The sequence below is a fragment of the Pedobacter sp. KBW01 genome, assembly GCF_003852395.1.
GTDB lineage: Bacteria > Bacteroidota > Bacteroidia > Sphingobacteriales > Sphingobacteriaceae > Pedobacter.
The window spans coordinates 1-57671 of record NZ_QAJQ01000035.1; the positions used below are offsets into that span (position 1 = coordinate 1).

The following is a 57671-nucleotide window of genomic DNA, read 5'->3' on the forward strand; positions in this document are numbered from 1 at the left end:
ATAGTTATCGCTTGTGGGGGGTAATCCAGATCTGGTCTTTAGAGGGCCGTAAGGTTTCGAACACTCCTAATTACAAACCCCGACCAACGAGGGAAACAATAAGAATGTGTTTCAGGTCTACTATTTTCCCACGCCCCAGTTTTTGTTGGGCAGTGGTCCCATCTCAAAGTACAACTTCCCACCATTCACAATGTCTTTGAAATGAATTTTCGTTCTGGTTAAGGTTTTGCCATTTAAGGTAGCAGATTGGATATAAATATTTTCTTTCGAATTATTGTGTGCTTCAATAACAAACTCTTTTCCCTTGTAAAATTTCGGATCTAATTGAATTGTGATTTTGTTGAACAAAGGACTGGTAAGATCAAGTTCAGGATTTGTTTCGGTACCTCCACGCATTTCGAATAACCCCATTGAACTCATTACAAACCATCCACCCATTTGCCCTTCATCTTCATCGCCTTCCCAAGCCTGGTAAGGCGTTGCCCCGTAAAATGTTTCCATAATATTACGCGTCCATTTTTGAGTTAGCCAGGGTTTTGCTGAATAGTTGAACAAAAAAGCGGGTTGCATGTTTATCTCATTGCCTTGATTGATGTAAAACTCATTTCGTTCACCCGTTGTACGATCTAAAGCATGAGCCGCAAATTTATATTCTTGCGATTTCTCAAAACCATCGTTTAACCGTTTATTGAACAAATCTTTTCCCATCAAATTAATTAACCCATCTACATCATGAGGAACATAAAATGAATATTCCCATCCGTTTCCTTCTACAAAAGAATTGTTTGAAAACTCATCATAGTTGGGTATCCATTTAGCCTTCGAATCTTTAGGTACTACAAATTTTAAATCGGTATTGAAAACATTGCGGTAGTTTTGCGAACGTTTAATAAAATAGTCATAATCAGCTTTTTTACCTAAGGATTTTGCCATTTGTGCTACGCAATAATCGTCAAAAGCATAATCCAAAGCTTTATTCGTTTTACCAATCTCATATGGAACATAGCCAAATTTCATGTATTCTTTCAATTTTGGATTTCCTGCTTCACCTCCATAAATAGCAACTCCTTCGTTCATCATCATAAACTTTGCAGCCTCGTAAATCTTTTCAGCAATAACTTTGTCTTTTACAATTCCTTTCTGATAAGCAGCAACCATTAAAGCTATTTCGTGCGAGCCCTCCATGATACCAGAATATTCAAGTCCAGTTGGTCCTTTACCCGTCCAGCCTGTATGCTCATGCAACTCCAATTGGGTTCCCACCCAGTTTTCCATCATATCAGGAGCAATCAAACTGAGCACACCGTTCGTATTCCAAAACGTATTCCAGAAGGCATCGCCGCCGTATATATTTTTGCAATACTTTAGGGTTTGAACCTTTTCGGCCGGATCTACGTACTTTCCATTTACATCATTCCAGGTTTGCTTAGCAGCAAAAACGCGATATAAATTGGTGTAGAACTTTGCCTTATCGGTTTCTGTGCCGCCTTCAACTTTAATAGTCGACAAAAGCGTGTTCCAGGTAGCTTCGGCATTTTGTTTAACCGCTTCGATATTCCAGCCAAAGGGTTCCATTTCTGTTTTTAAATTCAAGCGGGCCTGCTCAATACTTACCAACGAAATACCTGAACGTACATGAACCTGATCTACTTTTTGGGTCTTGTAAGTAACGAAAGCGCCAACATCTCCCTTTCCGGAAATCTCTTTGCAATTTCTGGTTAGTTTTTTTCCAACCCAGGCATTAAAACTTTGAAAAGGTTTATCAAATTGAAGTACGAAACATAATTTATAATCATTAAAACCTCCCGAACCTGATTCTGCATAGCCCTCAATTTCGGTATCCGTCACCTTCGTTATTTTAGCGTCTTTTACATTAAAATCATATTCGGTAGGAAACTGCAAATCGATCAAAATACGTGATTCCTTTTTCTCTGGAAAGGTATAACGTTGAAGCCCGCAGCGGGTAGTAACTGCCATTTCTGCTTTAACATCGTGATCGTACAGATATACGGCATAATACCCCGGAGAGGCTTTCTCTGTTTCTTTCTGGATTCGGGAATGATATCCGGCACCGGCACCTTTATAAGGTGAGTCGGTTGGCTCATCCGAATAGCTTAAATCTGCAGTGGTGGGCATCAGCCGTAAACCTGCCATGGTCCAGGCATGGATGTGACTAAAACCATCAACACTATTTATGGCATATTCATAACCTGCCATCCAGTTATATCCCTGATTGGCTCCCTGATTATCGGGGCCTAGCTGAACCATTCCATAAGGCATTGTGGCATAAGGACCCAGCATCCAACGCGAATTAGATGTTCCCATAAAAACATCTACATAATCAATTGCTTTTTTTTCTTGCGCAAACACTGCTGCGCCGAGCAGATTGAAAAGGCAAAATAATATAAGCTTAAATTTCATTATTCATTTGGTTTTGATTGTTAACAATTTTTAGTGGTAAATAGGTGAATAAGAAGGTCTGCTATCCCCAAGCCATCTCTCATGATAAGGAATAACATATCTACAACACAGCCTTAGCCTTACATTTTCACAAAATGTACAAACATATATAAATCAAGATTAAGACATCATTAACTAGCATAATACAACAAAAATAGTTAACATCCGCAGCAATCTTAACTATGTATGTACAAACATATAAATTTTATAATTACTTGGGATATTATTTTTATACTATCGCAGGTTACAATACATCGTTTACGTAGCGGACTCATATCATATTAAATCTTTGGTCGGCCGATAAGGATTTGAGTGTTTCCTGGAGGAATGAAATTTGAGGTCGGGGCCTGTTTTTGTTCAGAAGAAAAGGGGTAACTCAGGCAGTAGCCCGGCAATCAAATTCGCGTACTGCTTGGCCTGAAATGGATTGACCAGTTTTATTGAAATATGCAATTAATCGCAGTAAACCGAAATGCGCAAACGCTTCAACGCACTGCTAATCTGATTTTTTACTGTTTGAGAAGACAGCGATAATCTGGTTGAAATCTCTTCAACTGTTAATTCTTCCTCTCTGCTGAGCCTATAAACCGCTTTCATTTTTTCGGGAAGGAGATTTACTTTGCGCTTAATTTGGCAAGCCAGATCCTTTGAAATAACATGTTCAATGGTTGAGTTACCCGATTCGGACAATGAAGCCCTTAACAGAACAGACTGCTTCGCCCTGTGGTTTTGTTTTCCAACTTCATCTATAATCTTATGCTTCAGGCAGGCATACAGATAAACTGAAAAAGATTTATTGATCAGCAAAGTTCCCCGTTTAGTCCAGATATAAAAAAAAACATCATGCACAATATCTTTTGCCAGATCCTTATCATTCAACCTCTTGCAAGCTACAACATACGAGATTTCCCAGTATCGTTCGTATAGTTCATTAAATGCTGCTTTATTTCCCTGATTAACCAGGTGGACCAGATCCAGGTCGCTATTTTCTTCACCAATTGATTTAAAACGCATACAATATTCGCCAAAAAGCCCATCTCTGTAAATTTTACAGGAATGAGTTTTATTAATTTAACCCAAGAGCGAATGAGGGATGATTTTTCGGCCTAAAATAGAAACTGCTGCGCCTAAATACTCCTCAAATCCTGACTATTACTGATGCTTTTTTGACGGCAGTAAACACAGTACCTGCCGATATTGGTGGATTGCAAAGAAATAATTCATCCATTGGGCTTGTGCTCTGGCATGTATTTTATTTAACCACAGGCATCTCCAAATTACTGCTCTCCCCTGCTGTGCTTTGTTTTTACAAAAAAAAGATATCCTGCTCTAGTACTTTACACCTACTTATTCGTCTTTAGTCAACCATTTTTAAAACCAGCCCGATGAAACCAGAATTTTACAAAGTATTTGAGGTGTTTAAAAATACCATCGCTTAAGTGATCAGATGAAAAGTGAGAAGAACACCAAATTAATTTCCTTTTACGATTACCATTGCTTAAAATAATGAAATCACAAAGCGACATTGTTTTAATCGAACTGCTAAAATGCGACAGTATGCCCGCATTTGATGAGCTTTACTGTAGGTATTGGGAAATGCTATATGATATTGCCTACAAAAAACTCAAAGACAAGGATGATGCGAAAGACCTGGTTCATGACCTCTTTCTGCAGTTATGGAACAGTCGCGCCTCGCTTAATGTGTACAGATCGTTTTCGGGCTTTTTATTTGTTTCACTAAAAAACAAAATAATTGACAAACAGCGGTTAACCGCAAACCGGCTAAACAAAAATACAGACATTGCCAGTGAGACGGTTACACATCAAAACACTGTTTACGATCAGGTATATTATAATGAGCTGAATAGCTTTTTAAACCATCAGATAGATCTGCTTCCGGAAAAAATGAAAGAGATCTACCGTTTAAGCCGTGAGGAAAACCTTTCTCTGGAAGAAATTGCCAATCGCTTGTCCATCTCTACACAAACTGTTAAAAACCAGCTAACTACTGCAATTAAACGCTTACGTCAAAAAATAAGCCAGTACCTCTCTGTGATTTTATTTTAATAAAAATTTAACACCACACTAGTATTCTGTTAACACCAATTCGTCTTTAGCTTATCAACTTAAAAACATATTCCTTTGAAAGAAGAATTCTACAAACTATTTAATATACCTGAACATCCCCTTACCATCACCGATGAGCAGGAACGTGAGGAGATAAAAAACGAAATCTATCAGCGGTTACGCCAAAGCATCGACAGGCAACAATCTCCCAAAAGAAAACCGATCGCCAGGATATGGAGACTTCGATATCAGGCTGCCGCTATACTAATTGGGGTGTGTACTTTATTTATCGGCTATAGCTATTACAGAAGCACACAAAACACACCTAAGTACATCACCGTAAAAGCCGGGAAAGGAGAAGTTTTAGAGATTTCCCTTCCTGACCAGAGCAAAGTAACCCTTAATTCGGCTACCAGCATCAGATACCCTGCCAAGTTTACCAGCACCCGTGATATTTATCTGGAAGAAGGTGAAGCATACTTTGATGTTACGCACGATAAATCCAAACCATTTATTGTTCATAGCGGGGGCATCAGTACGAGGGTACTGGGCACTGCCTTTAACATCAAATCATACAAATCGCTACCCAACATTACCGTAACGGTAACCAGAGGACGGGTACAGGTAGCAGAGAAATTAAATACGCTAAACATCCTTAAACCCGACGAGCAGTTAACATTTAACAAAAATGCACACAGGGCCTTCACCAAAAAAGTAAAATCAGCCAATAATATGGCCTGGACACATGGAGATTTTAATCTGGATGGAGTTTATTTCAATGAGATTATGCTGGCTATAGCCAACCGGTTCGGTGTAAAGGTAATTTACGACCCCAAAGTATTTATCAACTGTGAAAACAGCATCCGTTTTACTAAAAAGCAAAGCCTTACAGATGTTTTACAGGTTTTAAAAACCATTCAACCTGTGCATTACACACTTAAAAAGGATGCTGTATTGATCACCGGAAAACCTTGCGACTAAGCGCATCAACAATAAACCAATAAATATATGAATCAAAAATTACAAACAAGACTAACCCGGAGGATAGCCAAACTAGGAATAGTGGCCATGTTATCGGCGGCTTCGCTCGGCACCTGGGCCCTTAACAGGATCCAGGATATCCGCACGGTTAAGGTATCCATTAGCTTTAATGGCGAAACATTAGAAAAAGCATTCGGACGGCTTAGCGAGGTTTCAAAAATGCCTTTTAATTATAACCACAATGAACTCCGCAAAATTTCGACAAAACAACTGGTTTTTAAAAATGAACCGCTCCCACAGGTTTTAAATTCAATTTTATACGGAACGCAGTTTCAGTATAAAGAGGGAGAATCGGGCGTAATTATTTTTAAAACAAATGAAAAACAAGATAAACGTGTTAACAGTATCACTAACGCTATCGATCCAATTACCATAAAAGGTATCGTTTCGGATAATGCGGGTCCGGTTCCGGGCGTATCGGTAATGGTAAAAGGTACCGGCAAAGGAACCATTACAGCCGCTGACGGTTCTTTTAGCATCAAAGCTGAAAAAGGGGAAGTATTGGTATTCTCTACCCTTGGCTATAAGACCAAAGAAATAACAGTAGATAATCAAACAACCGTAAATATATCGCTGGAGGCTTCTGTAAATTCACTGGAAGATGTAGTTGTTGTAGGTTACGGCCAGCAAAAGAAGATTAATTTAACGGGCGCTGTAGGCACGATTTCATCGAAAGACCTTGATAACAGGCCGGTTACTAACGTTACCAACGCCATTCAAGGGAAGGTTGCCGGGGTAAGTATTACCACCAGTACCGGGCAGCCAGGCAGAGATGCCGGAACGATCAGGATCAGGGGTATTGGAACAGGATTGGGTTCGGGAGGTGCGAGTGCAGCCCCGATTGTTATCATTGACGGTGTGCCGGGAGCGATGGGAGATGTAAACCCTAACGATATCGAAAGTATTTCGGTACTTAAAGATGCAGCATCGTCTGCCATTTACGGAGCAAGGGCTTCTAATGGTGTAATTTTAATTACCACCAAAAAAGGTAAGGAAGGCAGCATACAGCTGAAATATGATATGTATGCCGGCCCTCAGCAAATTATGAAGCAACCAGATTTTTTACCTTCCTGGCAACAGGCGCAATTGTATAATGAAGCAAGGGCTAACGAAGGAGCTTCTCTACGATGGACTGATAACGACATCCAGCTCTTTAAAGATGGTACAGATCAATCGGGCGCGCACCCGAACACGGATTGGGTATCTTTAATATTTTCAGAAACGGGATGGCAGCAAAACCATAATGTGAATATTAGCGGCGGTGATCAGAAATCAAAATACATGGTTTCTTTAGGCTATTTTGATCAAAATGGAAATGTAAAGGAAACCAGGTACCAAAAATACAATGCTCTGTTTAATGTCAACTCACAATTAACACCCAAATTAGGTTTGAGTGCAAAATTAGGCTTTCTATACGCGCCATTTTCAGAGCCGGTAAGTACCTATGCAACCAGCTTTGGGCAAATTATCCGTGCAGCCAACCGTATTTCGAATACCGTACCTGCAAAATGGGAAAATGGGGCTTTAGGTTATGTTTCTGACGGTAGCCCACTGGCCTGGTTAGATTCTCCATCATTCAATAAATGGCAAAACTATACTGTAAATGGTAACGTGGCCGGAGATTGGTCTCCGTTAAAAGGGTTACATTTTAAACCATCTTTCGGCTACAGATTAGCCATGGGGCAACAGCAACAGTATGTATCTGATATTCAGTATTACAAAGGAGGTGCTACCGGAACTCCGCTAACACCAACTAAATTTGAAGGGCCAAATAATTTAACTAATGCTACCGATAGAACCACCTATACCCTTTTACAAGGCGTAGCAGATTATGAAAAAAACATTGGTAAACATAATTTCAAGGTTTTAGTTGGAGCCTCTCAGGAGTACTCTATTTACAACTATTTCAGTGCACAACGCCAAAATTTCTTAAATAATGAATTAACACAAATTAATGCTGCACCTGCCCTGGGCCAATCTACCACTGGTTATGCCAACGATTGGGGATTGAAATCAGTTTTTGGCAGGTTAAACTATAATTTTAACGAGAAGTACCTATTAGAAGCCAATTTCCGTTTTGATGGATCTTCCCGTTTTGCACAAGGACACAGATGGGGTAAATTCCCGGCCGTTTCTGCAGGATGGATCATATCCAAAGAAGACTTCTTTGCTGGTGCACTTAATGCAGTTAATTCATTAAAACTGCGCGCTTCGTGGGGTAAATTAGGCAACCAGCAAATTGCCAATAACTATGCTTATTTTGAATCTATTACAGGTGGTCAAACCTATTCATTTAACCAAACACTGGTAACAGGTCTAACTCCGGGCGACGGCGCAAACCCATTATTGCAATGGGAAAAAACGCAATCAGTAGGTGCTGGCATCGATGCCACGTTTATGAACAATAAGTTAGATGTTTCGTTAGATTATTTTGAAAGAAAAACTTCAAACCCATTGCTCCGTACTCAGGCAGGGGCTGTTTTAGGTACCAGTGGCACAACTTCTTTTGTTCCGCCATATGTAAATGTTGATGGTGAGATGGTGAATAAAGGTATTGAAGTAAGCGCCGGCTATAAAGACAAAGTTGGAGAGTTTAATTATAACATTAATGGTAATTTCTCTTTCATTGACAATAAAGTTACCAAGTTAACCGGAGGTAAAGTAATTAATGATAATACCTTTTATGATGTAGGTACTCCGTTCCAATCGTTATATGGTTACGAGGCATTGGGAATTTACAAAACCCAGGCAGATGTTACCGGAACAGCTGTATTGAATAACAAAGTAGCTGCCGGCGATATCCAATATAAAGATCAAAATAACGATGGTAAAATAGATGCTCAGGACAAAGTTTACCTGGGTAATTATTATCCAAAAATCAGTTATGGCCTTTCTTTCTCCTCTAGCTGGAAAAACTTCGAACTATCCTTATTCTTCCAGGGTGCTGCAGCTGTAAAAGCCATGGGTGGTAACCTGATTGGGCGGGTTGGTCCGGATGTGGAGAAACCTACGAGCGTATTTTTAGACAGATGGACACCAACGAATACCGATGCCAGTTTCCCAAGGTTATGGTACAGTTATAAACAAAATGATCCAACCAGCACACCTTCTTCTTTCTGGGTTAAAGATGCTTCCTATTTACGCCTAAAAAACCTGACGTTCGCCTACAGCCTTCCAAAAAATATTGTAAATAAATTGGGATTGAACAATGTTAAGGTTTATTACAGCGGCCAAAACCTGTTGACTTTTACCAGTTTCTACAAATGGATTGACCCTGAACTTGGATCAGCCGGAAGCATTAACAATTACCCTCAAGTATTGGTAAATACACTTGGGCTTAATGTAACATTTTAAAAAAAGACAGATGAAAAAGAAATTAATTTATATACTTCTTGCCACAGCCGTACTCAGCAGCTGCAAAAAAGATATACTCGACACCAAACCACTAGATAAATACAGTAACCTAACCTTATGGTCATCAAAAGCGGATGCCAATGCCGCACTAACCGGATGTTACAGTGGTTGGGAAATAGGAGATAATGTGATATACGATGATTGCATGTCAGACAATGGCATTGACCAGTTTCCATGGGAAGGTTATGAAACCTTTGCTTCAGGACTGGCAACCCCTTCGGATCCGGGAGTGAACAAATATTCTTATACCACAATACAAAGATGTAACTGGTTTTTAGATAACGTGGATAAAGTGCCTGCTTCCTCGCTTGATAATACACTTAAAACAAGAATGAAAAGTGAAGCCAGGTTTTTACGGGCCTATAAATACGCTGTTTTAAGCCAGGTATACGGAGATGTGCCTCTTACTCTGCATAACCTTACCGCAGATGAGGCCAATGCCATCACCCGTAGCCCGAAAACGCAGATTGTGGATTTTGTACTTCAGGAACTAAGCAGCATTGCGCCATCATTGCCTGTTAGCTATTCAGGAAGCGATATAGGCCGTATTACCCGCGGAGCGGCACTTGCTTTAAAAGCGAGGGTAGAATTATTTAACGCCAAATACACAGACTGTATCGCTACAAGCCAGCAGCTCATGACGGGGCCATTTAACTATAGCTTGTTTCCTGATTATGAGGGAATATTTCGTCCACAAAACTCCAATAACCAGGAGGTGATTTTAGATGTACAGTATTTGCAGAACGATAATGCGGAATGGGTTCTGGGTGCTGCGCTTCCAAATTCTTATGGAGGATGGAGTTCAATGGCGCCAACACAATCATTGGTAGACGCCTATGAAACCAAAAACGGACAAACCATTCAGCAGGATGGCAGCTATAATGTCCTCCAACCCTACACCAATAGGGATCCGCGTTTAGATGCAACAGTTATCCACCCTGGCCTCTCTTACATGGGCGCTTACTTTGATCCGCTAAGTGCCAATTCAAGTGATTTAGTTGGAAATAACAATGCCTCACCAACCGGGTATAATTTTAAGAAATACCTGGCCAATATAGACGATTATAATAATACCGCCTATGGCACCGATGTTTGGAATACCGGAGGAAGTATTATTGTGATCAGATATGCAGAGGTTTTGCTTGGCTATGCCGAGGCAAAAATAGAAGCGGGCCAAATAGACGCTTCGGTGTACAACGCAATTAACCAGGTTAGGCAACGCCCTACGGTAAATATGCCAGCGGTAACTGCTACCTTATATCCGGATCAGGCTTCGCTGCGCACACTTATTCGCCGCGAGAGAAGAGCAGAGCTGGCCGGCGAAGGTCTTCGCTGGTACGACATACAGCGCTGGAAAATTGGCACACAGGCATTAAGCGGGGATGTAAAAGGCAGCTTAAAAGGAGCAGTTAATGCCGCTAACGGCGCTTTAACCCTTACTCCTAACTCTAATTTTGTTGCCGGAAACCGGACATTCGACAGTAAAAATTACTTATGGCCTATACCGCAAAAAGAAATTGACATTAACCATGCTTTGAAACAGAACCCAGGATACTAGCTGGGTTAATTTCAATGATATTTTAATGTTTAAACAAATGATAGAGGGGTAAATTATTACCCCTTTATTTTGATACCTAAATTACCACGAGTTACTTTTATAAGTACCATTATTTTCCGTCCTTAAATTAACTATCATGAAGAAAATATCTTTTATTTTACCGCTCCTTATTTTCTGCACTTACCTGCAGTTATCAGCTCAATCTGCCACCAATCAGGTATGGACAGCTGATAATGGTAATGGCACCTTTAAAAATCCTATCCTGTGGGGTGACTGGCCTGATCCGGATATCACAAGAGTAGGCGATGAATTTTATTTCGTATCTACCAGCATGCATTATGTGCCGGGATGTCCGGTATTGAAATCAAAAGACCTGGTAAACTGGGAAATGGCCAGCTATGTTATAGACCGGTATAACGAGGATCCCCGCTATGATTTAAAAGGTGGCGAAATGTACCTGAGAGGTTCGTGGGCAGCCACGATCAAACATCACAATGGTTTGTTTTATGTCGGTTTCTGTACTCCGAAATGGGAAAAGGAAAAAGGAAACTTTTCGATCAACATTGCCAAAGATATTAGAGGTCCATGGAAGCGTACCATTTTCCCCGAATATTTGTATGATCCGGGTTTATTTTTTGACGATGATGGGAAAGTATATGTTATACATGGCCAGGGTAAGTTATATGTAACCGAACTTGCTTCTGACGTGCGCTCAGTAAAAGGAGAAAACAAACTCATTTGGGATAAAAGTATCCCTACCCCAAAAGGCTCTTCGGCCCCAGGTAAGGCTTATAATATGGAGGGCTCACATATGTACAAAATCAATGGCTATTACTACCTCACCTGCCCTGCTGGTGGCACAGAAGGATGGCAGGTATGTTTGCGCAGTAAAAATATTTATGGCCCCTATGAAACAAAAACAATTGTACAGGATGAATCTTCTTATCCCAACAACGGATTGCACCAGGGCGGAATGGTTCAGCTTAAAGACGGCAGTTGGTGGTTTATCATTATGCAGGATCGGGGTGCAATTGGCAGGGTACCCAATCTTCTACCTGTAGCATGGAAAGACGGCTGGCCAATGCTAGGCAAAAACGGAAACGCAAAAGGTGTAGTGGTTTACCAGAAACCGAATGTAGCTAAAACCTTTCCTGTAAAAGTACCCGCAACTTCAGACGAATTTTCTGCCACAAAACTTAGCCTGCAATGGCAATGGAACCACAACCCTGATGATGCCAGATGGTCGCTAAAAGAAAGAAAAGGTAACATGCGCCTGCGTGCAGGCTATGCAAAAGACCTGACTATGGCCCGCAACACACTCACTCAGCGCGTACAGGGACCTGCCTCTGAAGGCACAGTAGAGATCGATTTGAAAGGACTCAAAACCGGCAACATAGCAGGATTTGGGATTTTCCAATCACCCTATGCCTATATAGCGGTACGCAAAACCGCTAGCAGCAAGGATCTTATTATGGTAAACAATGGTAAAGTAATTGATAGTATTGTGCACTTTACTCCAAACAAAATATGGATAAAGGCCAATGCCACACATACTGGTTTTAAGGCCACTTTTTCTTATAGTAACGATGGAAAGAAATTTATGCCTCTGGGCAATACTTTACAAATGGACTTAGGCCTGGCCTGGACTGCCAATCGTTTTGCGCTATTCAATTTCAGCGAAGGCAAGGAAGGTATTGGAGGTTATGCCGATTTTAACTGGTTCCATTTTAAGGGAGCGAATCCCGCATATCCACACAATGACAATAAAAACTAGTGTTGCAGCTAAATTTTAGGTGTAGCTGCTTACAATACCAGAGAACTAAATTAATCCATACTAACTGAGCTTTAATGAGTGTATCCCAAATGAACAAAAACTTATATCACCTAAAACCAATGTTACTGTTGGTAGCAACATTATGTGCTCAAACATTGTTTTCACAAACTAAAGTCCCCGGTAAAAAATGGACTGCCTGGTCTGCAAAACCTGCGCTGGCCTGGCAGGATGCTTTTGTAACCGGTAACGGCAAACATGGCACCATGCTTACCGGGAATCCTGGGGAAGAAAGGATAATTTGTGTACATGAAGAACTTTTCATCAGGGCCTGGGACCGCCACAAGGTTGCAGTTGCCAACATATCAGGCTTATTGCCGCGGGTAAGAACACTTGCTGACTTGGGTAAGTTTGACCTCGCTGCAAGCTTAAGTACTGACGAGGCAAGACGACAGTTAACAGCTATGGGTGCGCCACAAGCCTGGTCGATATCTCCGCATCCTGCCTTCGACCTTAATGTAAAGACTGAAAGCACAGGGCCTATTGCAGCTTACCGACGTGAACTAAACATGGAAACCGGTGAAGCAAAAAGCCACTGGGAAGACAAAAATGGCGCCGTTGAACAAAGTGTTTTCTCTTCACGGGCAAACGATGTAAACGTGATCCGTATTATCGGTTTGAAGGGAAAAAAGCTCAATATCTCTCTTGGGCTTAATGAAACTCCAGGACGTAAAGGTGAAGTAGCTGGACTGGATCTGAATAACGTATTTAGCAGCGTTAGCAGCAGCGCCGAACCAGGATGGTTAAAATACCATGCCAGTTATAGTCAGGACACGGGCGGTTATGATGGACTTGCCCGCGTAACTATCACCGGCGGTGAAATGAGTGTTGTGGATAATCACCTGCAAATCAAAAATGCCAGCCAGATTTTAATTGTGATGCGTATTACTCCTCTGGAGTATGGCTCAACTTCTCAGGAAATTCCGGTGCGCAATGAGCTTTCTGCATTGTCTCCGAATTACCAGGAGCTATTAATGCCGCACGCCAAACTGCATGGCGAAATGTTTAGACGGGTAGTACTTGATTTAGGTGCGGGTGCACAATGGTTAAGTACCTCCACAGAAAAAATGCTGGCTGATGCACACACGAAAGGCATTACCCCACTCTTTCTGGAACAAATGCATGCGATGGGCAGGTACCTACTGATTTCTTCATCAGGAAAATATCCCCCGCCCTTACAAGGAATATGGGGAGGTAGCTGGAATCCGGCATGGATTGGGGGCTTCGTTATGGATTCCAATGTTAATTTAGCCATATCGGCAATTTCTACAGGTGATCTGGAAGAGTGCGCAGAATCTTATTTTGGCTATGTAGAACGCCTGCTACCTGCCTGGAGGCTTAATGCCCGTAACTACCTGGGCTGCCGTGGATTTTTAGTTCCACATTACAGTGACCCTGAAAAAGGTTATCTGAATCATTTTGGCGACGGTTTTCCATGGATGTACTGGCCAGGTGGTGCCGGCTGGAATCTGATGCCGTTTTACGAACATGGCATGCTATATGGGAACCGTAACTTTTTACAGAAACGTGTACTGCCACTTTATTTGGAAATGGCTGCGTTTTATGAAGATTATCTAACAAAAGAAAAAGATGGATTTTATCATATTTCGCCAGGCATTTCCCCTGAAAATGCTACCCCTGGCAGCAATACTACTCTTTGTAAGGATGCTACTTTTGATGCAGCAATTGCCCGGGAGGTTTTTGATCACCTGTTAAAAATGGGCAGTATGTTCAACCTTGACAAGACTGATATGGACAAATGGAAACATTACCGAGACAACATTGTGCCTTACAGGATCAATGCAGATGGCGCATTAGCGGAGTGGATTCCGGCTCAATATGCAGATGAATATGCCCACCGTCATAATTCGCATATGTATCCTATTTTTCCCGGCACAGAATTTCTGCAGGCCGATGCCGATAAGTACTTATTGCAAGGAGCAAAAGTAGCACTGGCTAAACGCTTTAAATCAGATACAGAATCCGCTCACGGGCTTATTCATCTGGCGCTCATGGCTGCAAGGCTCCACGATGAAGAAAAGGTAGCGGCCAATCTCAACCGCTTTGCTCAACGCAACTATGTATACACAGGACTTTCAACCTCTCATAACCCCAACCATGCCATATACAACCTGGATTCTTCGCTGAGCCTGCAACGGCTTTTAGCAGACATGCTGGTATTTTCCCAACCTGGGCGCATTGAACTACTGCCAGCTTATTCAAGTAACCTTCCTGATGGAAAATTATCGGGAGTGAGAATACATGGCGGACACAAGCTAGATTTACAATGGATTGCTGGAAAGCTACAATCGGCCATCATCTACGCAGGAGCAAATGAGACCTGTACATTTTTATATAAAGGAAAAGAAAAAAAAATACAACTAATGGCGGGCAAGATATATATTTTCAATAGCATGTTTCAATTAACAAGTAAATAGATGCGAGCGAAAGTGCTCAATAAAAACACAGCCGAAAAGCCCGGCAATGACCACAGTAAACAAAATATTTATTTCCCAAAGTCTAGCTCTTTCACAATATTAAAAGATCATCAAGTAAACCACGATTCCAGCATGAGAATAAACTTCAGATTATTTGCCCTCCTGTTAACATTGTTTAATATATCTTACAGTTACGGGCAAGATGCTAACCCTTCGCCAAGGCTTATCCTTAATTTAAATACCAGATGGGCATTTTTTAGAGGCGAAGCCTCTGGTGCTGAAGCTGTAAGTTACAACGACAACAACTGGACTGGCGTAAGTGTTCCCCATACCATGCGGCTTGAACCAAAACACAATGGGGGAAATCAGAATTATACCGGTATTGGTTGGTACCGTCGTTATTTTAAAATCGACAAGGCCAATTCGGGAAAACGCATTACATTGAATTTCGATGGTGTACAGAAAAATTGCGAAATATATTTAAATGGAGAAAAGCTTAAAGTGCATTACGGCGGTTACCTGGGTTTTATTGTAGATATCAGCGATAAGGTAAAATTTAACGACAATAACCTACTTGCGGTTAGGGTATCGAATGTGGATGATCCATTTACGCCGCCAGGAAAAATGCAGGATAAAATGGATTTTCTTTACTATGGCGGGATTTACAGGGATGTAAGCCTACAGATAAGCAATAAAATACATATATCAGATCCCCTGGAAGCACAGCAAATAGCCGGGGGTGGCTTATTTATCACCTTCCCAGAGGTAAATAAGCAAAAGGCTACCATTAGTATCAAAACGCATGTTTTAAATCAAAGTAAAACAGCGGCTAAACTTGCTGTTGTAACAACCTTAGAGGATAAAAACGGACAAAAAATAGCTTTTGCAAGCTCTTCAACTTTACTTTCAGCATATACTGATCAGGAATACCTGCAAAAGATGGTGGTGTTAAAACCTAAATTATGGCATCCCGATCATCCTTACCTATATCAACTTGTTTCTAAAGTGTATTGCGGTAAAACATTAGTAGATCTGCTGGTTAGCCCCATTGGAATCAGAACCATTTCTTTTAGCTCGCCTGCCGGAAAAGCAAACGGTTTTTATCTGAATGGTGAAAAGTTGTACCTGCGCGGGGCCAACCGTCACCAGAGCTATCAAAATATCGGCGATGCAGCTTCTGCTTCTATGCAATGGCGGGATGCCCTGCAAATTAAAAAAGGTGGTTTTAATTCGGTCCGGGCATCTCACTATCCACAATCGCCCCGGTTTCTGGATGCCTGTGATAAGCTGGGCTTATTGGTAATTGAATGTGAGCCAGGCTGGCAATTCTTTAATAAGGATACAGTGTTTATCCAAAGAAGCTATCAGCAGGTGCGTGAAATGATCCGTCGCGACCGAAACCGCCCCTCAGTATTTTTATGGGAAACCTCACTTAACGAATCGCCAACACCTGATTTCTGGGCGAAAGAGGTGGTTCGCATTGCTCATGAAGAAATACCCGGCAAACAAATGTTTACTGCGGATGATTTCTTCGCCAAAGGGAGAAAATATTACGATGTTAGCTATAAAGTGATTAACGAAGATGCGACAGATCCAATGCCTTCTATGCCCTCACTTACCCGTGAGTGGGGTGATACCTGGATTGCTGACCCCAAAAAGGAAAACGGACTAAGAGCATCACGTATATACACTGCAAAAGGATTGATTGCTCAGTGCAAATTGAGGCAAAACGCATTGAACGGAACAATGCTCGAAGAAGAAGGTGGTTATTGGGACCATGCCAGGTTAGATGCCAATGCACGCATTGGCGGATATTTTTTGTGGAGCTTTAATGATTACACCAGGGGATCGGATCCCGTTACTGCTTTTAGTGGTGTAGTGGACATTGACCGCTATGAAAAGTTTGGCTACTATCAGCTAATGGCTATGCAAAATGCCCGAAACCCAGCTTATGGGCCAATGGTATTCATTGCCAGTTATAACAACCAGCCTGAAATTGATTCAAATCTTATTGTTTTTTCTAATTGCGACAAAGTAAGGTTGTTGCGCAACAATGTATTGTTAAAAGAAATATCAAGGGAACAAAACGCCAAAACCGCACCATTTATTTCAGGCAAAGGTGGTAGCCCCTATTTTGAGTTTAAAACAGGTTCCTACCAGGCAGGTACATTAAGGGCCGAAGGGATATTAAATGGCAAAGTAGTTTGTTCACATCTAGTCAGGACTCCTGAAAAGCCCGATCACCTGGAAATTGAAATTGCCGAAAGCGGAATTAAACCTGTAGCGGATGGCTCAGATATGGTTCCGGTATATATCAAAATATGCGACAAAAACGGGACAGTTATCACCAATACTAGCCAGCTGCAATCTTATCAGCTTAACTTAAAGGTTTCAGGGAAGGGAACTTTGATTGGTGCCAATTCGGCAAGGTTAAACATTTCCAGCCAACAAAGTGAAGGCGGAATAGGATATGGCATTATCCGTACGCTTGAAACTGCCGGCGACATCCTGATTACCGCTTCCTCTCCGGGAATTAAATCGGCAAACACAAAGATTACAACCATTCCATTTAAAGGAATTTATGCGCGGGATGGCGAGCATCCAAAATGGAAAAATGAAGCTGAGATAACCGATACGATTGGTAGAATTGCTAAACCGGATGAACTCCCTCCAATGATAAAACTAACACCAGACATGCTTAGTTCTTCGGAAAGCACAGTTACTTCCAGACTGGAAAAATTGATTGATGGTGATCCAAGAAGCATTTTAACAGTTTCAAGAGAATCGCTTCCCATTACCTTAAAAATAGATTTGGGAAAACCTGTGAATTTAAGAGGCAGCCGCCTAATTTGGGGAAAAGACAGCGACTGGTATACTTATTCACTGGCAGGATCTGCTGATGGTATACATTGGATTGATCTGATAAAGGAGAGAAAGGTTTCGGGACAGGATTATAAACCTGTATTTTACGAAGGTAAAGATAGCAGGTACTTAAAAATTAAGTTATTGGATGTTCAGCCTGAAAAAAGCAAACTGGCGATTGGTGAACTTGAGCTGTACGGTTTTTAGCTAATACTGGCAATATACCAGCAACTGGCTATCTTTTGCTAAATGCCTTTAACAATGGAAGAAAAGATTTTGGATAGCGTTTATGCGCGCCACATTGAATTGGGACAAACGCTGTAACACATTCCAGAGGGAGAAAACAACAATTGTGTTAACAGTTTGAAACAGTCCAATCTAAAACAACATTTATTGGGCTATTTGTTAGATAATTTGCAAACTGGAAATATTAAAAATCGTCCAAAAAGAAATGTTGTATTTTTTTGCAACCCGAAAAATCAAAACGACCACGTGGAAGTTTTTGATGGCTTAAAAAGCCTTTGTGTACCCTATCCCAGTTACGAATTAGCGGAAATCGGTGATGCTTTTGCATTCGGTAAAACAGTTTTCGAAAATGATAAAGTCCAATTGGTGGAGAAGGCTATGCCCGGAATCAGACTTGACATGCACTCGTATATTAACATTACCTGGCTTGTTAATGAAACTGTTCAATTTGTTGCAAAATTGATCCTCCGGTATTCTCTTCTCCTATTTTAACCTATCCTTAATCTGTTTGTACAAGTCTTGTGCGCTACTTGGTCTTAGTGCATTCGCTTCAACGAGGTTGCCATCTTTATCAAACAGCATATACCGGGGAATGCCCTGAAACATTTTTTCGGCATTGGCTTTAACCTGTTGATTGGCCAGATAATGATAGCCATCCAGTTTATAATTCGATAATAGCTTTTTCCAGTTTTCTCTGAAACCAGTGTTGTCTAAAGAAATGTATAGCATCTTGATATTATTTGCAGCTAAAAATTCATGCAACTGGGGTTCATACCTGAATTCGGCTAAACAAGGGGAACACCAGGATGCCCAAAAATCTACAAACACAGGTGTTCCTTTAAAACAATTTTTGATAATGGACTGGAACCGAGTAATCGTATCTAAACCATTTGCCGGGTTTACTGTCAACTTATTTTCAGCGGTCTTAAAGCTTAACAGTTCATTATTTTGCAGGATTGCCTGCGACACCTGATTTTTAGCCATGTAGGCACTGATAAAACTTTCAGAGAGGAGTGCTATGTAGGCACTACCAGGAAAGCGGCGAATGTACTTTTGTAAAATGCTGGCATAAGTAATCTCGTCCATCGGCTTAAATACTGAAGCAATAAGCAGCGCATTGCCAATGAAATTTGATTGTACTTCGTCTGGTGCAAAATTGATAACCGATAGTTCGTTGATGATTTGCTCAAAATCTTTATCGTAAGCTCCCCAGGCATTTTCATGCGGCATATGCCCCTTAACAATACCTAATCTTATCAGCTCACTCTTGGAATGCGCATTGTCAAAGGCAGTAGTGGTATTAAAATAACGATGGTTAAAGGGGTCATATTTTTTGTAAAGGATATTGATCAACTCCTGGCAATCGCTTTCAGATAACTTTATCTCTTTAATTATATTTTCATTTCTGTGAAAATAGCCAAGGAGAATCCCTTCAATCCAGGCCATTGCTTTTTGCTCTGTTTCAGCAACCAGTGCAGCTAAACATACTGCCGATATCGTTTTATTCTGATAGCAGCGTTGTATAAGAGTAGTATGTTCCTTTATAATTTCATCAATTCCATTAACCACTTCATTCAGTTTGCTGCTTTTCGAAAGCGTTGCCTGGAATAACGCTTCATCCGTTTTACTGTTATTCAATAACTGCTTACTGGCTATTAAGTTATTCCCTCCAGCATTTTTCCCGTAAAATTGCAGTTCCAGAACTCCATCTTTGTTTTTTTGATAATTGATCTGTATGTTTTCACCGGGCTCAGCAAAGAAATAGAGTTTTGGCAGGCTTTTACTCTGTAACCGGATAAACCCACTCTGGGAAAGATTGATCTCCAGTTTAAATTTTCCGTTCCGGATCGTCCGCTCTGCTGCTGTATCCGTAAAGAATACATTAAACCTTCCATCCACCGGCTTGTAAACCAGTACTGGTTCTGAATTAACAGCTTTATCCAGCGCACCTTCAATAGTAACCGTTTTTTGTGCACAGGTGCTGATACTCCTTAAAAGTAACGCCACAGCAAATAATCGTATTCTCATTTTAAAATAACCAGGGTAAATAATGTTTAATTATGGCTTTTATTGATCTTTATTCCATGGCGTCTTTCATTGCCGGATACTTTTTTGCGTACCAGGCTTTGATCAACCCGGTAACAAGTGGTGCCAGGGGCAGAATGAAATAAGAGATTTTAATGTTAACAAGAGAAAAGAGTAGCGCGCAGATGAAAACGATTGGAATTGTTAGCGACCTGGTGATATTATAGCTCAACTTTTCTTTGGGTAAATGCTCACTTAAATGATTTACCGGGTTACCTATAATTTTCCATAGCCGAAAACTGAAATATCCCGACAGGGAAATCGTAGCGGTATAAACCGCCAACGGAATCCGGAGATTACTGTTAAAATAATATTCGCTAAGAAAAGAGGTACTGAAAGGCATTATTACAATCGGAAGCAGGAACAGGAGGTTATTCCACAATAGCCGATGATTAGTGCGGATAACATAGCCGAACATACGGTGATGGGAAAACCAATACAAGCCTATTACAAAGAAGCTGATCAGAAAACCAATGAGCTTGGTGGTAACAGGCAACAGTTGCTGTAAAAGTTCACTATCCGTTAGCCGATCTGAATGGAGCTCAGGTATCCTTATTTCGATAATCAAAAGGGTAATGGCAATGGCAAATACGGCATCACTAAACAATGCTATTCTTTCTAACTGAAATTTATTATCCTCTTGTGCGGCAGGCTGATTTGTTTTACTCATAATTTAGAATGGCAAAGCGTGCTATATTTTAAAAACGTCATCCATTACCTTTGTAATTGTTTAACCCTTATTGAAGCCTGCCTTGTTTTAGCTACCAAGGCAATAAGTATTAAGAGTAAGCTTATGGAGATATACCTTTTGGATGAAAAACCAGAAAAAGCGGTATATACCAGCATAGCGGAAATTGCCAACATCAGATACATGGTTGCCAGTGGCAAATCATAAAACAATTCGAGATCGACAATACCTGAAGGGCTATTGTCGGCAATGTCTACTTTTATAGCCTGAACACGCCAAAAGCGTTTTACATATATTTCAGCGACTGGACTATTTGTTTTTAACGTAATGGTTTCTCCTGCTTCTAAAGATGCAGACTGCCCCTCCTTAGTGGAAACGGTCAGTTTATTTATAAAGCCTATCGGCTGCTTTCTCCTTGTTATGTTGATCGTTGTCATGTTTAATTTATTTTTATTTTACCACTCCGAACCGTTTGTTTTTGAAATCAATAATGATTACATGATTAAAGAAATAAGCGTTTCCTGTTGTTCCGGTAATTCCTTCTCCTTTATTAAAATCAAGTAGCCTTTTGTTTTCATTATACCAGGCTTTTTGCTTTGGAAGTTTATATTTCCCCAGATAAATATCAGATTTGATGACAGCGCCATAATAGGGTACCTTCTCTCCCCAGGAATTTACCTTTAATGTATCTGGTTGTGCCTCTGCATCGACAATCGTTTCCCAAAATGTTTTATCTGTACTCAGCGGAAATACACTTGCTCCGGTATCGAACATCATCCAGTGTTGCTGTCCGTTAATCGTAAATGGCAATTGTATCCGGCCATTCTTCAACCTGCAATCAACAAACGAAGCTTTAGACGCCCAATACCTGGTTATACTATCCAGTAAGCACATTCTCTTATTGGGAAAATCCATCACCAGTACTTTGTTTTTTGTAAAACTGGCACCAATTGTCCCAATATGCTTTGGAGAAGGCGTGTACAAAGAATCCTTTGGAATTCCATCTCCGTATTTATCAAAAACAAAAAAATCTTTTGTCTGGTAAGAGCCAATATGCAGGGTTATTTTTTTTGAAGGATAACTAACAAGACCGCCATCAGAGATTGCCTTATGGCTCGTATCTAACAGGCTGTACAGGTATTGCTGGCTTGGGAAATAATTTTTCAGATCATTACCGTACAAAACGGTCTCATTTGCCCCGAGGTCAAACTGGGCAACAAAATTTGCCTTGATTGTATCGATTTTAACTGGCAACAATACAGCCAGCTTATCAAAGTACTTTCCACTTACGGAATCGCTGTACCACTTAAAAGAAAACCAATGATAAGCTTCTCTATCTGGCTTAAGTCTTTTTTGGGCAGTGGCATGGAAAGCCATAAGCGTAAGCAGGATTAAGGAAATTAACTGTCTGGTGATTTTCATGATTTATTAAGGATTGTTTTTAATTTCTATTTGGCCTACGTTCCCTGTTTACAATTTCTTTCAGTGCCGGTTCAACCGCCAGCGCATGGCCATGACCAAAGGTGATTAACACCCTGTCGTATTGATTCAATGCGGCATCTATTTTGGATAGTAACACACTGTCTCTGGTCATTTTAGACACCCTGCCAACCGCGCAGTATTTACAATGGTCATTGATATAATCAAAAGCCTCTAAATCAAAATTTGTCACATCAAATACTTTTCCGGTCTTTCTTTTATACAGTTTTTTAAAATAGCTTAGTTCCACTTCTGCTGGCAATAATGGAAATCCATTCTTAATAAAATATTTTGCTATGATGCGGTTAAATACGCTGTCGAAATTTTCGTGCGGATAAGCGCCGTAATGATATGGAATAGCTATCCGCTCTATCACATAATAGAGATACAGATCTTCTTTGGGTTGTTTTTTTAGGGTTAATTCAAATTCAGTCCTTGCGTCCATATCTCCGTTTAGCATTTTAATAGCGCTTTTGTCGGCATAGTATTTTAGCAGTCCGGTTTCGCCATCTTTCTGTATGGCTTCATTAATGGTTGTGTAATGGGTGTTGTCAGGGATCTGTCCGCCCTCATTAAAAACCAGTTCTGGTTTCAGCTCCGCAAAATACTTTCCTATGATACTGAACTGGGGGTGAGTGCTGACAGCATCATGCACACAACCGATAAAAACGATACGCTTGCCATTTTTGCTTCTTACATCAATAACGTAAGGTGTTTTAACCGTGTCCATTATTTTGCCAACTTTCACATAATCCCGTACAGTATAGTGGTTCAAGCTAATGGAGTTTCCTTTCCTGAGGATATTGCAGGATAACAGGCACATTCCAGAAAGCCAAAGCATCACCGTTTTCATCATATAAGTACTTAGTAATTGCTACAAATAAAGTTTTTTGAAGCCATGTAGTAACCTGCTGATTGATGAACGGGGTATTTTTTTTGATAAAACCGGGCATTAATTTGACAAGAAAAATTTTGCTTTAGCCATAGTAGATAATCAATCGATTACCTCTACCTTAGTCATTGCTGATGAACAAACAAGTAGCCGTTGCAGGATATCAGAAGCCAGATTCATAGCCGAAATGATGTGATTTACAGATGAAGATTTTTGTCCCTTTTAATTCGATCCGAACTGCAGTAATACTCCTGCTAACAGTTATCCTTTTGGGGGGCAATGCCTTAGCACAGCAAATAAAGTACAGCCAGCCGCTTTACCGGAATTTCACCAATATCAATTCCAGCCTGCCATCCAATATCGTTTACAAAATGGTAACAGATGGATATGGTTATCTCTGGATGACAACAGAAAGTGGACTGGTGCGTTATGATGGAAATACATTTAAAAAGTATACCGCAGCGCAAACAGACAATGAATTTATTCAGTTTTATAAAGGAGGTGATAGTTTGCTGTGGCTATTTGGCTACTCGGGTAACAGCAGGCTGTTCAATTTTAAAACGCACCACTTCGCCACTGTTCTTAACGAGCCTGTAAACCTTTCTATCAAAAGCCCGGTGATACTGGCCTGGCAAAAAAAAGACACCCTATCCCTATACCGGATAAACAGCACCTTTTCGCAAACCAATATTGCTAATCCAAAGCGGCAATGGTTAAAAGACAAATCGTCATTTATCTCGAGTCTTTTAGCCCAATGGAAAATTTCTAATGCAATTAACGGTGTTTCTACAGATAGCTTGTCTGCCTTATTTAAAAAGAAACCCTATGCTATACAAATCACGGGCGATGATTTAATACTGGGCAATAAAATATTCCGGAAAAACGAAAATGCGCCAGCTACATTGTTATTTGATGGCGACCAGGCAAAAATTACCGGTAACATGAGTTCTTATGTGAGGATCGGTAATGACTTATATTTAGGTTTTGTAGAGCAGCAGGAGTTATTGCTTGTACAAAACTTCTTCGCTAAGGCTAATAAACAGCGCCTGTCATACTCAAAAATACTGACGCGGGCACCAGTTACAAGCCTTGTTAGTGACTATCAGGGTAATCTTTGGGTGGGTACACTTGGCAAAGGCATTTACTTGTTTACCCCTGCCGATCTCGCTACAAGACATCTTCAACCAACTGGTGATCGTTTGGCTGAGGGCTACATTTCTGGAATTAGTAAACTTAATGGTGGACTTACCGCGCTTGGCCATAAGCGGGACAGCGTAAGCATTTTATCAAAGGAAAAAGTAATAGCGCTCAAACTCTCCAGTCAGCAATCCTTGAATGAAATCAGGGATATTTACAAAACTGCCAGCCATTGGTTCTTTTTTGGCAGCCAAAACTGTTATACAGGCGAAGGGGTAACGATACCTGGCAAAATTATGCCACTGGCGATTAGTAGTCATACTCCTTTTAAAGATGGTACAGTATTTAACAACAAATACTATTTTACCACCAAAACCGCCTGCTTCATTATCAATAGCAATGGGAAGATCAGCACCGATAACCGCTACAAGGGAATAAATACACTCTCCATTTCACCATTTAATGATGCGGTATGCTTTTATGGGACAAACGATGGCATATATCGCAATAATGTAAAGGAGCATCTTTTCTCATCAATTCGCATTAACAAACTGAGGATAATTAATAATGCCCTGATTGTATGCACCCAGGAAGGCGCTTTTGTTGTTCAGCTTAGCGCTAAGGGAGAACTGGGAAGCTACAAACAAATACTCGGGCAGAGCTGTTACGACATAAAAGCAGATAAGCAGTATTGCTACCTAAAGGCAGGCTCGGGGCTGGTTATACTTAACATCAAAGACTGGAAAGCAGTTAATGAGATTGATGCAAGAAAATACGCTTTTTCAATCAATGATTTTTTGCCCGAAACGGATACACTTGCTTTAGCGACCAATAATGGTGTTTATTATATACCAAAGCGGTTGGTTACTGACTTGAAAAGTACCGTCAGGCCAAAAATTTACCTAACATGCTCCCTCACTGGCTTCGATCCTTCAAAAACAAGCTCAGAAACCCACTATTCAAAACATCTCTCCATCACCCTGTCGGCAGAGGTTCTTGACTATTCGAGTGAAACCAAGCATATCAGTTACCAAATCAATGTTAAAGGAGATGCCATTGGTAATTGGCAAACGGTAACAGGCAGGGTTATTACACTAAACAACCTCGAGCCGGGCAAATACGTAGTAACGATAAAAGCAAGAGGAAACTATTCACCACTAGAAACCAATGTATCGCATACGGTTATCATTCACCCTTTATGGTACCAACTGGTTTGGGTTAATTTACTCTTCTGGCTACTGATGGTGGTTTTAATCGGCTTTTTTGCATTCAGATGGTATAAAGTGCAGTTACAGAAGGCCAGAAAAAAAATGAATGATCAGTTAAGGATGAACGAACTGGAAAACAAGAATTTGTTTGCCCAGTTAAAACCACACTTTATTTTTAATGTACTTACTCCTTTACAATCCTATTTCATTAATGGTGATGATATTGGCGGGCTCAAATATCTTGATAACTATGCTAAACTAATGCGTGGTTTTTTACAGCAGAGCAGGGAAAGTTATATTACTATAGAAAGAGAAATTAATTTCCTAAAGCATTACCTTTTTATCCAGCAGCAACGATTTGACAATGGTTTTACCTATTCATTTGAGCTTGATGATCGCCTGGTAATCTCACAGCTATACATCCCTACTTTAATATTGCAACCAATTGTTGAAAATGCAGTAGAACATGGAGTAAAAAATGAAAACGGATTAAATGGCCACATACGTATTGTTGCAGTACCCCAGGGAGATAAAATACGGGTTTCTGTTATAGACAACGGAAGCGGATTCAAAAAAGGTGAACCTTTCTTTCTGGCGAACCATGCACTCGAAATTATTAAAGAACGTCTTGAACTAATCTGTTTAAAACATCAGGCAGGTAGTTTACACATCCTGTCGAACAGCGATACCGCAGGTGCTACTGTAACTATTGAATTGCCACTATTAACCACTCAACCATGATATTATGATGCTAAAAGCCTTTATTGTTGACGATGAACTGATGCCCAGGATTACCCTTGCAGGCTTGCTCAGAAAATTCTGTCCCGATGTAGAAATTGCAGGCATGGCCGAAAGTTATTCAAAGGCTGTTGCGGCCTTACAGCACCAACAGGTAGATCTTATTTTTATGGATATAAACCTGGGTAATCATACCGGTTTCGATATTTTAGACGAGCTGCTGTCCTACCGCGCTGCTGTTGTATTTGTGACAGCTTATGAGGAATTTGCACTTAAAGCATTTAAGTATGCAGCCGTAAACTACCTTTTGAAACCGGTAAACCACCTCGCGCTGATCGAAACCATTTCAAGGGTACAACAAACTAAAACTGCTGGTAATAAGGTAAGTATTCATGGTGATAATGCCTATGAAAGAAAACAAATTGCCATCCCCAATAAAAACAAAATTGAACTGGTATCTATCCGTGATATCGTTTACCTGTCTGCTGAAGGAAGTTACACTGTTTTGCATCTGCAGCACAAGGAAAGCATCATGTTCTCTAAGCATCTGAAAACAATTGAAGATATCCTCAGTCCTTACATTGAGTTCGTTAGGGTTCACAGGTCTTACCTTGTAAACAAGCGCTTCATTGTTGCATATAACAGAACCGACAATGGCTATCTGGAAATGCAACAGGGAGCTTTAATACCGATTGGAAACCTTTATAAACAGGAGGTATTTAACCTGTTTGAACATTAGCTATTCAGCTATCAGCTAGTGCGAAAAAAGACCACATCAGGCTTCGCTTTTCAGGAATGAGGATACTGCTTACCCAGGCTCTCCACTTGAAAGGGCATGCTATCAAAAGCTTAACTTCCACCAACATCTCTCTCAAAATAGCTACTCACTAAAGCACAATGTTTTACCGGCAAAAGTTGGCTCATTCAGGGTAACCAAATTACAAAAGTAAAAAGTTATAATTCGGTATTTTTGCAACCTGAGCTATTTTAAACCAACAATATTTAGTAAAAATAATGAACGTCCCCTCCATTCAATCAACATCCCTTGAATAAGTAAAATAACGATTGTCCTTAAATGGTCAATCATGTTCCCTGGTAATGACGCTCTCGTCTGGAAATCTTCCATTTAGGTTTCCCTTATTGGAACAACTTATAACAAGCATGAAAATACAAAGATCAAGTACCCTTGCTGAGCTGCAATCGCTCCGGGTAGGCGACCATATTACCTTTTGCCAAAATTCAGGCCGGATCAAAAATATTGAAGTCCACCGTTTCAGAAATGAACACCATTTTTACATCAAGCTCCAATATATCAAACAGACGATACTGATCATAAAATAACAATAGAAAAACTATTTTAATGATAGCGGCACATAAATTCCCTTTTGAGCACATCGCGAAAACCAGAGCGAGATTTATTTTTAATGTTTTTATTTTTAAATTGGTTTAATGGAATTGCTATTTTTCAAACCACAATCTACCTTATTGCAGAACCACATCGAATACTTTTATCTCCTCAATAAGGGAGATCGTTCCAAAAATGTTCGTTACTATACTTTTCCACAAGTTAATTCAATAGTCTCGATCAACCGCAACCCAAGATTTATTTTCGAAAAAGGTAAGCTCTCTGTTTTTAGGAACCGTAGAATTTCTGTGCTTTCCACCTTGATCTGCAGTTATAATAGTCCCATTGAAATTAATATCCCAGGTTACATCAACGAGATTACCATCAGTTTCAAACCATTAGGGTTAAATGCTTTTTTAAGCAAAGACCTTAATACCTATACCGCTAATCAATTTGCCTATTTTAACCCTTACAACGATTTCAATGAGAAAATGACGGCAATTACTGCTATAAAATGTCCTGAGGAAAAGATCCTCCGATTAGAGGAGTATTTGCTGGAAAAATATGTTGGTTTTAACCATCCTTTTCTTCAGGAAGTAATTGAAGATATGTTAAACGCAGACCAGCATTATTCTATCAGAGATATTGCTACAAAATATAACATAAGCAGGAAAACGCTTTATAAACATTTCGAAATCCATATTGGGAAAAACCCAACTGAAATGCGGAAAATGATCCGTTTCAGGCAGGCCATCCGCGAACATTTTGGTTTAGATCCAAAACACAGCTTTAATGAACTTTCGAATAAAATGGACTTTTTTGATTCTTCACACCTCAATAAAGAATTCCGTGCAATTACCGGATGTACGCCCAGGGTGTTCTTCAATCAAATCTATTCTATGAACGCAGGCGCCATCAATTGGTTATTCATTTAATTTAACTTTTCAATTATCATTTCAGCGAATTAAGCTAAATTAATTATTGAGTAGTATGCTAACCGATAAAATCCAGGGCAAAGCAATTGTTTTGGTTTCAGGATATCCTATATTTACGCATTGATGCATAACGAAAGGTCGACGAGTAAGCCTTCCACTAAAAACACTGCCTCCTCCTTATAAAAAACAGTATTCAACAAATGGCTAGAATATTTCAGACTCCAACCATGGGAGAAGCCCAGATCAGGGTAGCGCTGGTAACAGACCGTTCGCAGGCAGATTTATGCGTGCACCGGGTTTCATCATGGGGAATGGCCCGTGGCGATGCTAACTGGTTTCTTACCCGTGACAAACAAGACGCTACCTGCCTTATTTATTTTACTTCTATTGGTATGGCGCAGGTTAAAGTATATTTTACAGATAACTACGGCGAAGCCGGATGGCAAAAAGAAAGTGTCCATAAAGGAAGGTTCGGCTAAGGAAACCAGCACCACAAGGTGCCTGACAAAAGCAGCACCAATTTGCCCTACATAAGTGCCTATACCGATATGGACTAACTTTTCGTTTACAGCCCCTTGCACAAATGAACCTGAAAGCTTTGGTGTCGGATCCCACCCACGATCCTCCTTTACGCTAAACGCAAAAAGGGAAAGTGATATACCGTCCCATTAATAAGATTATTGTCTTTTCGCAAGCTGGGTCTGCACTTCCTTAAGTACTGCACCATTATAGTATCCTGACCATTTGGATACAATTTTTCCTTTTGGATCAATAAGTAGAAATGTTGGATAACCAGTAATGCCGTACTTGATGATCGTTTCTCCATAAAACCCTTTCCCATCCCAAAGGCTCAACCATTGCGGCTGGTCTCTATTTATGCCCTTTAACCAGCTTTCTTTACCGGCATCACCTGAAAATGAAACGATAGAAAGCTCTTTGCTGTATGCTTTCGAGATTTTCTTCAATTCCGGTACTGACTCGATGCAAGGACCACAATAAGCCGTTGAAAAATCCAGTAATATATATTTCCCTTTATGCTCAGATAGGAGATGCTTCTTACCATCTTTGTCAAAAGCGCTAAAGTCCCAAAAAGAATCACCTGTTTCTAAAATATTCCCAACCGCCAAAAAAGTTTTAATGCGTTTTGCATAACCAGTATTTTTGAAAGCCGGGTTCAGCGCATCATAAAACTTACCAATGGTATCTTTTGGAAAGTCGTTTTTAAGGTAAAACAGCGCATCAAGTCCTTCGTAACTGTTTAGGTTATGCCTTACGAAATTCATTCTTTGAAATTTGTCTACGCTATCTATTTTTGCAATCCTCTTCCATATCGCTTTACCTTTCGATTTCGCACTGTCACCGGAAAGCAACTGATACGCTGCAACCAATTTATTGCGTTCCTTGTAACCTTCTTTGGTTAGTCCGATCATTTTATTGTGCACATCCTGGGTTTTCGAGCCAGTAATTTTCAGGTCAAACGGAAAATCACCAATATCCCCTTTCACATCGATTTTTTCATTCCCTATCAATAAAGTGAAGTAATAATAATTTTGTCCGACAACGGTTGTTACCCATAAAGACTGTGGCTCAGCGCCTAGTTTTCCCTTAAAACTTAAATGATCATTTTTAATTTCGGCACTGTCAATATTGATATCAAGGTTTACATCATTCAAATAAAATTTGGTACCGTTTTTGAATCCAGTGATCTGGGCGTTGATAGCATATTGTTGTGCGGAGACGGCCGTATGGATGCACATCCCCAGAAATAGGGTTAGCAGAGCGTTTTTCATATCACACTAAAATAAGATTTGTCCTGATAAAATCCAATATTAATCCTTTTCATTTAGTCATCCTATAAATAAGACCTGATCAACCAAGCTTTCTGTCCGAAATATACGGCACAATGGGATAGATGTAATCGTCTGTATTTACGCCTAATTGTTCGGGTGATGAACCAACAAAAACAGTCTTTTTACCCTTGATTACAATCCTGCCTTTTTGATCAATTTCAATCATCGCCCATATCGGATCTTTGTAGGGCACAGTATATTTAATATTTGGATGTGCTTTATCTACCTCCTCTGTATAACGGCTCTCCTTATACTTATCTCCCAGCCATTGATAGGATGCACTGTTAATCTGTACATAATGAATGTTATTGATGTAGTTGTAATAATCCTGATGGTGATGGCCACTGATCACCAGGATTACCTTTTGCCTGCCTGCTTTTTTATTGGCTTCCTCAAGGGTATACCTCAGCTGTGTGCCGTTTTCCAATCCACCTGCATCATTATCCAATCCCTGATGACAGCATATAACCGTAGGCAAATCAGTTCCATCGAGGTCTTTTCTAAGCCATTCTAGTTGTACAGGTGAAATATACCGTGCGTAACCCTTTGGCCGCTCAGCGCTAAGATTATGTTCATTTCCATCCAGTACGATAAAATGAAAACCGTTCATATCAAAAGCGTAGTATTTTGCTTTGGCATTCCAAAATTCAACTACCTGCTCCCGGGTATAGCCCCCATCGGTATCGTGGTTGCCGATCACATGGTACTTAGGGCCTTTAAACTGGTTCCAAATATCCATTAATGGCATGTTCTCTTTTTTTGGAAAGCAAAAATCGCCTCCCTGTATAATAAAATCGGGCTGCTCTTTATCCATTTCCTTAATAAAAGCCGATAAACGGTCCAGGCCATCATGCATGATATCATGATGCAGGTCAGTAATCATTCCAAACCTGATTTTCGGCTTAAAGGTTTCGCGCTCGCCCCTTTCTGAAACCGGAGTGGCACCTAACCGATAAACAGGGCCAATTGCCAAAGCAGCCAATGTTAGTTTCTGAATAAAGTTTCTTCTATTTTGATTCTTCATATTCCAAATTAATACAGATTGTTAACTTACCGCGAGCCTTGCCCTGACCGGATAATGGTTGGATAAGGTAGCGGTAAGCTTGTCTTTTATGATTTAATCCTTTTATGAGATATTTTAAGTTTTTTCGATATCAGGATACCATCAATCCTTATTTGTTCACTGGCCCAAACCGTTGGTAATAGCTTTGAAGGATAGCTCTGTTTCTCATCCAGGTTTTGCAAAACCTTGTACTTTTCGTTTGTCATGTTAAGTGTAATCATCTCCTTTATTTTAACCGGAAGAGCGTCACCACAGCGGCATGATCTGATGGAAACATGACCGGATGATAATCAATTACCCGCGATTCAATTGCATTAAGGTCTTTTCCTTTATAATAGATAAAATCAATCCGATCTCTGACCCCATACTTGTCTGTTGTTGTAGCCGCCCTTACACCCCAGGTTAAACCGGGATCAAGTAACGGGTTTTTATGTAATTCCCTATAGCTATCTAAAAACCCTGCTTTGATCATTTCCCGGCTTTCGGGCCATTCTACAATACGGTCAAAGTGGATTGCTTTTGTTGCCTCCGTCCAATCCAAATGCGAGCCCATATTAAAATCGCCACCCATAATTACCGGCAAATGGTCTGTATTTTTAAGATAAGGGTCAATCTTGCTCAGGATCTCTTTAATTTCGGCATGCCTGGTAGCACCTTCATCCTGTATTAATTGCTGTGGATTTTTATGCTGCTCTCTGATACTGGCATCAACATCAGGCAGATAATTTAACCAGGTATTAAAATAGACGAGCTCTTTGTTAGCGCTTAATTTTAGCTTTACCCCACCAAAATTTGACGGATGAAACGCTTTGATTGTTTCGCTGATCGGATAACGGCTCATGATGGAAAGGTTGGAACTGATCAAATAAAAATAATAACCTAGCGAATCGGCAATAACAGCTCCTGAGCCATAAGTTTCAATCAGGCCTATAACATCTGCATGCGTAGACTTTATCGTTTCGATTAACCGCTGCAGGCCTACTGCTTCCCCATACCGATGCCCTCCATGCCATACGTTCCAGGATAATACTTTCAAATGTACCGGGTTATAAGGTTCTGCTTTAACCACCTCATTTGAAAAGAATTCACTGAATAACCCCTGTGCCTGATCTGCACTTAAAGCAACATTCCAAACCTTTACCTCATCTATATACCCGTTAAAAGCAAACCATTGTCCGTTGGATCCATACTCCCATTTTTCATCGGTACCACCGATAACGGTTGCATTACTGGTTTCAAAACCTTTAATACCAGGCGTATAGTATATCGCAACATTTTTTCCATCTAAATAAATCCATACCTCCTGTTTCTCGCGGTTAACGCTAAAAAGAATTTGGTGCCATCGGCCATCATTTATGCGTTGCCTTTCTGTGGTGGGTTTGTAATCATAGCTTGATTTACCATCATTTAAAATTAGTCCCCATGCACCATTTTCCTGCGTGTAAACCTGCCAGCCCGCAGTTGCAAAATCTCCTGCATTTTTATTCCCGATTACCGGAGTACCCATTTTTGCATTTGGCAAGGTTTTTACCCACACCTGTACCGAGAATGAAGTTCGCACATTAAATTCGGGCAGGGTTCCTTTGATTAATCTCACAGGCCTTCTTAAAACCGCATTTGCTGATAAATCCAGGGCCATGCCACTTAGCCCCCTTTCATACTTGGACTGCTGCAGATCGACCCCATAATAGGCACTATCCTTAGGTATAATGATTTCCTTTACGTTGTGATCATCAAAATTCAGGTAAAATACCGGCTTTTGGGCATTTGCCAAATTCTGCCAGCTAATAATCATGGCCAGCAATAAAACTGTTCTTATTACCATATTATTTTACAACAGATTCAATCACTTCTCCTATCGGGTTAACAGATGTGAAGTTGAAACCCAATAATCCAGCAATCGTTTTTGCGTATTGATTCTGGTAAATTTGTCCGTTATTCTTCATCTCACCCATTGGTTTTATTTTAGGCCCCAAAGCCATCAGCCAGGTATCGTTGGAATGCGGGGTACCTGAACCATGACTGGTCCATTGCTTCCCTTCACCACGGCCATGATCTGGCATAACGATCAGCGTGGTATTACCTTTATAGAATGGATCGTTCTGCAGGTAAGTCCATAAACGTCCAATCATCGCATCAATATTATGGGCAGCGTCCAGATAAAAGTCATATTTACCCTCGTGGGCATGATCATCTGTATCGGCCAGATCGAGATAAACGACTTTAGGATGCTTAGCCATGATGTAGGATTTTGCCAAAGCATAAGTACTTGCATCCCAACGCTCACCACTGCCCCACAACTGTGGCTCGTAGTGCTGGATTTCGTTCGCGAGTTTTTGAGCTTCGGTAAGCTTATTTCCTGTCACATCTTCGAAAGGGTTATTTACCATCAACCCGTTTCTGTTGCGGTTAATGATTCTGGCCACCGCATCCCATGAGGCAAATGCAACAACTTTACCTTTATAACCTTTTTGCTGATCAATAAACTCCAGTACATTTTTATTTGGATTATCGGGATAGTCGTTCGAATTTACCTTAGGATCGGCGTAACCTGTTAAATTCTCGCTTCGGCCCGGATAAGAAAACCAATAAGTATTTTTAACATTAACCAAACTTCCGGCCTCGCGGTTACCATAGAGCTGACCTTGTTTCGCTATTGTATTCCACACAAAGGGCATCAATTTAGCTCTCCTATCGGGCTGATTATTAGACCAGTATTTCCGGGCAAGCTCACTGGAATCCTGCGAATTATATTTTCTATTTGTGATGAGTTGCTGTTCTGCACCCTGAAATACTTCATGCCATCGCAATCCATCGATGGATATAATGATCATATTTGCCGGCTGATTAGCCTTTTGTGCAAATAAAGTTCCTACCGCTAAAAGTATGGATAGGGATAAAACAATTGTCTTTTTCATTTTGGTAAGCGTAAATGGTATTATTTTATATTCGGTTTTTTTATTGCATCAAACATGGGTATATATGAACCTGTAAGGTTGTAATACCACCTAAAATTTACTTGTTATATGCCCGCCATTTCTTTTATAGCACTTCAGCACCAACAAATTGTCATGCTGTTTTTTTGAATAAACGTTTTTAAGATAATTCATCAGATGGGTTAAGTTTTGCAATCTGGTATTCATATACTTCAAAGGTAAAACCGGCAGCTATCCGGCTATTCAAATATATGAATAATGTAAACAAAAGTAAACAAATACTAAACACATATTGCAATAGCTATTTAGCCTGTCAACCTTGTCATAATAACCGAGTTTAAGGCCGAATATCCAATTGGGCCTTCCCGAGCCTGAAATCAATTGTTAGATGCCCCATAATTGTATTTTAAAGGTCCCGGTTAAAGGCGGGATCAAACCAGCCCTAAAAAAGGTCATACCATCATATGAAATCATGATATGACCTTCAGTAGCTATCTATGCTAAGCCCGAACTCAATTAGCCCCCTTCAGGTTTTGCAGCAGACAAAAACTTATTCAAAGTTTTTACAAGCGCCTCTCCCCTTAAGTTTTTGGCAACGATTACCCCATTGGGATCTATCAAAAAGTTTTGTGGAATAGCCGTTATCGCATAAAATCCTGCTGCCTGGTTTTTCCATCCCTGCAAGTCGCTAACCTGTGTCCATGGCATACCATCATCTTTAACCGCCTTTAGCCAATTCTCCTTTTTATCATCGAGTGACACCGCCAGGATATCGAAATTCTTATCCTTAAACTGGTTATAGGCTTTTAAAACGTTTGGATTCTCAGCCCTGCAGGGGCCGCACCAGCTCGCCCAGAAATCGAGCAGTACAAATTTTCCCTTGAAGGAACTTAATGAAACCATTTTCCCATCCAAGCCTGGCTGACTAAAATCTTTTGCAGTGATACCGATAGCAGTTTTTTTCACAACATCCAGTTTTGCAGCCAGCATTTTACCCTCCCCAGAGTTTTTGAGGGTGGCGCTTAAGCTGTTAAACAGCGGTTCAAATGTGCCGGGCTCAATAATCCCACCCCTATCTTTCACAAGGCTAAAACTTACATAAGAATCCGGATGCTGGCGGATAAAGGCTTCTTCTTTTTCATTGCTTTTAGTCGATAAGGGCTGCATTAACTTCTGTAGCTCTTTTAAACGCCTGATCGTGTCCATCCCCTTGCCCTGTGTTTTTACCAGAATTGGGATCATTTCCTCACGGAGTGGCTCAGATTTTTCCATTTCGGGTTTTAACGAAGTGCGCAGCAGTAAGTATTCGCCCTGGGTTTTGCCCCCACTAATCAGTGCTTTGTTTGCAGAAGAAGTTCCTGAAACATTAAAAACACCCTTTTCCAGAAAAAAGTCTTGTTCATCTCTCCTGAGTATTTTTTCTATATAGCTTATTGCAGGGTCTGCTTTTATGGCTTTAAGCGAAATGGTAGCTTTAACAGGAACCGCCTCTGCTGATCCTTTAAAACTAAACATGCCTTTTTCTGTTACCGCAGAGTCTACAATCCTTTTATTACCGATTCTATAATCGAGAAAAACTTTTTTTTCTTCTTTAAGTGCTGAAAATTTTCCGTTGATCGAAAAGCTATTCTGTGCATTAACCTTGATCCCCATCAGACAAAGTCCTGCGATCAGCATTGATATTTTTTTCATGATTTTTTTAATAAGTTTTATATTTTAATTACTGCTTAAGGGTTATTTTGCATACCTGGATTTGCGGTCATTACCTTTTCAGGGAACCTGAAAACAAACCGCTCAGGCCGCAGCACATAGGTATTGATTTCACCGCTTGATTTAACATAGTTGTGACTATAGGTTGTGCCCGAGAAGATAGGGTCTGTGGATAGCCTGCGCATATCAAACCAACGATAGCCCTGCAAGGCAAATTCACGTGTACGCTCCTGGATAATAAACCTGATCATTTCAGTAGGATCGCTTATCTCTACTGCCGCTGCACTAGCCGGCATCCTGTTCTTACGTAATAACTCCAAATCGGCTTTAGCGCCTGGAACATCATTGGTTCTGGCTTTACACTCCGCCCTTAAAAGGTATATATCGGGCATGGTTAAACCAATCTGCGCTGCCACGGGCCCGTTTTTCCTGAGCACGCCTGCAACCGAAAACTCTGTAGCCGATCCCAGTACCCTGCGTGTAAAAAATCTCAACCTAAGGTCTGTAGGCCCATAAAGTGAGGCCGATTGTTGATTTAACAGGAAAACGGGAGAGATAAAAGAATAACTGTTGGTGATCTGCCTTGCCAGTAAATTCTCTTCATGATCAGGAAGATTTGGTGTACCACTAACAAACGACAATGGACTGGTTGCGGAATTGTAGCCCCAGGAACCATTATTGGCCATTGTGATGTTATAATCATATAAACGCACGCTATAATTTGCCGGCAAATGATCCAGGGCATTATTAAACTGCACAAGTCCCTGCGCATATTTCCCCATAAAGACATAAACTTTGCCAAGCATACCTTCTGCCGCTGCCTTGGCTCCTCTGGTCCTACCCAAGGGACTCACAGGCAGTCCTGCAATCGCCGCCTGAAGATCGCCAATAATAAAATCGTATACCTCCTGCACGGTTGCCCTATTAAAACTGGTGGCTGTTACATCAGCTGCTGTAATTATAGGAAAACTAAGGTCGGAAGATGCTGTAGAGGCATTATATGGCTTGCCGTAATAGTTGTTGAGCATAAAGTATATCCATGCCCTGTTTAATTGGGCTTCTGCCTTTAAAGCTGTTCTCTGCTGCAAGCTACCGCCTTTGGAATCCATTACTTCGGCAGCAATCTTGTTGTAAGTATAGAGCTGCTTCATCAGCGCAGACATTTCAACTGCATCCTCGCTGGCTTCATAAACGACATCTTCGTAGTGGAACAGCCTGAGCTCCCTTAAACTTGCCAATGCGTAATGCGGGTCAATTATGGTCACTTCATCACCAAGTGCAATCTGACCATCGGTACTCGGCCCGGGAACAACCAAAGTATTGTTGTTGAACATCAGGTCATAATCATCTGTTTTCTGAGCGATCAGCTTACCTTTTGGTTCCACATCCAGAAAATCCTGCTTACAGGAATTTAGCGCAACAAGTGCCAAACAGCTGAGCAGGATATATTTTGTAATTAAATTCTTCATTTTCTTTACGTTTAAAAGATTAAAGCGTTAAATGGGCCCCCAGGGTCATGGTATGCTGGTTAAATGGCATAGTCCTGGCCCCACCTGCAACCTGCCCACCCAATGCATTTTGAAATTCGGGATCTATACCCGACTTATTGGCCGTCCACAAAACAATATTCGAAACCTGTGCCCTGAAAGTAAGCTCAGCCACCTTTAATCTGAACAATAAAGATTTCGGAAGGCTAAAGGCAAGTGTTACATCCCTTAATTTAATATATGAGGCATCCAGCACATTAATATCCGACACGGTATAGTAACTAACATTTCTGCGTCCTGTGCTGGTTGCCCCTGCATTCACATAGGATGGAATATTGGTTAGCAGTTCATCTCCCGGATTCTTCCACCTGTCTGCAAACTCGCTGTTGATGTTTCCTGAGGTTAAGGACCCCACACCAGGCACCAGGCGTGTATTGGTATAAACAGTGTTTACATCGCGGCGCATCACATTACCCAGGTTGTAGATTGTATTCAAGCTTAATGAAACTGATTTATACTGGAATACATTGCTGAACCCTCCGCTCCAAACAGGTTGGTAGGTACCCATATATTTTAGGTCCTCAATTTTTGCTGACCCGGGGGTTTTGGTAACTGTACCATCTTTTAATCTGATCTGGGGATCTCCCAGCTTATCAAGACCAGCAAACTGATAAGCAAAAATAGAGAATGCCGAATAGCCTTCCAGATATGGCTGACTAATAAAATCATCTGCAAGTGATAAGGGAGATGAAATTCCATTTAAGGTTTTAAGTGTATTGAGTTTGGTGATCTTGTTCTTGTTATATGCAAAATTGAATAAGGTGGTCCAGCTAAAATCTTCCTGCTGTATATTCAGGGTTGTCAGGCTCAATTCCACTCCCTTGTTGTTCATACTGCCTAAATTCCCGGTGATATTTGCATAACCGGTAAAGGGGTTAACAGGCGTAAATCCGATCAGGTTTTCTGTATTTTTATTGTACAGGTCTATTGAACCGTTAATGCGGTTTTTCAGTACAGCAAAATCGATCCCCAAATTGGTTGTTTTGGTTGTTTCCCAGCTTAACTTTTTATTACCTGGTGTACTAATGGCCACCCCATTTGTATTCTGAAAAAACAGACTGCTAATTTTACTCAGCACATCAAACGAAGCTGCAGACCCGGGATCGGGTGAGTTACCCGCAAGGCCATAGGTAGTACGGAGCACCAATTTATCCAACCAGCCAATGTTCTCCATAAATGATTCCTTTCCAACAGCCCAGCTTACCCCTGCACTCCACACCGGTTTGCTCTGGGCAGATTTATCTTTGCCAAATAAATTCGACTTATCCAAACGCCAGCTTCCATTTACCGTATACTTTTTGTTATAGGTATACCCCCCGTTTGCATAGTATGAGGTAAAACGGGTAGTGAGCTCGCTTTCACTATACTGATCTGGTGGTAAAATACTGTAACTACTGCTATTGGGAAAAACCGGAACACCATAATATACCACCCCGCTACCAGCCGCAGGAGCTCCGTTATTTAAAGTTGTTAATTTTGAAAGCAGGTTGTAATCAATTGCGCCATAACTTAACAGCTGCGAGTTATATCCACGGACAACGGAAGCATTTGTGTTGCTAAAAAGCTCCTGTGCTTCCTGTCCCGCCAATAAAGTTAACTGGTGCTTACCATTAAGCCATTCACGATCATACACCAATTGATTCCTTAGCGTCCAGTTCTGCTGCTGATTATTGTTCACCGTATGCTTGCCACCGCTTGAAGGCAGGTAATACGAGGGTAATGCGCCTGCAGTTTTTGGGGCAACAGTAAAGGCAACCAGTTCATTCCTTACCGCAAAGCTTTTTTCATCTAATAATGTGGAAGTTTTATCCAGGGTTTTAGAAATACCAAATACACCTTCGTAGCGAAGTCCGCTAAGCAATTTCATCGTTAAACCAGAGGTAAGCCTGCCGTACAGCAGATTACCTTTATTATTTCCATAATCTAAATCATCAAGCGGATTATAATTCAGGCTAACCAGACTTTGATTTTCATAGGTATTCCTGAGTTCATCCGTACGGTACAGCCAGGGCATGGAAGCATTTGTACCATCTGTATTCGTGAAAGGGACATAAGGCAGGAAACGTGCATCCGGGCGTGCGCTATTTGGTTGTTTTGAGCTGGTGATGTTATTTCTTAAATCTGTAATCAGGTAAAGCTGTAAACGGTCACTAAATTTATAGTCCTGCCGCAAATTAAGTCCATAATTTTCATTCCTGTTATAAGGTGTATTGTTCCTGGTATCTGTATAGGCTGCAGAGCCATAAAAACTATATTTATTGCCACCACCCGACAGTGAAAATGTATGGTTCATCAGGCTTGCATTACGGTACCAGAGGTTTTTGATTTCCCGCAGGTTATTGTAATCTGCCAAAGCACCAAGCTGCATGTCGGCCTGTTCTTTTGTAATAATCCCTCTTGACTGGTTGTACATAATCAGCTCATGGGGCGCTATTACCGCATTACCGGAATTGGCCCTGGAAACCGTCGCCCAGGTATTGATTACCGGATCGAAAATTTCTCTGGCTGCCTGAATAAACTGGCCGCTGGTTAAAACAGGCAGGTAATTTAAATCCGGTTTGCCCTGAAAATTGATGAAAGCATCATAGTCGAGCTTTATTTTTTCACTGTTCTTACCTTTTTTAGTTAGGATAACAATTACGCCGTTTGCTGCTCTTGCTCCCCAGATTGATGCAGCAGTAGCATCTTTAAGAACAGTTATATCTTCAACATCATTTGGATTTACCGAGCTAATGTCGTCTACGGGAATACCATTCACCACATATAATGGATTCTTTGAGCCGTTAATGGAGGTGAGCCCCCTTACAAGAATGCTACTTCCGGTAGAATTCGGCGCGTTATTTATTGTTAGGCCGGGAACAAGTCCATCCAGCCGCTGTATAATATTCATTGAACCGGAGCGGTTTTTCAGCACCTGCATATCAGGCTTGGCTATCGAGCCTGCACTTCTTTCACGGGCAATAGAAAGATATCCTGTATTTACCATCACATTTACTTCCTGTAGGCTACCTGCCTCCATAACCATCTTTATGTTCCCCAGATTTTTGGCAGCCTTAACCTGATAAAGCTTATATCCGGTATAGGAAATGATGATGACTGAATTTTCATCTACATTTTTCAATAAAAAAGATCCGTTACTATCTGTAAGCGCTGCTGCATTTCTTCCCTTATAAATCAGCGAAAAATCTGTTACGGTTTTGCCATCAAGCGGTGGCGGAGTTCCCTCCACCTTCAATACACTTACTGTAGCCCCTACAAGCGGGTGCCCGCTTTCATCCAGGACACGTCCGCTTACTTCGATAGCCCTGATTCTTGTTATGAGCTGATCAAGGAAAGATTTCTCTTTTTCCCTGATAACGATTGTTTGATCTGCAATGGTATAGGTGAGCCCCTGGCCCTGGAGACATTTCTCCATGACATCAGTTAAGGGAGCATTTTTAAAGTCAACATCCAATTTCCTGCTTTTTATAGCATCCGAAGACCAGAATACGCTATAGCCGGTCTGTTGTCTGATTTCTTTAAAAAAAACTTCCAATGAAACATTATTTTGCTTGTAGGTAATGGTTTGAGCAAGAGTTGATGCACTGGTCTGCATGATCGTAGCGATCAATAGGACGGTTATTAATTTCATAATCTGGAATAATTTGGGCGTGTGCTGTCTACGCCAACATAAAATCCTGGGATAAATTTTATACATTTGGTGATCTGTTAAATACCTTAAATTGTTGTTCTTTACTCGGTTTGTGGTTTCATCAGATATTTTCAGGGGCGTCGGAAGCGCTCCTGAATTCCTCGATGATTCCAAGTTTTAAGTTTTCTAACTGCTGTCTGTTATTTCTTTCATTGGTTTGGTTTAGTTATAGTTGATGGTTCAATCCTGGTACTATTTATGTTTTACCCTAATTTTTCTTCCTGTGATTTCAAAGCTCACTTTATCTGTAAGTTCGAGCTTTTTTAGCAGATCAGACACTTTTGCAAAGCGGGAAACTTCACCGCTAAAAGCTACCGCTTTTATATCCTCATCTTCAAATGAAACATCTACATCATACCATCGGCTTACCTGCAACATAATACTTGCAAGATTTTCGCGGTTAAACACAAAATATCCTGTTTTCCAGGAAACCGCCTCCTCGGGATCAACTGTTGCAGTGTTTATCGCATTTGAATTAACTATGGCCTGTTCATTTACTTTTAAAATTGCATGCCGGGTTCCGCTGGAAACCTGAACAGATCCTTCGAGCAATGTAGTTTTTGTAGCTGCCTCATCAGGATAAGCATGAACATTAAAGTGGGTACCCAATACTTTGATTTGCTGACCTGCCGATTGAACTATGAAAGGCCGTGTTTTATCTTTGGTGACCTCAAAATATGCTTCGCCTTTTAATTCTACTTTTCTACTGGCCAGCCTTGAAAAGGTTGAAGGAAATTTAAGTGTAGTCGCTGCGTTTAACCAAACTTTGGTACCATCAGGCAAAACGACCTGGTATGTCCCACCCCGAGGCGTGCTCAGTATCAGCTCTTTTTTGTCCAATGGTTCAACTGCGCCAGCTGAAATTTTCAATCTACTCCCATCATCATAAACCAGCTGATCATTGTTGGTCAGGACCTTTGTTTTTTTGCTATCCAGCTTTACGGTTTCTCCATTAGCTAAAGTTAATGTTGCCTTGCTGCCTCCAGGCGAAATATCACCCCTGGCCTGCATTTGTGTACTTCCATCGAAAGGAGCACGATTGAGATAAAGGTATAGCATGGCAGAAAGGGCAATTACAACGACCACTGCCGCAGCTAGCCTGTACCATAATTTTATTGATTTCTGAACTGGTACTGCCTCCATCTCTGAAGCCGCCCAGGTATCTTCCATGTGGGCGCTCAACAGCTCGTCGACTTTTCTCTCACGGATTAAAACGTCTAAAACCTCTAATTCTTCCGCCGTTGCGGTATTGTTGGTATATCGGTCAATCAAGCGCTTATTAAATTCAGTCTCGTTCATCAATCCTTTATTTTTTATCCTTGTTTATGTAGCAGACAACTCAACAAGGGATTAGGGTACCCCTTGGATAAAAAATATTTTTAAAGAATAGTTTTCAGTCTACTTGATGAGCAAACCAAGAAAGATCGTTAAGGGTATACCCAGGTCTTTCTGAACGGCCTTGCCAACTATTTTCATTGATTTCACCATATGTTTCTTAACTGTATTGCGGGAAATACCTAAGATTTCTGCTGCTTCATCATAACTCTTATACTCCTGTCTGCACAAGCGGAATGTTTCTCTGCTTTGCGGTGTCAGGGTATCCAGGATTTTCTCCAGATAGTTTAGGTAGTCTTTGGTTTGAAGATCTTCCTCAATGGATACAGATGCCCGATAATTACTTAAAATCAAACTTTTAGCATTTTTATCAATAGCAGCCCGTTTTAAAAAGTTGAGCGTATGATTTTTGGAAATGGTAAACAGATAGGATTTAAAACTGCGCAAATCTGAAAGGTTTATTCTATTGTCCCAAACTTTTATAAAAATCTCTTGCACCAAATCATCGGTTAATTCGGAAGACTTAAGATATTTATAAATGAAGCGGTAAACCTGGCGGCTATAATAATTGTAAAGAAGCGAAAATGAACCTGAATCCCCTTCTGACATTTCCTTAAGCAACAAGAGTTCATCTTTTAAGCCCCCATTCATTAGCTGATCTCTTTTTAGTCACAGAGAAGGACAATGTTAAGTATTATTTAACAATTAGCCTAAAAAAACAGAAGACCAGCCTGGATTTGTTCACAAAAGTTAAAATGAATGCTCCAAAACTTTTTCTTATTGCCGAACCTAATGAAGCTACAAAATTGAAAAACAGATAGCGGAAATACCCCCCTACCTTCTCCCTTTAACCTCCAGCCTATAGCTAAAGTCTTGCGTAAAGTTATAACTGTACACCCTTAGCTCCATATTAATTTCCTGGGTAAACAGGCGGCTTACATGTTTGCAGAATATGGTGCGGAAAGTGCTGATATTAACCTGTGGTTTACAGATGATCGTGATCTCGGAGTCAGATTTCTTTTCTACACTGCCAATAATACTCGGCCAGCGGTTACGGATCTGCAGGGGTGCAGAACCATAATAGTTACGCTCGATAAAGGCACCAGCCCCCCTAACCAATTCCCTGGATAACCCTTCGCCGCTCAATTGTCTCCAGTCATCCTGCATCTTGGATATCCTGGCCAGCAGTACTTCCCCTTCACTAATACACCATAAATCTTCCTCTGAGGAGCGGTGGAGAGATAGGGTCCGTAAATGTCCTTTAATATCTTTTAAGCAGTAATCCAGTTGTATCATAAAATGAGTTGGGATACGAAAATAACAAAGCAGCCTAAATTCTACTATTACTTCTATCCACAAATTGTTGAAACTTTTCTGCCGTAATCTCCCTTGTCAATCTTGTGCCCAGTAAACACTACCTTGTGGGAGATCATTAGGCCTTATCACACTACAGGTTATAAGGTGTACCTGATGTAGAATAAAACGGGACTCAGAGTAGATTTATCCGCTGGCTGAAATTTGATCATATCATCGAAACCTTCGACCAAATCTAAAATATTTGTGATGACAGGATTTTATGGAAACTCCTCCCCTAAAACATCCTATTCTAAAAGCCTCATGACTAGCATCAACTTAACCTACTCCATTCTACTTACTACTTTCCTGTTCACCGGCTGCAAAAACATCCACTGGGAACAATGGGATCCGGTTAATATCAATCCTAACCTTTCAAAAGACAGTACTTTCGCGTTAATGGATACTCAAAAGGAATTAGCTACCTTCCCAGAGCAACACACTACGTTAAAGCGGAGCAGCATGGTATCTATCCTGATCGGCGAAAAACACAGCAGACAGGACTCACTGAACTCCACCTATAATACCTGTACAGCCTATTTCTCCAGCTCAGATACACTGCACATCGATATCGGAGTGCACGGTCTTTTTGGCGGGACCGGTTTTGAGATCAGCTATCACAACAAACGCTTCAACACTAAAGGTTACCAATATTCAGACGTAGTGTACCAGGAAAAAACAGATAAACCGCAGCATTGGATCATCCATCAACAGCTTACCCTGAACCAGCCTGAATACAAAGCGGGCGACAGCTTATATGGATACATTGATTTTAAGGCCATTGAACGAAACGCAATTGGTGATACGATTATCTATAACGGCAAGGGAAAATTCCGGGCAAAGATGGTAAACACAAGGTTCAATAATTAACATTAAATTTAAATGCCAGTTGCTAATTTAGCAGCCAAAATATATACTTTGAAAAAAATATTAATCCTCTCTGCATTGGCCATATCAACATTGGCCGCCTTTTCGCAGTCTATTAGCCTGACAGACCTCATGAGCGTTTACAATGCGCCATACAAGGAAGTCAATACCTTTTTAACCAAAGATAAAAATTATAAGGCCTTTAAACAGACAACGCCTCCTGAGTTTACCATTTATCATTATTTTATGAACCGCGGTAAAGTAAGCGAGGAGGAAGTGATTACCGGTATGGGATTCGAAATAGTGCCGGGGAAGTTTAATACAAACCTATACTATAAGTCCAGGGATTCTTCGTTTGTTGATAGCCTCCAAAAACAGGTTACTGCACTTGGCCTTAAACTTGACGGGGAGCATTCCACGAGCGAAGTGCGGAGCTTCAATTACTCTAATAACCGTATTGAGGTAAAATTTACTTATTCTACTTTAAAAAACTATATGATCTTCTTTAGCCGTAAACATTGAGGACAAAAAGCTACTTGCTATCGGTATCACTAAAGCTAATTCCCGCTGGCAGCAATCTATCCGCATACATAAACGCTATTTTAACTTTGGTAGCCAAACCTGGCCTAAAAGAATAGAAACCAGATTCTGGTAGCCAAAGCTCCTACTGGCGCAAGTTTTATCGTTCCAAACCTTAAATTCTACCACCTTAGACAACTCAGGTACCTTCGCAAACTGTGTGATGCTGAAGGTAGCGAAACATCTCTGTAAAATTGCATCATTACAAATATCAAATACAGAAGGGCTTACAAAGCTCTGTCAACGAGAGCTAGTGAATGATTTATATTAACGCATTAATTTCTTTTCATATTCATTCATATAATATTCGATTGAATAAACTGTTCCAGTAGTATGTTTTTCTCCAGTCAATTTATTTATAATTATAGGTGCATTTCCGACTATAATATCTGATAAATCATTTGTTTCTAAATACTTCCTATTAATGTAAAAAAAAAGCCAATATTGACCTCTATCAATTGTATCGTCGCTTAAAACAACTAAACTATCATCAACATATTTATATTTCTCATTTAGATATGCTTCTAATTCTTCTGTAACTAAATCTAATTGTCTCATTATTATTTGTTGGAATAAATAAAAATCTTTGTATCCCCTACTGCTCCCATCTAGCGCAAGTCAGACCAGCGTAAGCCATAGATTAACTTGAGCCCAATAAATACATCAGGTAAAGCTCTTGAGACAAACAATTACCATAAAAACATGACGATTATTTAATTGATAAAAACTTCAAAACCAATTCTTCCCATTCCTCTACGAGAGATTGTTCGGGAAAGATCTGCCCCGCTTTTCTATACCAGTAACCGGCGTTAAATTGATCGCCTTCTTTGCGATGCAGGTAAGCATGAACATGAGCGGATTGGCGGTCATTTAGCTGATCGATTAGTGCGTGAGCTTTTGTCCAGTTACCTTTTCCATCATACCACAATGCCTTGAGTTGTACTGCAAACGTAACATCAGGATGCTCATTTATCAGGGTCTTTTTAAAATCTACTATACTTCCCATTTAAATCTGATGTTATTACTGAAATACATACACAAAAGTGCATAAAAAAGCCTTTAGTAAACTAAAGACTTTAAATGTACACTAGAAGAGACTACAATCGAACAATTAATACCCCTACTTACTTTGTTTAATTCTGTTAATTGTAAATAAAAATAGTTATTTGTGATCAGTCAAGCCACTTTGATCTTATTCAATAACTTTTAACGTTCGTTATAAATTTATCTATTTTTTTGATTTTCACAAGAAATAAAATCATGATTAAAATGTGCAATTATACTTTGTATTAGGTAAAAGGGATCTTAATTAAACTACGATTTAAGCCCATATGTCATCGTCTAATATTAGATTAAGCATGCTAAAAGCATAGACAATCTTAATCCACCTTAGAAAAGATTGTCTGTAATGAAGTACGGCCTTTAAGCTATAAAGTTGATTATGGTTTTGGATATAGTCTGTCTGCCTTCAACCAAAGAAATTAACAAAATGCCTTGGCCAACCCCGGTCAAGGCATCTATTTTCCAAAAGAGTTGGGGATTTACTTTGCGTTCTTTTTCGCTGTTACCTCTGCACAGATTTCCTGTTCCAGATTTTTAAGGCCCTGCATAAGTTTCTCACGCGTGTTCCAGCAGCTGCATTGTCATTTTCATAAAATTTTACCACCTCTGCCTCAACTGCAGCCACAAGTTCTTTTACGTTACTAAACTTTTATCTTTTTATATTTAACAAAAGTCCTGCCCAAGGTGCGTATTTCAATAAAACTGTACAATCCATTTCGGACCAAACTGTACGCGAATTTGACTGCCGGGCGGTTAACTAAATTGTCCCTTTCCCTCTGAACAAAAGTAATCACCAGCTCCAAATTCCCTTCTTTTCGGAAATCCATCCAATCATCCTGCCCAGACAAATATCCAAAAGTTTCCCCAGCAACCCTTAAGGATTAATACTGGAAATAAATCTAAATACCCTTCAAAAAGCGCACTGAACCCCTCAAATCCCACCCGAAAGATCAATTTATCATATCCGGCAGCATTTTAGCAGGAGAGCCCTTTATTTGGCCTGAATTTAAAAAATTAAAAGGACTTACTGAGTGAAGAAATCCTGATCCGAAGACAAGGCCGTACAGTTTGGTCCGAAATAGGCTGTCAGCTTGCAGCGAAATAAGGTGTCAGTTTAAATGCGAAATTCGTGTACATTTTTGCCGAAATACCCATGGAAGAACCAGTTTATGCACTTTATCCAAAAAAATACGATCTATCGAATTCTTATAAAAATAGGTTATATTCTTAAAAATAATCGCTTGATTCATAACGAAGCCCCCAGGAACTAGCCAATGCGATCAATTAACGTAATTTTGGTTTCACTCAATGATTCTTCAACAAAAAGGTTAGTTCATTTTAAAAATCATGGAAGAACCTATAAAAAACCTGCTTCAACTTCAAAAGATGAATTTATGCATGCCTACGTTCGCTTGCTCACTTTAAAAAACAATAAAACTATTCTTAGGATAATTTTTAATTTCTGTGGTCTTTGCCTCGCTTTTATCTCATTAGATTCTTGTAAAAAAAATGTGCTTCCAGTAAACGATGTACCTGATGTACAGCGCACTGATGGTTCAATTATGATTAGGAACTGGTTATTAACCGGGCCGTTCCTGGATAGTACTAAATTTAATCAGGACGGATATAAAGACTTTTCAAAAAGTTCAATTTTTTCATCAACCAATTCAATCAATTATTATCAGGCAAAAGATTATATCCCGTTAAATTCTGTACTTAATACCAACAAACAAGCGGGCAGTTATGCTGCCTGTACGATCAAAAGTGAGGTTGAGCAGGACGTTGCCTTGTTATTTGGAATGCATGGTAGTCTTAAACTTTGGCTAAATAGCAAACTGGTCAGGGAGGAGACCAATCCTACCCAAATCTCAAAAAACAGGTATATCGTAAGGGTTCATCTGAAAAAAGGTAATAACGATCTACTGGTAAAACTATTTAGCCAAACCGATGCCCAGATCAGCTGGACCTTTCATTTAGATGTTGCCTCCATCGATTATGTTAGAAAATATGCATTTGGAGCTGATTTTTTTAGTATCAGTGAACATTACCTCATTGGCAAAGACAATAGTTTATCCCTAAGATTTAAATACCCCGCTTTTATCCCTTCCACCCGGCCGGTCCAACTGCAAATTAAAGATGTCACAGGTCATACCGTTATCAATAAGACATTGCCGGCTGGGAAGCATTGGAGCTTAGCTTTAAATGATTTAAAAAATGGCGCTTACAAGTGCAGGTTAATTGCTGACCTGGACACCATTCAGCAATGTTTTATTTTTGGCGATCATCGCAAGGTATTTAACGAATATCAAAGTCAAATCAAACCAATGCTTTCAGGTGACATCAACCGGATTAACGTGGAAACACTATTTCAACGTTTCAGATATATGGATGATTTCGGTACCAGGAACCAATATGGTGAATGGTTGGAAAGGAAAATTTCTGCTACGCTGTTTGAGTTAGGAACTATTTTAAATAAATTATCCTTAAAAAAGGAGCCATATTCACGTATTGGGGGTTTGCATATCAGGGGGTTCCGGTCATCAATTGATCAATCAGTGGACAATTATATGGTATATATACCGCAACGCGGTCAATTGAACAAAAAATTGCCCTTGGTTATGATGATGCCTTATGTAACCAAGCAGGAGCCATTTCTGGAAAGCTGGCATGTAGCCGATATTACCAGGATAGAATTGATTAGCCGCTTAGCTGACAAGTATGGCTTTGGTGTACTATGGCCGAGCGCCAGGATATATCGAGACTACAACTTAAACCCAATTGCATCATCTGCTACTTTTGAGGCTCTGTCTGCAATCAAAAAGAACTATCACATTGATGATAACCGGATATTTCTATATGGTGACTGTTCAGGAGGCTTACAGGCGCTACTGATAGCCAACCGGTTCCCTTCCTTTTTTGCAGGTATCGGGGTTGAAGGCCCAGAGCTTGGCTATACGCAGTCTGACAGATACCCTGGTATCTGGATCCAGGCCAATAATATTATACAAACGGCTGAAAATTATAAAAACATCCCCATGCTCATCTATCATACGCCAAATGACAGGAAAGCTGATTTTTCGATTATCAAACAATTGGTTAACACACTGAAAAAGGCCGGTGGCAAGGTTCACTTAGACACATTAAATAATGCGACGAAGGAACATATGTTTAAACTGGTTTCCGAGGAGGTCGTGATTAGCCAGATATTCGGTTTTTTTAAAGATAAACAAAGGCACTGCCCTGATACCATCAATTTCTCTACTTATCAGCTTAAGTACAACAAATCCTCTTGGATAACGGTCAACGATAAGGAATATGGCAAAAAGGCAAAAGTCTATGCGTTCATGTCTGGGAAAAACTCCATTAAGCTAACAACGGCCAATGTCAACAAACTGACTATTGATCTTCGGGATGTTCTTAAAATTGATAAAAAGGATCCGATAAGCGTAATCTGTAATCAAAAAAAATTAGGACTCCGTTATCCGGTGAATGGCAGGCTTGTGCTTGAGTTGACGCCGCCAAAAAAATCTAAATTGTTAAAGACGCAACTGGTCGAAGGGCCAATAAATGACGTATTTAAAAACGGCTTTATTGTAGTAGCTGGGACATTAGGAACTCCAGATCAAAATGAGACCATCCATATCGCTGCAAATACCATCTATAGCAACTGGAAGGAGGATTTTTTTAATGATTGTGAAACAAAGAAAGATGTTGATATAAACAAGTTAGACCTGCAAAATAAAAACCTGATTTTAATAGGGTCTGAAAAAACAAATGGGATTATCAAAAGATTTGCAAACCAAATCCCCTTAAAGGTCACCGGGAAATATATCGAAATTAACGGAAAAAAGCATTTAGGGGAGTCTATCAGTTATAGTTTTGTCTATCCAAATCCCGTTAACAGCAAAAAATATGTCCTGATTATTGGTGCTAATTACAACAGACATTTATGGAGCCACGTTAAAGACCTCCCTTTGCGAGGATGGTACGATTACGAAGTTTGGGGGTCTGATTCCATGGTCGAGGCGGGTTACTTTAATCGGTACTGGGGACAGTCAAAAATTTAGCGTGTTATTTCCATCAGTCAAAATAACATAGGTAATTGTCAAAATCGCAGTGGTTTTCGGAATACCATATTGTTATTATTGCCTTACAAATACTGCCTAGCTAATCTAATCGTTATCAATGAATAAATTAATTATTCACTCTCATGAATCCCTGAGGTTTGTCCCGCATTCAGAAATTACTTACTGCAAATCTGACAATTGCTACACCAGCATCTTTCTGGATAATGGTGAGGAGTTGATTATGTGTAAATCCCTGAAGAAACTACTGGCTGAGCTTGACCCTACATCATTTATCAGAATAAATCAGTCTTATCTGATCAATAAAAACTTTATAAAAATCATAGATAAAAAAAACAAATATGTTGAGTTAATAAACAATCAACGGATTCCATTTACTACCACCATTGCCGAACTTTTGTCCCTGATTGTTGCCAGTTTCACAATTGCCTGCATAAATTTATTTTGAGTGCTATAAACTTAAATCTAGGAATGCAGGTATAACCTACACATTTCATCTACATTAGATAAAATACTAATATGAAAAACCTAAGTAAATTCCTTATTATCAGTTTAACGGCTGTGAGTTCAATGACAGCCAATGCACAAATTGCGGAGACAAAAGGCCTCCAAAAAAGGGTAGAAACAATAAATCTTTTATCAGATAAAGCAAGCTATTTGGATTCCCTCCTTGATCATGTGAAGACTTACCCTGGCAAATTTTCTACTGTAACCAAATCGGAACGTGAAGCTGCAAAAAACAACATTCAGATAGAGTATAATAGTATACTCCTGACCATATTTAACAAAAGTGATCAAAAGGGAGTTTCCCGTATTAAAAAATCCATGTCTAAGGCCTTTTCGGATTGCTTTAAACTATTAGATGGGGATAAATTGACTAAAGAACGGCAAGATAATCTTGATCAACTGATCGCGGATACGAAAGTGCTTATCAGAAGGTATAGTTTTCTGTCTGAAGCCCGTTTTGGAAATCAAGACAGCAAGTTAACGATCAAATAACTAAACTGGGGCAACAACCTCAATGCAATCTAAATTAGCTTTAATCGTTATAATACTTACTTTCCTTCTATAAAATAAAGGCCCAAATTGCTATTAAACAAGATAACCAGAACTTTTGAACATCTGGCTAAGGCCATCACCGCCCGGGATTATCATCACCTGTTTTGTATGTACCCCCAAGGGAACCACAATTTCGTGAATAGCAGGGTAACTTCCTTTAATACCCAAGGGGTTATTTTGGAATAATGGATATTGGAGTAATTTAAATAAAAAAACTACTTATGATTTCCATCAATAGAACAATTATACTGGAAAGATTTTATTCTTTTTACATAAGCATACCTAAGGTAAAGGGAACGCATTCTTATGCTAGAAAAAAGGGGGCCAAATTTATTGGTATATGCAGCAGAGTTGAAATTAGGCAAAATACAGATAGAAAAAAGGAGAATTCAAAGCCAAACATTCGAAATTCTGAATACATCAGCGGCCGCTATAGACAGATCGTTCCAATTTGATAAGTTTGTCATTAATCCAAAACAAAAAAAATGAAAAAACTAATGCTCGGCGCTATTGTAGCGCTATTTTTATTATCCTGTAAAAAAGAGAAACGAATTTCTCAAGAAGACGTTGACTTTAAACTAATCAACAAAGTCCAAAGTTTAACTACTCCAAACGCTCGAAAAATAGCTTTTTCGACACTTCTAGATAATCAGGAAAAACTTATAGCCATTACTGATCAATTGGCTTTTCTGTCAGAAGATGCAAACCTTAGTAACGAACAATCTATGCTTATTAGGGAGCTTTCATCTAAAATCCCTTCTGATTTTTACAATGTTGACGGAAAGTCCCGTGACAGATTTATGGTTGACTACGGCAATGCTTGGATAAAAACTGCGTCGCGGGTTTTAGGTGCCCAATATATCAGGGATAATTTAGTTAAGCTGGTATCTATCAATCAGAAAAGTTCAACTCTCACAGCAAATAGCCTAAATGGTGACTCTGAAGGAGACGATGGAGGTTCGGAAACAGGAACGAAAAAAGATTGTAAATGTTCTAGAACAAGTGACTGGTGTAACTCAAATACCGAAGGTGACTGCGTGGAAGCAGCTTGTAGTAGCATTAATGGCTGTGGCTTTTTGCTCGCATATAGCTGTGATGGGTGGTGCAGCAAAATGTTGATTTTACTATAGTTGGAATGAGGTACTTTCATAGAACTAATATAATATTAGCAATTAAGGTATTAATATCAGTGCTACTCTGTGCATGCTCATTTATGCTTGTAAGATCAGGGCTTTTGGATTTATATCTTTGTGATTTTATATTGATTATTGCCTATACTATTTTCGCTACTATAGAAAAAAAGGAAGTAACATTAATTTGTCTGATCTTAATTCCCTGGTTAGCAATGTCAATATTCGGAGCCATAGTAAATTACGATGGCTTATATCCGATCGTTATACCTTTTTGTGTGCTTTTTGCTAGTTTACCAGCGCAGATAATCATTGCCCTCAGGGGACGGAGTATGAAAACTGCGCTAATATCTGGCTTAGTGTGTGCTGTTTTTTTTGTTGCAAAAAACATATATATATATCCTCAGTATTATTACACCAAGGGCAACTTGAAGGTTTCAGATCAAAGTAATTTTATTACTGAAACAGAAAAAATGCTTTACCTTACTTCTTCTCACGACTCCGTTTCTCTTTTTCAATACAAAGGAAAAGTTCTCTATGTAGAACTTTGGTACAGCTCCTGCTCTCCGTGTTTAGATAAGATCCCTATGATAAAAAGGGTAAAAGAGGAATTTAAAAATAGATCCGATTTTAAAACCATTGGAATTATAGATGGAGAAATTGACGACTTCGATACTTTTAAGAAAGCGAGTTTAAGATACGGAAGTGCATTTAATGTATCGCTAATGGCAGATGTGAAATTGGTTGCTCTTCTGCATAAAACCTTAGGTACAAAAGGTTACCCCCTGGAACTAATGATAGACAAATCAGGAAAGATCAGAACAATTCATTTGGGCTTTAATAAAGCTGGAGAAAACTACTATTACAAACAAACAGTCAAGACCCTAAATACGCTACTAAATGAAAAATAAATTTATTTATTTTGCGCTTTTATCTCTAATCTATTACAGCTGTAAACCGATTCGAAAACCAATTTTGAATGTGAATCATCTTGTTTATGATTTCAAAAGTATTGGGAAACAAGATTCGGTTGCAGGGGAATTTCTTATTAGGAATAGCGGAAATGACGATTTGATTATCGAAAATATTGCACCTTCCTGTAGCTGTACGATTATAGGATTTGAAAAAAAAGCAATCCCCCCTGGGAAGAGTGCCCTGGTAAAATTCGTTTACAAACCGGTTCCTGCCTATGATACTGGAAAAGTACTAAAGGAAATTGTTTTACAGGCTAACACTGAAGAACGTTTATACGTACTAAAAATAATCGGTTCAGTTTATTAATAAACTATGATTAATCTCTGGTTTTTTAGAATTGCCATTACAGTTCTATTTTGCAATTCTTTAATAGCCGTAGATTTTTTCCCTAGAAGCCTCTTTTCTGCTAATGAATTGGCCTTAGAGATTGGTTCAGCAATCTGTTTGATTTTAGCTGGTTTGAAGATGTGTCGCCTCAAATCAGCTAATTTTGGTTTTGCTTTAATAGATTTACCTGTCTTAGGATTTCTAATTTTCCTGTCATTATTTGCTTTTTCATCAGCACAAGGCAACACTCAAAAAATCCTCAATCAGTTCTGTTTAGGTGTTGTATATGTTAGTGTTAGGATTTTATGCCAGGATCTAAATAAGTATATGTTGATTAAAAGTGTTATCACTATCTTTCTAGGGTTGTGTTTATGTAGTCTGATGATTGCAGGGGCACAATTCTTTTCTTTAATTGACTCTAAACATTCTTCCTTTGAGATAACAGGTCTGTTTTTTAATCCCGCTCCATTTGCGATCCTAATGGCAATGTCATTTGTTTTTTTTTTGATAATAAGCTTATCAAATAGCTTCAAAAACTTTTCAAAATATCTTTATATCGTATTGATTTGTTTAGTATTGAGTGTTTTGATTTTCTGCATGTCCAGATCTGCATGGGTTGGGGCATTATGTGGATTGATAATAGCCACTCTGTATTATATAAAGATAAATAAGATATGTGTTTCTTTTAAGGCAAAAGCTATCACATCCTTATTTTTGATATTTCTGTGCCCGTGCCTGGGTTACGGCCTTTACTGTATTAAAGAAACATCAGCAACCGGGCGTCTATTTACGTGGAAAGTAGCATATTTAATGCTCGAAAAGAATTGGCAGTATGGCGTCGGGCTTGGAAAGTACCCTTCCAAACATATTTATTACCAGGCTGTTTTTTTTAATCAAAGTGAGCTAAACATCCAGAAATATGGAAATATTGCCGGAGATATAAGATATTGTTTCAATGATATATTGCAAATATTTTGTGAGACGGGGATATTTGGCCTGTCAATATTTGTTCTAATTATAGTTTTTTTGGGAATTCAGGTTTTTAAGCGGCTTAATCAACAGGTCGGACTTTATGCTATGTTTAATCATTCCGTTTTAGCAACTATTTTTGTTGTTTTGATATCGGGATTAAGTTCATATCCTCTCTCGATGATGCCCCTTGCAATTCTTTTTTGGTCATTTCTAGCGATTTTTGTTTCATTTAATAGTGATGAATACAGCAGCATTGGTTTTAAAACATTTAGCTTAAAACCTATGATGCCAGTAATCAGTATGATCATAGGAATAGTGGTCCTATTTACTGGTCTTACCCGATTGAAAGCTTACCACAAATGGGATTCATTAAGCTCAGGTCCCAATAATCATTTTGCATTTCAAAGTTTATTAAACCTATATAGCGTCCTGAGCACAGACCCTAATTATCTGAACGACTTAGCGACATATTATATTAGAGAAAAACAATATACAAAAGCAATACCCCACCTACGGCACGCGACCGAGTTTTCGCCTTACAAAGGCTTCTATTTTTCTTTAGGAGGTTGTTATGAGCAACTTGGCAGATTTGACGAGGCTAGAAGATACTATTTACTCATTAGTCGTTCACTCCCAAATCTTTTAGAACCAAAGGTACTTTTGGCAAAAACCTATTATAAACAAAAAGATTACACACAATTCAGGCGATACGTTTCTCTTATTACTTCATTTAAGCCTAAGATAGATTCTGAAGAGGTTAGACAAATGAAAGAAGAAATAGTAATCTTACAGAATAGTTTGAACAATCGCCGCTGATCTATCTGCTCAACTGAGAAGATGTACCGCGAACTGTGTCATAAAAATTATATTTAACATAATATCTTATGGCACAAGAAAGATTTGACTTTGAGCATTTTAAAAAGAAGGCTATTACCAGATTTTATTCTGAAAAAAAATGATTGACAGATGGCGTTTTGGCTCTGATTTTAAAGTAATATCAGAATTAGCAAAAATGAAATGTAAACTATTTTCAGTATCGGACAAAACGACAAGTAAATTCAGGACGGTACAATACAGTCGAGGAGAAATGGATAAAAAATGAAATTGATCAGGAGACCTACCAAAGATGGCACAGCAAATACAAAAGCAACATAGACAATCTGGAGATCGCCATAGCAAGACTAAATACCAATCATAGGGAGGCCTACGAAATACTAAACAAACAATTAGATGTATTTACGGATATCAAATCTGTCTATCACAAATTTAATACACTGGAAAAGCGGGAATTTATAGATCTGGTGTTCGACTCGAACCTGTACTATGAAAATGGCATCTATCGAACACCTACCATGATGAACTTACTATCAATCAACTACCTTAAAATGAGTGATTTAGGTATGATGATTGTAGACAAAAAAAGGGATGATTTAAAAATCATCCCTTTAAGTACCCCCACCACTGAATGCCTTGAACACTTTTGTGTGTTTTTGCAGCTCTTAAAGCCAATTGTGGAGGATCTAAAAATGAAAGGTTTTATTTAAAAAGAACTTTGTCTACAATCATAATATGCCATATAGCTAAAATTTTAAACACAAAGACTTGACATTCTTAAAGAAAAAACAATGAAATAAATTTCAAATATTTTAATCGATACCCCACATAAAACATATACCTTTCTGGTGCCTTGAGATCTTTGGACAAGGCACCAGACTTGTGGTACATCAAAATTAACTTTCTTTCAATGTCCGATTTAAAACTTCCTCACAATAAAACGTTTTCCAAATACTCGCTTAGTTGGAAAGAACTTCATTTCATCAAAAAGAATGTTAAAAAACATGAGTTTGTCTGCTGGTTCCGTGCCAGATATGATTTCATCATATGCTATCACGGGTGTTGTCCTAAAGATGTGGCCCAATATTATCAAAACGGCTTCCTTCCTTCGGACTTCCCCAAAACCATGCAGGCATTTCAGGGGCTTCTCACCGAAGTCGGTTACCATTTCCCGTACGATATTTCAGATGTTTTAAAAATCTATCAGGGAAAAACCAACAGGTTCGTTTATGTGATCCTCGATGAAGAAGATTTCATAGATCAAGCCAGCCACTACATAATTTATGGAAGTGAAACGATGCTTTCCCTTGCCCAAAACGTTTCACCTTCACTCAAAAGCTATCTTCGAAATATCGGCATTCCGACAGTGTTCCACCTCAAAATTCCCCTTGGAAAGATCACTGACGGTGAGCTTCTCAATCTCTATGAGCAGATCCGGTGCTCAAATGGAACTATGGAACAGCGGCGTTTTCAAATCTTCTCAAACTATACCATTATCATAGAGCCTTCATTGGATGCGGATTGTATAGTCGGCCATTACCATCCAACTGATCTACTTTACGATCAGCATGCCAAACAACAGTACCAAAACAAAACTACATTCTGCAGCATATGCGCCCCTTAGGAAACTAACTTATTATTTAATCAAGGCCCCGCAAATGATATCATAAATTCCCTAATCCAATATGCATCTGACGAACCATTTTCAACCAATGCATCCAACAGGGAAATAAATCCCGACTGTAATACCCTGTCATCCATGATTTCACTGAGGTGATTTTCATATGCCCTCAGAACAAGCCTGTCAAGATTTTCCAGGGCAGTCAAAAGTTCGGTATATTCAGGGGACATAACCTTCGGGATAAGCCATTT

45 protein-coding genes and 1 pseudogene (1 of these 46 running past the window's edge) are annotated in these 57671 nt (G+C 39.7%); 23 read left to right on the top strand and 23 right to left on the bottom strand.

Going from position 1 to position 57671, the window contains the following annotated elements:
- Positions 1-120 precede the first annotated feature (120 nt).
- Entirely contained in the window at positions 121-2421 is a 2301-nt protein-coding gene (locus DBR40_RS24480; RefSeq protein ID WP_124562361.1) for a GH92 family glycosyl hydrolase, read from the bottom strand.
- Between the two features lie 492 nt (positions 2422-2913).
- The gene (locus DBR40_RS24485; protein WP_124562362.1) at positions 2914-3474 is read right to left on the bottom strand and encodes an RNA polymerase sigma factor; all 561 of its coding nucleotides are present in this window, start codon (positions 3472-3474) and stop codon (positions 2914-2916) included.
- A gap of 492 nt (positions 3475-3966) precedes the next feature.
- Between DBR40_RS24485 and DBR40_RS24490 the strand changes: the two genes are divergently transcribed.
- The 7 genes from DBR40_RS24490 to DBR40_RS24520 all read left to right on the top strand — a co-directional run bounded on the left by DBR40_RS24490 (position 3967) and on the right by DBR40_RS24520 (position 17878).
- Positions 3967-4527 (top strand): RNA polymerase sigma factor, encoded by a 561-nt coding sequence (locus tag DBR40_RS24490; protein ID WP_124562363.1) that lies wholly within the window; start codon positions 3967-3969, stop codon positions 4525-4527.
- Positions 4528-4602: 75 nt separating this feature from the next.
- Positions 4603-5508 carry a FecR family protein gene (locus DBR40_RS24495; protein ID WP_124562364.1) on the top strand — a complete coding sequence of 302 codons (906 nt, stop codon included), beginning with the start codon at positions 4603-4605 and terminating at the stop codon, positions 5506-5508.
- A 27-nt stretch (positions 5509-5535) separates the two neighbouring features.
- Positions 5536-8922, top strand: a complete 3387-nt coding sequence (locus DBR40_RS24500; protein ID WP_124562365.1) for a TonB-dependent receptor — start codon at positions 5536-5538, stop codon at positions 8920-8922.
- Between the two features lie 10 nt (positions 8923-8932).
- The gene (locus DBR40_RS24505) at positions 8933-10540 is read left to right on the top strand and encodes a RagB/SusD family nutrient uptake outer membrane protein (RefSeq protein ID WP_124562366.1); all 1608 of its coding nucleotides are present in this window, start codon (positions 8933-8935) and stop codon (positions 10538-10540) included.
- Between the two features lie 136 nt (positions 10541-10676).
- Complete coding sequence (locus DBR40_RS24510; RefSeq protein ID WP_124562367.1) at positions 10677-12314, top strand: glycoside hydrolase 43 family protein; 1638 nt, start codon at positions 10677-10679, stop codon at positions 12312-12314.
- 89 nt (positions 12315-12403) lie between these two features.
- Positions 12404-14809 carry a glycosyl hydrolase family 95 catalytic domain-containing protein gene (locus DBR40_RS24515; protein WP_158674128.1) on the top strand — a complete coding sequence of 802 codons (2406 nt, stop codon included), beginning with the start codon at positions 12404-12406 and terminating at the stop codon, positions 14807-14809.
- 132 nt (positions 14810-14941) lie between these two features.
- Positions 14942-17878: a glycoside hydrolase family 2 TIM barrel-domain containing protein gene (locus DBR40_RS24520; protein WP_158674129.1), complete on the top strand. Its 2937-nt coding sequence runs from the start codon at positions 14942-14944 to the stop codon at positions 17876-17878.
- A gap of 522 nt (positions 17879-18400) precedes the next feature.
- Here DBR40_RS24520 and DBR40_RS24525 read toward each other — a convergent pair.
- From DBR40_RS24525 to DBR40_RS24545, 5 genes are read right to left on the bottom strand one after another with little or no spacing between them, the layout of a single operon-like run.
- Positions 18401-19945: a TlpA disulfide reductase family protein gene (locus DBR40_RS24525; RefSeq protein WP_124562370.1), complete on the bottom strand. Its 1545-nt coding sequence runs from the start codon at positions 19943-19945 to the stop codon at positions 18401-18403.
- Between the two features lie 49 nt (positions 19946-19994).
- Positions 19995-20672, bottom strand: coding sequence for a TMEM175 family protein (locus DBR40_RS24530; RefSeq protein ID WP_124562371.1), 678 nt, complete (start codon positions 20670-20672; stop codon positions 19995-19997).
- 44 nt (positions 20673-20716) lie between these two features.
- Positions 20717-21127 carry a hypothetical protein gene (locus DBR40_RS24535; RefSeq protein ID WP_124562372.1) on the bottom strand — a complete coding sequence of 137 codons (411 nt, stop codon included), beginning with the start codon at positions 21125-21127 and terminating at the stop codon, positions 20717-20719.
- A 13-nt stretch (positions 21128-21140) separates the two neighbouring features.
- Positions 21141-22112: a hypothetical protein gene (locus tag DBR40_RS24540; RefSeq protein ID WP_124562373.1), complete on the bottom strand. Its 972-nt coding sequence runs from the start codon at positions 22110-22112 to the stop codon at positions 21141-21143.
- A 19-nt stretch (positions 22113-22131) separates the two neighbouring features.
- Positions 22132-23025 (bottom strand): hypothetical protein, encoded by an 894-nt coding sequence (locus DBR40_RS24545; protein ID WP_124562374.1) that lies wholly within the window; start codon positions 23023-23025, stop codon positions 22132-22134.
- A 239-nt stretch (positions 23026-23264) separates the two neighbouring features.
- Between DBR40_RS24545 and DBR40_RS24550 the strand changes: the two genes are divergently transcribed.
- From DBR40_RS24550 to DBR40_RS24570, 5 genes are all read left to right on the top strand, one after another.
- Positions 23265-26147 carry a histidine kinase gene (locus DBR40_RS24550; protein ID WP_124562375.1) on the top strand — a complete coding sequence of 961 codons (2883 nt, stop codon included), beginning with the start codon at positions 23265-23267 and terminating at the stop codon, positions 26145-26147.
- A 4-nt stretch (positions 26148-26151) separates the two neighbouring features.
- Complete coding sequence (locus DBR40_RS24555) at positions 26152-26883, top strand: LytR/AlgR family response regulator transcription factor (protein ID WP_124562376.1); 732 nt, start codon at positions 26152-26154, stop codon at positions 26881-26883.
- A gap of 422 nt (positions 26884-27305) precedes the next feature.
- Positions 27306-27485 carry a hypothetical protein gene (locus DBR40_RS24560; RefSeq protein WP_124562377.1) on the top strand — a complete coding sequence of 60 codons (180 nt, stop codon included), beginning with the start codon at positions 27306-27308 and terminating at the stop codon, positions 27483-27485.
- Positions 27486-27593: 108 nt separating this feature from the next.
- The gene (locus tag DBR40_RS24565) at positions 27594-28424 is read left to right on the top strand and encodes a helix-turn-helix domain-containing protein (protein ID WP_124562378.1); all 831 of its coding nucleotides are present in this window, start codon (positions 27594-27596) and stop codon (positions 28422-28424) included.
- Between the two features lie 200 nt (positions 28425-28624).
- The gene (locus DBR40_RS24570) at positions 28625-28903 is read left to right on the top strand and encodes a DUF6150 family protein (protein WP_124562379.1); all 279 of its coding nucleotides are present in this window, start codon (positions 28625-28627) and stop codon (positions 28901-28903) included.
- A 36-nt stretch (positions 28904-28939) separates the two neighbouring features.
- Here DBR40_RS24570 and DBR40_RS27320 read toward each other — a convergent pair.
- The 12 genes and pseudogenes from DBR40_RS27320 to DBR40_RS24620 all read right to left on the bottom strand — a co-directional run.
- Positions 28940-29083 (bottom strand): annotated as a pseudogene (locus DBR40_RS27320) (hypothetical protein); the annotation flags it as partial.
- An 18-nt stretch (positions 29084-29101) separates the two neighbouring features.
- On the bottom strand, positions 29102-30214 hold the full coding sequence (locus tag DBR40_RS24575) for a TlpA disulfide reductase family protein (protein WP_124562380.1): 1113 nt from the start codon (positions 30212-30214) through the stop codon (positions 29102-29104).
- Positions 30215-30293: 79 nt separating this feature from the next.
- Positions 30294-31298: a metallophosphoesterase family protein gene (locus DBR40_RS24580; protein ID WP_124562381.1), complete on the bottom strand. Its 1005-nt coding sequence runs from the start codon at positions 31296-31298 to the stop codon at positions 30294-30296.
- A gap of 86 nt (positions 31299-31384) precedes the next feature.
- The gene (locus DBR40_RS26785; protein WP_158674130.1) at positions 31385-31558 is read right to left on the bottom strand and encodes a hypothetical protein; all 174 of its coding nucleotides are present in this window, start codon (positions 31556-31558) and stop codon (positions 31385-31387) included.
- A 5-nt stretch (positions 31559-31563) separates the two neighbouring features.
- Complete coding sequence (locus tag DBR40_RS24585; protein WP_124562382.1) at positions 31564-33162, bottom strand: endonuclease/exonuclease/phosphatase family protein; 1599 nt, start codon at positions 33160-33162, stop codon at positions 31564-31566.
- 1 nt (position 33163) lies between these two features.
- The gene (locus DBR40_RS24590; RefSeq protein WP_124562383.1) at positions 33164-34255 is read right to left on the bottom strand and encodes an alkaline phosphatase family protein; all 1092 of its coding nucleotides are present in this window, start codon (positions 34253-34255) and stop codon (positions 33164-33166) included.
- 534 nt (positions 34256-34789) lie between these two features.
- Complete coding sequence (locus tag DBR40_RS24595) at positions 34790-35965, bottom strand: TlpA disulfide reductase family protein (protein ID WP_124562384.1); 1176 nt, start codon at positions 35963-35965, stop codon at positions 34790-34792.
- Positions 35966-36000: 35 nt separating this feature from the next.
- Positions 36001-37452 (bottom strand): RagB/SusD family nutrient uptake outer membrane protein, encoded by a 1452-nt coding sequence (locus DBR40_RS24600; protein ID WP_124562385.1) that lies wholly within the window; start codon positions 37450-37452, stop codon positions 36001-36003.
- A 19-nt stretch (positions 37453-37471) separates the two neighbouring features.
- Positions 37472-41161, bottom strand: a complete 3690-nt coding sequence (locus tag DBR40_RS24605) for a SusC/RagA family TonB-linked outer membrane protein (RefSeq protein ID WP_158674131.1) — start codon at positions 41159-41161, stop codon at positions 37472-37474.
- 252 nt (positions 41162-41413) lie between these two features.
- Positions 41414-42520 carry a FecR family protein gene (locus tag DBR40_RS24610; RefSeq protein ID WP_124562387.1) on the bottom strand — a complete coding sequence of 369 codons (1107 nt, stop codon included), beginning with the start codon at positions 42518-42520 and terminating at the stop codon, positions 41414-41416.
- Positions 42521-42619: 99 nt separating this feature from the next.
- Entirely contained in the window at positions 42620-43207 is a 588-nt protein-coding gene (locus tag DBR40_RS24615; RefSeq protein WP_124562388.1) for an RNA polymerase sigma factor, read from the bottom strand.
- A gap of 183 nt (positions 43208-43390) precedes the next feature.
- The gene (locus DBR40_RS24620) at positions 43391-43852 is read right to left on the bottom strand and encodes a hypothetical protein (protein WP_124562389.1); all 462 of its coding nucleotides are present in this window, start codon (positions 43850-43852) and stop codon (positions 43391-43393) included.
- 267 nt (positions 43853-44119) lie between these two features.
- On the opposite strand from DBR40_RS24620, the gene DBR40_RS24625 reads away from it, so the two are divergent.
- Both DBR40_RS24625 and DBR40_RS24630 read left to right on the top strand, forming a co-directional pair.
- Positions 44120-44779: a hypothetical protein gene (locus DBR40_RS24625; RefSeq protein WP_124562390.1), complete on the top strand. Its 660-nt coding sequence runs from the start codon at positions 44120-44122 to the stop codon at positions 44777-44779.
- Between the two features lie 48 nt (positions 44780-44827).
- A complete protein-coding gene (locus DBR40_RS24630; RefSeq protein WP_124562391.1) occupies positions 44828-45298 on the top strand; it encodes a hypothetical protein in 471 nt (156 codons plus the stop codon).
- 324 nt (positions 45299-45622) lie between these two features.
- Here the strand turns inward: DBR40_RS24630 and DBR40_RS24635 are convergent, their stop codons facing one another.
- The 3 genes from DBR40_RS24635 to DBR40_RS27325 form a co-directional block, all read right to left on the bottom strand.
- A complete protein-coding gene (locus DBR40_RS24635; RefSeq protein ID WP_124562392.1) occupies positions 45623-45913 on the bottom strand; it encodes a YrhB domain-containing protein in 291 nt (96 codons plus the stop codon).
- A 151-nt stretch (positions 45914-46064) separates the two neighbouring features.
- Positions 46065-46361, bottom strand: a complete 297-nt coding sequence (locus DBR40_RS24640; protein WP_124562393.1) for a hypothetical protein — start codon at positions 46359-46361, stop codon at positions 46065-46067.
- Between the two features lie 558 nt (positions 46362-46919).
- Positions 46920-47042 carry a hypothetical protein gene (locus DBR40_RS27325; RefSeq protein WP_410522644.1) on the bottom strand — a complete coding sequence of 41 codons (123 nt, stop codon included), beginning with the start codon at positions 47040-47042 and terminating at the stop codon, positions 46920-46922.
- A gap of 886 nt (positions 47043-47928) precedes the next feature.
- Between DBR40_RS27325 and DBR40_RS24650 the strand changes: the two genes are divergently transcribed.
- From DBR40_RS24650 to DBR40_RS24685, 9 genes are all read left to right on the top strand, one after another.
- Complete coding sequence (locus DBR40_RS24650) at positions 47929-50484, top strand: PHB depolymerase family esterase (protein WP_124562394.1); 2556 nt, start codon at positions 47929-47931, stop codon at positions 50482-50484.
- Between the two features lie 118 nt (positions 50485-50602).
- Entirely contained in the window at positions 50603-50950 is a 348-nt protein-coding gene (locus DBR40_RS24655; protein ID WP_124562395.1) for a LytR/AlgR family response regulator transcription factor, read from the top strand.
- A gap of 71 nt (positions 50951-51021) precedes the next feature.
- Positions 51022-51501 carry a hypothetical protein gene (locus DBR40_RS24660; RefSeq protein WP_124562396.1) on the top strand — a complete coding sequence of 160 codons (480 nt, stop codon included), beginning with the start codon at positions 51022-51024 and terminating at the stop codon, positions 51499-51501.
- Positions 51502-52046: 545 nt separating this feature from the next.
- On the top strand, positions 52047-52691 hold the full coding sequence (locus DBR40_RS24665) for a bacteriocin fulvocin C-related protein (RefSeq protein WP_124562397.1): 645 nt from the start codon (positions 52047-52049) through the stop codon (positions 52689-52691).
- An 83-nt stretch (positions 52692-52774) separates the two neighbouring features.
- On the top strand, positions 52775-53602 hold the full coding sequence (locus tag DBR40_RS24670) for a TlpA disulfide reductase family protein (RefSeq protein WP_158674132.1): 828 nt from the start codon (positions 52775-52777) through the stop codon (positions 53600-53602).
- Positions 53592-53972 (top strand): DUF1573 domain-containing protein, encoded by a 381-nt coding sequence (locus DBR40_RS24675; protein WP_124562399.1) that lies wholly within the window; start codon positions 53592-53594, stop codon positions 53970-53972. Before DBR40_RS24670 ends, DBR40_RS24675 begins: the two co-directional genes overlap by 11 nt.
- Positions 53973-53978: 6 nt before the next feature.
- Positions 53979-55781, top strand: a complete 1803-nt coding sequence (locus tag DBR40_RS24680; RefSeq protein ID WP_124562400.1) for an O-antigen ligase family protein — start codon at positions 53979-53981, stop codon at positions 55779-55781.
- 536 nt (positions 55782-56317) lie between these two features.
- Entirely contained in the window at positions 56318-56509 is a 192-nt protein-coding gene (locus DBR40_RS26790) for a hypothetical protein (protein WP_158674133.1), read from the top strand.
- A 200-nt stretch (positions 56510-56709) separates the two neighbouring features.
- Entirely contained in the window at positions 56710-57423 is a 714-nt protein-coding gene (locus tag DBR40_RS24685; protein WP_124562401.1) for a hypothetical protein, read from the top strand.
- 20 nt (positions 57424-57443) lie between these two features.
- Here the strand turns inward: DBR40_RS24685 and DBR40_RS24690 are convergent, their stop codons facing one another.
- A protein-coding gene (locus DBR40_RS24690) for an ATP-binding protein (protein WP_124562402.1) crosses the window boundary here: on the bottom strand, positions 57444-57671 show its final stretch. 4797 nt of this gene lie beyond the right edge of the window; 228 of the gene's 5025 nt are visible here — the last part of the coding sequence; its start codon lies off the right edge, out of view; its stop codon occupies positions 57444-57446.

What these genes read in the sequence shown, in the direction of transcription:
- DBR40_RS24670 (WP_158674132.1), top strand. Translation starts at nt 52,775, where the DNA reads ATGCTTGTAAGATCAGGGCTTTTGGATTTATATCTTTGTGATTTTATA.
- DBR40_RS24555 (WP_124562376.1), top strand. Translation starts at nt 26,152, where the DNA reads ATGATGCTAAAAGCCTTTATTGTTGACGATGAACTGATGCCCAGGATT.
- DBR40_RS24620 (WP_124562389.1), bottom strand. Translation starts at nt 43,852, where the DNA reads ATGATACAACTGGATTACTGCTTAAAAGATATTAAAGGACATTTACGG.
- DBR40_RS24540 (WP_124562373.1), bottom strand. Translation starts at nt 22,112, where the DNA reads ATGAAAATCACCAGACAGTTAATTTCCTTAATCCTGCTTACGCTTATG.
- DBR40_RS24505 (WP_124562366.1), top strand. Translation starts at nt 8,933, where the DNA reads ATGAAAAAGAAATTAATTTATATACTTCTTGCCACAGCCGTACTCAGC.
- DBR40_RS24680 (WP_124562400.1), top strand. Translation starts at nt 53,979, where the DNA reads ATGATTAATCTCTGGTTTTTTAGAATTGCCATTACAGTTCTATTTTGC.
- DBR40_RS24480 (WP_124562361.1), bottom strand. Translation starts at nt 2,421, where the DNA reads ATGAAATTTAAGCTTATATTATTTTGCCTTTTCAATCTGCTCGGCGCA.
- DBR40_RS24545 (WP_124562374.1), bottom strand. Translation starts at nt 23,025, where the DNA reads ATGATGAAAACGGTGATGCTTTGGCTTTCTGGAATGTGCCTGTTATCC.
- DBR40_RS24675 (WP_124562399.1), top strand. Translation starts at nt 53,592, where the DNA reads ATGAAAAATAAATTTATTTATTTTGCGCTTTTATCTCTAATCTATTAC.
- DBR40_RS24565 (WP_124562378.1), top strand. Translation starts at nt 27,594, where the DNA reads ATGGAATTGCTATTTTTCAAACCACAATCTACCTTATTGCAGAACCAC.
- DBR40_RS24635 (WP_124562392.1), bottom strand. Translation starts at nt 45,913, where the DNA reads ATGAGACAATTAGATTTAGTTACAGAAGAATTAGAAGCATATCTAAAT.
- DBR40_RS24580 (WP_124562381.1), bottom strand. Translation starts at nt 31,298, where the DNA reads ATGAAGAATCAAAATAGAAGAAACTTTATTCAGAAACTAACATTGGCT.
- DBR40_RS24535 (WP_124562372.1), bottom strand. Translation starts at nt 21,127, where the DNA reads ATGACAACGATCAACATAACAAGGAGAAAGCAGCCGATAGGCTTTATA.
- DBR40_RS24660 (WP_124562396.1), top strand. Translation starts at nt 51,022, where the DNA reads ATGAAAAACCTAAGTAAATTCCTTATTATCAGTTTAACGGCTGTGAGT.
- DBR40_RS24525 (WP_124562370.1), bottom strand. Translation starts at nt 19,945, where the DNA reads ATGAGAATACGATTATTTGCTGTGGCGTTACTTTTAAGGAGTATCAGC.
- DBR40_RS24485 (WP_124562362.1), bottom strand. Translation starts at nt 3,474, where the DNA reads ATGCGTTTTAAATCAATTGGTGAAGAAAATAGCGACCTGGATCTGGTC.
- DBR40_RS26790 (WP_158674133.1), top strand. Translation starts at nt 56,318, where the DNA reads ATGATGAACTTACTATCAATCAACTACCTTAAAATGAGTGATTTAGGT.
- DBR40_RS26785 (WP_158674130.1), bottom strand. Translation starts at nt 31,558, where the DNA reads ATGATTACACTTAACATGACAAACGAAAAGTACAAGGTTTTGCAAAAC.
- DBR40_RS24500 (WP_124562365.1), top strand. Translation starts at nt 5,536, where the DNA reads ATGAATCAAAAATTACAAACAAGACTAACCCGGAGGATAGCCAAACTA.
- DBR40_RS24510 (WP_124562367.1), top strand. Translation starts at nt 10,677, where the DNA reads ATGAAGAAAATATCTTTTATTTTACCGCTCCTTATTTTCTGCACTTAC.
- DBR40_RS24640 (WP_124562393.1), bottom strand. Translation starts at nt 46,361, where the DNA reads ATGGGAAGTATAGTAGATTTTAAAAAGACCCTGATAAATGAGCATCCT.
- DBR40_RS24685 (WP_124562401.1), top strand. Translation starts at nt 56,710, where the DNA reads ATGTCCGATTTAAAACTTCCTCACAATAAAACGTTTTCCAAATACTCG.
- DBR40_RS24560 (WP_124562377.1), top strand. Translation starts at nt 27,306, where the DNA reads ATGAAAATACAAAGATCAAGTACCCTTGCTGAGCTGCAATCGCTCCGG.
- DBR40_RS24665 (WP_124562397.1), top strand. Translation starts at nt 52,047, where the DNA reads ATGAAAAAACTAATGCTCGGCGCTATTGTAGCGCTATTTTTATTATCC.
- DBR40_RS24575 (WP_124562380.1), bottom strand. Translation starts at nt 30,214, where the DNA reads ATGAAAAACGCTCTGCTAACCCTATTTCTGGGGATGTGCATCCATACG.
- DBR40_RS24515 (WP_158674128.1), top strand. Translation starts at nt 12,404, where the DNA reads ATGAACAAAAACTTATATCACCTAAAACCAATGTTACTGTTGGTAGCA.
- DBR40_RS24655 (WP_124562395.1), top strand. Translation starts at nt 50,603, where the DNA reads ATGAATAAATTAATTATTCACTCTCATGAATCCCTGAGGTTTGTCCCG.
- DBR40_RS24610 (WP_124562387.1), bottom strand. Translation starts at nt 42,520, where the DNA reads ATGAACGAGACTGAATTTAATAAGCGCTTGATTGACCGATATACCAAC.
- DBR40_RS24590 (WP_124562383.1), bottom strand. Translation starts at nt 34,255, where the DNA reads ATGAAAAAGACAATTGTTTTATCCCTATCCATACTTTTAGCGGTAGGA.
- DBR40_RS24615 (WP_124562388.1), bottom strand. Translation starts at nt 43,207, where the DNA reads ATGAATGGGGGCTTAAAAGATGAACTCTTGTTGCTTAAGGAAATGTCA.
- DBR40_RS24520 (WP_158674129.1), top strand. Translation starts at nt 14,942, where the DNA reads ATGAGAATAAACTTCAGATTATTTGCCCTCCTGTTAACATTGTTTAAT.
- DBR40_RS24605 (WP_158674131.1), bottom strand. Translation starts at nt 41,161, where the DNA reads ATGAAATTAATAACCGTCCTATTGATCGCTACGATCATGCAGACCAGT.
- DBR40_RS24595 (WP_124562384.1), bottom strand. Translation starts at nt 35,965, where the DNA reads ATGAAAAAAATATCAATGCTGATCGCAGGACTTTGTCTGATGGGGATC.
- DBR40_RS24550 (WP_124562375.1), top strand. Translation starts at nt 23,265, where the DNA reads ATGAAGATTTTTGTCCCTTTTAATTCGATCCGAACTGCAGTAATACTC.
- DBR40_RS24585 (WP_124562382.1), bottom strand. Translation starts at nt 33,162, where the DNA reads ATGGTAATAAGAACAGTTTTATTGCTGGCCATGATTATTAGCTGGCAG.
- DBR40_RS24600 (WP_124562385.1), bottom strand. Translation starts at nt 37,452, where the DNA reads ATGAAGAATTTAATTACAAAATATATCCTGCTCAGCTGTTTGGCACTT.
- DBR40_RS24530 (WP_124562371.1), bottom strand. Translation starts at nt 20,672, where the DNA reads ATGAGTAAAACAAATCAGCCTGCCGCACAAGAGGATAATAAATTTCAG.
- DBR40_RS24625 (WP_124562390.1), top strand. Translation starts at nt 44,120, where the DNA reads ATGACAGGATTTTATGGAAACTCCTCCCCTAAAACATCCTATTCTAAA.
- DBR40_RS24490 (WP_124562363.1), top strand. Translation starts at nt 3,967, where the DNA reads ATGAAATCACAAAGCGACATTGTTTTAATCGAACTGCTAAAATGCGAC.
- DBR40_RS24570 (WP_124562379.1), top strand. Translation starts at nt 28,625, where the DNA reads ATGGCTAGAATATTTCAGACTCCAACCATGGGAGAAGCCCAGATCAGG.